Annotated in this window: 44 protein-coding genes and 1 tRNA gene (1 of these 45 cut by a window edge); 15 read left to right on the top strand and 30 right to left on the bottom strand. The window is 66.9% G+C overall.

Going from position 1 to position 46,090, the window contains the following annotated elements; genetic code table 11:
• On the top strand, positions 1-752 hold the 3' portion of the coding sequence (locus tag GD628_RS10470; protein ID WP_193313247.1) for a cation:proton antiporter. It extends 463 nt beyond the left edge of the window; 752 of the gene's 1,215 nt are visible here — the last part of the coding sequence; the start codon falls outside the window, past its left edge; its stop codon occupies positions 750-752.
• 1 nt (position 753) lies between these two features.
• Here the strand turns inward: GD628_RS10470 and GD628_RS10475 are convergent, their stop codons facing one another.
• From GD628_RS10475 to GD628_RS10495, 5 genes are all read right to left on the bottom strand, one after another.
• Positions 754-1,629: a serine hydrolase gene (locus tag GD628_RS10475; protein WP_091604086.1), complete on the bottom strand. Its 876-nt coding sequence runs from the start codon at positions 1,627-1,629 to the stop codon at positions 754-756.
• A gap of 186 nt (positions 1,630-1,815) precedes the next feature.
• Positions 1,816-1,888 (bottom strand) — tRNA-Val (locus tag GD628_RS10480).
• A gap of 85 nt (positions 1,889-1,973) precedes the next feature.
• A complete protein-coding gene (locus GD628_RS10485) occupies positions 1,974-2,909 on the bottom strand; it encodes an NAD-dependent protein deacetylase (protein WP_152274682.1) in 936 nt (311 codons plus the stop codon).
• 1 nt (position 2,910) lies between these two features.
• A complete protein-coding gene (locus GD628_RS10490) occupies positions 2,911-3,399 on the bottom strand; it encodes a peroxiredoxin (protein WP_152274683.1) in 489 nt (162 codons plus the stop codon).
• A 6-nt stretch (positions 3,400-3,405) separates the two neighbouring features.
• The gene (locus tag GD628_RS10495) at positions 3,406-3,825 is read right to left on the bottom strand and encodes a DUF3052 domain-containing protein (RefSeq protein ID WP_091604076.1); all 420 of its coding nucleotides are present in this window, start codon (positions 3,823-3,825) and stop codon (positions 3,406-3,408) included.
• A 304-nt stretch (positions 3,826-4,129) separates the two neighbouring features.
• Between GD628_RS10495 and aceE the strand changes: the two genes are divergently transcribed.
• The 6 genes from aceE to fabF all read left to right on the top strand — a co-directional run bounded on the left by aceE (position 4,130) and on the right by fabF (position 12,003).
• Entirely contained in the window at positions 4,130-6,868 is a 2,739-nt protein-coding gene (aceE, locus tag GD628_RS10500) for a pyruvate dehydrogenase (acetyl-transferring), homodimeric type (protein ID WP_152274684.1), read from the top strand.
• 105 nt (positions 6,869-6,973) lie between these two features.
• Positions 6,974-8,203 carry a PucR family transcriptional regulator gene (locus GD628_RS10505; protein ID WP_091604070.1) on the top strand — a complete coding sequence of 410 codons (1,230 nt, stop codon included), beginning with the start codon at positions 6,974-6,976 and terminating at the stop codon, positions 8,201-8,203.
• 120 nt (positions 8,204-8,323) lie between these two features.
• Positions 8,324-9,280 (top strand): ACP S-malonyltransferase, encoded by a 957-nt coding sequence (locus GD628_RS10510; RefSeq protein ID WP_152274685.1) that lies wholly within the window; start codon positions 8,324-8,326, stop codon positions 9,278-9,280.
• The gene (locus tag GD628_RS10515) at positions 9,277-10,338 is read left to right on the top strand and encodes a beta-ketoacyl-ACP synthase III (protein ID WP_091604067.1); all 1,062 of its coding nucleotides are present in this window, start codon (positions 9,277-9,279) and stop codon (positions 10,336-10,338) included. Before GD628_RS10510 ends, GD628_RS10515 begins: the two co-directional genes overlap by 4 nt.
• 79 nt (positions 10,339-10,417) lie before the next feature.
• Positions 10,418-10,663: an acyl carrier protein gene (locus GD628_RS10520; protein ID WP_055240832.1), complete on the top strand. Its 246-nt coding sequence runs from the start codon at positions 10,418-10,420 to the stop codon at positions 10,661-10,663.
• A gap of 98 nt (positions 10,664-10,761) precedes the next feature.
• Entirely contained in the window at positions 10,762-12,003 is a 1,242-nt protein-coding gene (fabF, locus tag GD628_RS10525) for a beta-ketoacyl-ACP synthase II (protein ID WP_091604064.1), read from the top strand.
• Positions 12,004-12,086: 83 nt separating this feature from the next.
• Here fabF and GD628_RS10530 read toward each other — a convergent pair whose 3' ends face one another.
• From GD628_RS10530 to GD628_RS10560, 7 genes are all read right to left on the bottom strand, one after another.
• Positions 12,087-12,590 carry a DUF3145 domain-containing protein gene (locus GD628_RS10530; protein ID WP_091604061.1) on the bottom strand — a complete coding sequence of 168 codons (504 nt, stop codon included), beginning with the start codon at positions 12,588-12,590 and terminating at the stop codon, positions 12,087-12,089.
• Between the two features lie 207 nt (positions 12,591-12,797).
• Positions 12,798-13,685 carry a tyrosine recombinase XerC gene (locus tag GD628_RS10535; RefSeq protein ID WP_091605817.1) on the bottom strand — a complete coding sequence of 296 codons (888 nt, stop codon included), beginning with the start codon at positions 13,683-13,685 and terminating at the stop codon, positions 12,798-12,800.
• A 162-nt stretch (positions 13,686-13,847) separates the two neighbouring features.
• Positions 13,848-14,372 (bottom strand): methylated-DNA--[protein]-cysteine S-methyltransferase, encoded by a 525-nt coding sequence (locus GD628_RS10540; protein ID WP_152274686.1) that lies wholly within the window; start codon positions 14,370-14,372, stop codon positions 13,848-13,850.
• A gap of 1 nt (position 14,373) precedes the next feature.
• Positions 14,374-15,681: a DNA-processing protein DprA gene (locus GD628_RS10545; RefSeq protein ID WP_152274687.1), complete on the bottom strand. Its 1,308-nt coding sequence runs from the start codon at positions 15,679-15,681 to the stop codon at positions 14,374-14,376.
• Positions 15,678-17,222 carry a YifB family Mg chelatase-like AAA ATPase gene (locus GD628_RS10550; protein ID WP_152274688.1) on the bottom strand — a complete coding sequence of 515 codons (1,545 nt, stop codon included), beginning with the start codon at positions 17,220-17,222 and terminating at the stop codon, positions 15,678-15,680. Before GD628_RS10550 ends, GD628_RS10545 begins: the two co-directional genes overlap by 4 nt.
• On the bottom strand, positions 17,222-17,581 hold the full coding sequence (locus GD628_RS10555; protein WP_152274689.1) for a YraN family protein: 360 nt from the start codon (positions 17,579-17,581) through the stop codon (positions 17,222-17,224). The genes GD628_RS10550 and GD628_RS10555 overlap by 1 nt, the downstream gene beginning before the upstream one ends.
• Positions 17,582-17,699: 118 nt before the next feature.
• Positions 17,700-18,338, bottom strand: coding sequence for a hypothetical protein (locus GD628_RS10560; protein ID WP_152274690.1), 639 nt, complete (start codon positions 18,336-18,338; stop codon positions 17,700-17,702).
• Between the two features lie 51 nt (positions 18,339-18,389).
• On the opposite strand from GD628_RS10560, the gene GD628_RS10565 reads away from it, so the two are divergent.
• On the top strand, positions 18,390-19,007 hold the full coding sequence (locus tag GD628_RS10565; protein ID WP_152274691.1) for a GNAT family N-acetyltransferase: 618 nt from the start codon (positions 18,390-18,392) through the stop codon (positions 19,005-19,007).
• Here GD628_RS10565 and GD628_RS10570 read toward each other — a convergent pair.
• The 15 genes from GD628_RS10570 to GD628_RS10640 form a co-directional block, all read right to left on the bottom strand.
• Entirely contained in the window at positions 19,004-19,327 is a 324-nt protein-coding gene (locus GD628_RS10570) for a DUF2469 domain-containing protein (protein WP_091604041.1), read from the bottom strand. The genes GD628_RS10565 and GD628_RS10570 overlap by 4 nt on opposite strands.
• 7 nt (positions 19,328-19,334) lie before the next feature.
• Complete coding sequence (locus GD628_RS10575; RefSeq protein ID WP_420837572.1) at positions 19,335-20,135, bottom strand: ribonuclease HII; 801 nt, start codon at positions 20,133-20,135, stop codon at positions 19,335-19,337.
• A complete protein-coding gene (lepB, locus tag GD628_RS10580; protein WP_226802486.1) occupies positions 20,132-20,911 on the bottom strand; it encodes a signal peptidase I in 780 nt (259 codons plus the stop codon). The genes GD628_RS10575 and lepB (GD628_RS10580) overlap by 4 nt, the downstream gene beginning before the upstream one ends.
• Positions 20,912-20,922: 11 nt before the next feature.
• Positions 20,923-21,570, bottom strand: coding sequence for a signal peptidase I (lepB, locus tag GD628_RS10585; protein WP_091605811.1), 648 nt, complete (start codon positions 21,568-21,570; stop codon positions 20,923-20,925).
• Positions 21,571-21,632: 62 nt separating this feature from the next.
• A complete protein-coding gene (rplS, locus tag GD628_RS10590; RefSeq protein WP_091604035.1) occupies positions 21,633-21,992 on the bottom strand; it encodes a 50S ribosomal protein L19 in 360 nt (119 codons plus the stop codon).
• 230 nt (positions 21,993-22,222) lie between these two features.
• Positions 22,223-23,011, bottom strand: coding sequence for a tRNA (guanosine(37)-N1)-methyltransferase TrmD (trmD, locus tag GD628_RS10595; protein ID WP_152274692.1), 789 nt, complete (start codon positions 23,009-23,011; stop codon positions 22,223-22,225).
• A complete protein-coding gene (rimM, locus tag GD628_RS10600; protein ID WP_091604030.1) occupies positions 23,012-23,548 on the bottom strand; it encodes a ribosome maturation factor RimM in 537 nt (178 codons plus the stop codon).
• A 133-nt stretch (positions 23,549-23,681) separates the two neighbouring features.
• Positions 23,682-23,924, bottom strand: a complete 243-nt coding sequence (locus GD628_RS10605; protein ID WP_091604027.1) for an RNA-binding protein — start codon at positions 23,922-23,924, stop codon at positions 23,682-23,684.
• A 1-nt stretch (position 23,925) separates the two neighbouring features.
• Complete coding sequence (gene rpsP / locus GD628_RS10610) at positions 23,926-24,333, bottom strand: 30S ribosomal protein S16 (protein ID WP_055240818.1); 408 nt, start codon at positions 24,331-24,333, stop codon at positions 23,926-23,928.
• Between the two features lie 219 nt (positions 24,334-24,552).
• A complete protein-coding gene (locus GD628_RS10615; protein ID WP_152274693.1) occupies positions 24,553-25,440 on the bottom strand; it encodes a VOC family protein in 888 nt (295 codons plus the stop codon).
• A 48-nt stretch (positions 25,441-25,488) separates the two neighbouring features.
• Positions 25,489-25,992 (bottom strand): GNAT family N-acetyltransferase, encoded by a 504-nt coding sequence (locus tag GD628_RS10620; RefSeq protein ID WP_091604021.1) that lies wholly within the window; start codon positions 25,990-25,992, stop codon positions 25,489-25,491.
• A complete protein-coding gene (locus tag GD628_RS10625) occupies positions 25,985-26,698 on the bottom strand; it encodes an alpha/beta fold hydrolase (protein WP_152274694.1) in 714 nt (237 codons plus the stop codon). The genes GD628_RS10620 and GD628_RS10625 overlap by 8 nt, the downstream gene beginning before the upstream one ends.
• A gap of 87 nt (positions 26,699-26,785) precedes the next feature.
• Positions 26,786-28,369 carry a signal recognition particle protein gene (gene ffh / locus GD628_RS10630; protein ID WP_091604014.1) on the bottom strand — a complete coding sequence of 528 codons (1,584 nt, stop codon included), beginning with the start codon at positions 28,367-28,369 and terminating at the stop codon, positions 26,786-26,788.
• Between the two features lie 313 nt (positions 28,370-28,682).
• Positions 28,683-29,021: a P-II family nitrogen regulator gene (locus GD628_RS10635; RefSeq protein ID WP_091604011.1), complete on the bottom strand. Its 339-nt coding sequence runs from the start codon at positions 29,019-29,021 to the stop codon at positions 28,683-28,685.
• Entirely contained in the window at positions 29,018-30,313 is a 1,296-nt protein-coding gene (locus tag GD628_RS10640) for an ammonium transporter (RefSeq protein ID WP_091605809.1), read from the bottom strand. Before GD628_RS10640 ends, GD628_RS10635 begins: the two co-directional genes overlap by 4 nt.
• A gap of 252 nt (positions 30,314-30,565) precedes the next feature.
• Between GD628_RS10640 and GD628_RS10645 the strand changes: the two genes are divergently transcribed.
• A complete protein-coding gene (locus GD628_RS10645) occupies positions 30,566-32,281 on the top strand; it encodes a hypothetical protein (protein WP_226802487.1) in 1,716 nt (571 codons plus the stop codon).
• A gap of 70 nt (positions 32,282-32,351) precedes the next feature.
• Here GD628_RS10645 and ftsY read toward each other — a convergent pair whose 3' ends face one another.
• Positions 32,352-33,554 carry a signal recognition particle-docking protein FtsY gene (gene ftsY / locus GD628_RS10650; RefSeq protein WP_091605803.1) on the bottom strand — a complete coding sequence of 401 codons (1,203 nt, stop codon included), beginning with the start codon at positions 33,552-33,554 and terminating at the stop codon, positions 32,352-32,354.
• A gap of 109 nt (positions 33,555-33,663) precedes the next feature.
• Between ftsY and GD628_RS10655 the strand changes: the two genes are divergently transcribed.
• Positions 33,664-34,899, top strand: coding sequence for an MFS transporter (locus GD628_RS10655; protein WP_152274695.1), 1,236 nt, complete (start codon positions 33,664-33,666; stop codon positions 34,897-34,899).
• Positions 34,896-35,627: a glutamine amidotransferase gene (locus GD628_RS10660; protein ID WP_152274696.1), complete on the top strand. Its 732-nt coding sequence runs from the start codon at positions 34,896-34,898 to the stop codon at positions 35,625-35,627. The genes GD628_RS10655 and GD628_RS10660 overlap by 4 nt, the downstream gene beginning before the upstream one ends.
• A gap of 102 nt (positions 35,628-35,729) precedes the next feature.
• Here the strand turns inward: GD628_RS10660 and smc are convergent, their stop codons facing one another.
• Entirely contained in the window at positions 35,730-39,329 is a 3,600-nt protein-coding gene (smc, locus tag GD628_RS10665; RefSeq protein WP_193313248.1) for a chromosome segregation protein SMC, read from the bottom strand.
• 213 nt (positions 39,330-39,542) lie between these two features.
• On the opposite strand from smc, the gene GD628_RS10670 reads away from it, so the two are divergent.
• The 4 genes from GD628_RS10670 to GD628_RS10685 are packed head-to-tail and all read left to right on the top strand — an operon-like array spanning position 39,543 to position 44,992.
• Positions 39,543-40,568, top strand: coding sequence for a 3-oxoacyl-ACP synthase III (locus GD628_RS10670; RefSeq protein WP_152274698.1), 1,026 nt, complete (start codon positions 39,543-39,545; stop codon positions 40,566-40,568).
• A complete protein-coding gene (locus GD628_RS10675; RefSeq protein WP_152274699.1) occupies positions 40,562-43,183 on the top strand; it encodes an alpha/beta fold hydrolase in 2,622 nt (873 codons plus the stop codon). Before GD628_RS10670 ends, GD628_RS10675 begins: the two co-directional genes overlap by 7 nt.
• Positions 43,180-44,166, top strand: a complete 987-nt coding sequence (locus GD628_RS10680; RefSeq protein WP_152274700.1) for an NAD-dependent epimerase/dehydratase family protein — start codon at positions 43,180-43,182, stop codon at positions 44,164-44,166. The genes GD628_RS10675 and GD628_RS10680 overlap by 4 nt, the downstream gene beginning before the upstream one ends.
• Positions 44,167-44,176: 10 nt before the next feature.
• Positions 44,177-44,992, top strand: coding sequence for a serine hydrolase domain-containing protein (locus GD628_RS10685; RefSeq protein ID WP_152274701.1), 816 nt, complete (start codon positions 44,177-44,179; stop codon positions 44,990-44,992).
• On the opposite strand, the gene mutM is transcribed toward GD628_RS10685, so the two are convergent.
• On the bottom strand, positions 44,993-45,955 hold the full coding sequence (mutM, locus tag GD628_RS10690; RefSeq protein ID WP_152274702.1) for a bifunctional DNA-formamidopyrimidine glycosylase/DNA-(apurinic or apyrimidinic site) lyase: 963 nt from the start codon (positions 45,953-45,955) through the stop codon (positions 44,993-44,995). It lies immediately after the preceding gene.
• Between the last annotated feature and the right edge of the window lie 135 nt (positions 45,956-46,090).

The raw sequence follows: 46,090 nt of genomic DNA on the forward strand, positions 1-46,090 counted from the left end.
GACTGAACGACGGCGTCGCGGTTCCGTTCTTCCTGGTGTCCCTGGACCTCACCATGTCAGCGCTCGACGCCGGTGTGCCCTCCGCTATCGCGGCCGCCCTCGCGCAGCAGGTTGGCTGGGGCCTGGCTGCGGGAGTTCTTATCGGCTGCACCGGCGGGTACCTGCAGCGGCTGGCTGCCCGGCGGGGCTGGTTTGAAACCCGCTGGCGCCAGCCGTGCACGCTGGCAGTTGCCCTGGCAGCCTACGCCGCCGCCGTCACCCTGGGGGGAAGCGCGTTCCTGGCGGCCTTCGTGGCGGGCCTGGCCTTCCGGCTCGCCCATGGTGCCGACGACAGTGACGCCACGCGCTTCACGGAAGAGACCGGAGGCATCCTCGCCGCCGCAACCTGGATGATCTTTGGCGCCGTGGCTGTACCTGCCGCCTTGTCCCATCTCACCTGGCAAATGGCCGTCTACGCGCTGCTGAGCCTGACAGCCGTGCGGATGCTGGCGGTGGGAGCCGCTATGGCCGGCAGCGGCGCACCGTGGCAGACACGCGCGTTCCTGGGCTGGTTCGGCCCCCGGGGACTGGCCTCGGTGGTGTTCGCCATCCTCGCCTTCGAGCGCGGCACTCCGGCTGCAGAAACCCTGCTGGCTATTGTCGCCGCAACCGTTGGGCTGAGTGTCTTCGCCCACGGACTCTCAGCGAAGCCGCTGGTGGCCGTGTACCACCGCTGGTCGGAGCCTGGACCACGCGGACGGCAGGCGCACTAGGCTATCCGTAGGCCCCAAGCTCCCAGCCGTTAACAATTGCGGCCGCTCCCTCAAGCAGTGAGATGCCCTCGTCCAGCGAATCCGTTCCTGCCGTGAGCACAACAATGCTGTACTCGGCGCTGCCTCCTACCACGAAGCCCGAGCTGCCGACGTTCCAGGCCAGGAGATCATCCTGCAGCCAGCCGTTCTTCAGTCCAACCTCCGCCACGGGGTTCAGGATCCCGGCGCTGATTCCCCAGGCCTGCTCCGGAACTACGTTTTCCAGCAGGACGGCCGCGTAATCCTGCAATCCGTCCCGGATCCAGTCCACCCCAAGCGCCACCGCCGTGGCGATCCTCAGCTGGTCTTCGGCATTGGTCTCATTGGCACCCCAGACTTCACCTGCTTCCGTGCCGGTGACTCCCAGCAGCCCGTAGGTTTTCTGCAGCTCTTCCGCCCCGCCCAGCATGGCATAAAGCTCATCTGTCGCCGCGTTGTCACTCTGGCAGATCATGAGCTCGGCAAGCTGCTCTTCCTCTGCCGTGAGTTCCCTTTCTTCCTCTGTTGCCTGGCGAAGCAGCGTCAGAAGAATCGGAACCTTCACAAGGCTAGCTTCCAGGTACCGGCCCTCCGGGTGGTAGGACCAGGCACGGCCCGTTCCGTGTTCGTAGATGGCTACCGAAAAGTCGGCTCCGGCTTGTGCCGCGTAGCTGTCAAGTTCGGCCCGCAGCGCCAGCTCCGGTTCGGAACCGGCAGAAGGAGTCTCAGGGCTGCCGGGAACAGTAACTGTGGTGGGTGCCGGCTCGCCGGTGCAGCCGGCCAGGGCAGCAGCACTGAGCACTGTGGCCAGCAGGAACGCAGCCGCAGTCTTGGGGAAGTTCGTGGGCAAGGTGCTCATATCTTTCACGTGCTCTGGTACGCGGTGCGTCAACCGCACCCGTTTAGTTTTACCGCCGGAGGCTTTGAACCGGGTGTGTGTACCCTCGTGATCCGCTTTGCATCCGGACACCCGCAGCCCCACCCCGCAGGCAGTCCCGGATACGAAAAAACCCGCCTGCGGTGTTCCGCAGGCGGGTTTTGCCGGTGGGTCCTACCGGGATCGAACCGATGACATCCACGGTGTAAACGTGGCGCTCTACCAGCTGAGCTAAAGACCCAACGTGACCCGTTATGCCAGCTGGGATATTCCCGGCCAGCGCCGCATCACGAGGAATTACATTACCGGAAGATGCCCGCGATTACCTAATCCCCCTGTCCGGGCCAAGGGACGGGATCCGGAAGGGCCCGCGCCAGGTACTGCAGTGCCGTACCGACGCCCATATCGATCTTGAGGTCCGCCAGCGCATCCCCCCGGGTATCACCCCGGTTGATGATCACTACCGGCTTACCTTCCTTGGCTGCATGCCGGACGAAGCGCAGCCCGCTCATGACGGTGAGCGAGGAACCGGCAACCAGCAGCGCACCGGCGTCGTCCACCGCCGCGTAGGCCAGCCGGACACGCTCCTTGGGCACGTTCTCGCCGAAGTACACGAAGTCCGGCTTGAGCATCCCCTCGCACACAGGGCAGTCAGCTATGGTGAAGCCTTCGGTGTCGGTGATCTCGGCGTCGGCGTCCGGGGCGATGTCCCCGTCCGCTGCCACCCGTTCCAGGAATCCCGGGTTGAGCTTCTCCAGCAGTCTGGCGATCCCTTCACGCGTGTACACAGCGCCGCAGGAGAGGCACAGCACCCGGTCATAGCGTCCGTGCAGGTCAATGACCCGGACGCTGCCCGCATCACTGTGCAGCCGGTCCACGTTCTGCGTGATGACACCGGTGAGCAGGCCGCGTTCCTCCAAATGGACCACGGCCTCGTGGCCGGCATTGGGTACGGCGTGGCGAAGGTGGTGCCAGCCCACGTGGTTGCGTGCCCAGTACCGCTGGCGGAGCACGGGGTCTTCCACGAACTGCTGGTAGGTCATGGGGTTCCGCGGCGGTGCGTCCGGGCCGCGGTAGTCCGGAATCCCGGAATCAGTACTGAGTCCGGCCCCGGTGAGCAGTGCGATCCTGCGGCCGGCAAGCAGCTCAACGGCCTGGTCCAGCTGGGCGCGTTCGGCCGCGGTCGGATCTGCCGAGGCGTCCGGGGCTTCCCGCGTCACGAATCCGGTGAGCCCCGTTCCCGGCGGTACAGGCTGGGTCATGTCAGTTCCGATCTCTGGCCGGGAGCGCCGAAAGTGCCTGCAGGTAATCCGCGGCGCGGCGGGGTTCGTCCTGGCCGGAGCGGAGGATCTGTGCGATGCGCCCGTCCGAGTCCAGGATGAAGCTTGACCTGCCTGCCATGCCGCGGCTTTCCTCGAAGACTCCGAAAGCCCTGGCCGCGGCGCCGTGTGGCCAGAAGTCGGACAAAAGGTCGAATTCCCAGCCCTTCTCCGACGCCCAGGCGCGGAGCGAATACTTCGCATCGCAGGACACGGCCAGCAGCCTCGCACCGGCTGCGCTGAATTCGGGCTCCAGCCCTGCAAGCGCCTCAAGCTCGCCCGAGCAGACCCGGGAGAAAGCGAAGGGATAGAACACCAGGACGGCGGGAGCGCCCGCGAGGTCGGCTGACCGGACGGTCTCGCCGTACTGGTTGGACAGCTCGAAGGCAGGTGCCGGATCCCCGATGCCGGGGATCCCGGCTGCAGGTATCAAAAGCGGCTACTTCTTCCGGCGGCTGACCAGGCGTGTGGCGGCCCAGTCACGGCTCACGCCCGGTGACGTGGTGACGTGCAGGCCGGCAGTCGGAGCCGCCTCTTCGATGTCGGCGGGAGGAACATAGCCTTCCCGCCCGGACTTGGGCGTCAGGACCCAGACCACTCCGCCGTCGTCGAGCGTGGTCAGGGAGTCAACCAGCGCGTCGACCAGGTCGCCGTCATCCGAACGCCACCACAGGATGACCCCGTCAACAACCTCGTGGTCATCCTCAGTGAGGAGCTCGCCGCCCGAGAGGTCTTCAAGGTCCTCACGGAGATCGAAGTCCACGTCTTCGTCGTAGCCGAATTCCTGAATCAGGTCGCCGTCTTTGAAACCCATTCTTTCCGCCACGTTTTTCTCTGTGACGGCATCGGCCTCGCTCACTTCACTCCTCCTGGTTGACTGCATAAATACAAGGGAATCACATCTTGGCCAGAACTGCCCTTTTCCTGACTCAAGGGAACACCTTTAACCGGCAAGCTTCAAGGGTTCCGAGTCCGCCGGCAGGCCTTCCCGGGTGAAGGCTACGCAAGCCGGGACCGCCGGTCTACAGTGGCAGGAAGGACACGCACGGCGGTACGCGCGGCGCGTATGTCCCCCGGCATCCGGCCGCGGGCGGAGTGATCCGGCAGGCACAGGACCCCCGCAGCGGCAGGTTCCAGGCACCATCTGTGCATAGGAGAGTTTCGTGGCCGCAGAAGACAGAACGGACATCCTCAGCGGGCTCACCGGCCAGCTGCCCGACACCGATCCCGAAGAAACCGCCGAATGGATCGAATCCCTGGACAACCTGGTCAAGACGGAGGGAACCGAGAGGGCCCAGTTCATTCTGCGTTCGCTGCTGCAGCGCGCAGGGGCGCATTCAGTAGGCGTACCCATGGTCACCACCACGGATTACGTCAACACCATTCCCGTGGACCAGGAGCCCGAGTTTCCCGGCGACGAGGAGGTTGAGCGCCGTTTCCGGGCCTGGATGCGGTGGAACGCTGCGGTCATGGTGCACCGTGCGCAGCGCCCGGGAATCGGCGTCGGCGGCCACATATCAACTTTCGCCGGTGCCGCCACGCTGTACGAGGTGGGGATGAACCATTTCTTCCGCGGCAAGGATCATCCCGGACGCGGGGACCAGGTCTATTTCCAGGGCCACGCGGCGCCGGGAATGTACGCCAGGGCGTTCCTGGAGGGACGGCTGAGCGAGGAAGACCTGGACGGGTTCCGGCAGGAGAAGTCCCGGGAAGGCCACGGCCTGTCCTCCTACCCGCACCCGCGGAACATGCCTGATTTCTGGGAGTTCCCCACCGTTTCGATGGGCATCGGCCCCATGAACGCGATCTTCCAGGCCCAGCTGAACCGCTACCTGCACAACCGCGGTATGAAGGACACCTCGGAACAGCATGTGTGGGCGTTCCTGGGCGACGGCGAAATGGACGAGCCGGAATCGCGCGGGCTGCTCCACGTTGCCGCGAATGACAAGCTGGACAACCTCACGTTCGTGGTTAACGCGAACCTGCAGCGGCTTGACGGTCCGGTGCGCGGCAACGGCAAGATCGTGCAGGAGCTGGAGGCCTTCTTCCGCGGCGCCGGCTGGAACGTCATCAAGGTGCTCTGGGGCCGGGAATGGGATCCGCTGCTCGCTGCCGATGACGACGGCGCGCTGGTGGAGATCATGAATTCAACGCTCGACGGCGACTACCAGACCTACAAGGCCGAATCCGGCGGCTTCATCCGGGACCATTTCTTCGGCAAGAGCCCCCAGACCAAGGCGATGGTGTCAGGTCTTTCCGACGACGACATCTGGAACCTCAAGCGGGGCGGCCACGACTACCGCAAGGTGTACGCGGCCTATAAGGCAGCCCTGGAATTCAAGGGCAAGCCAACCGTTGTCCTGGCCCACACGGTTAAGGGCTACGGCCTCGGCCCGCACTTCGAGGCACGCAACGCCACCCATCAGATGAAGAAGCTCACCCTGGACGATCTCAAGCTGTTCCGGGACTCGCTCCGGATTCCCATCACGGATGAACAGCTCGAAGCGGACCCGTACCGCCCGCCGTATTACAACCCGGGACCCCAGGCACCCGAAATCCGCTACATGCTGGAGCGGAGGAAGGAGCTGGGCGGTTTCCTTCCCGAACGCCGCACGGACTTCAAGCCAATCCACCTGCCGGGGGAAAAGTCCTACGAGGTAGCCAACCGCGGTTCGGGCAAGCAGCTGGCAGCCACCACCATGGCCTTCGTCCGCCTGCTCAAGGACCTGATGCGGGACAAGGAATTCGGCATGCGGATTGTGCCGATCATTCCTGACGAGGCCCGGACCTTCGGCATGGACTCGTTCTTCCCCACAGCGAAGATCTACAACCCGCAGGGCCAGAACTACCTCTCGGTGGACCGGGACCTCGTCCTGGCCTACAAGGAGTCCCCCCAGGGCCAGATTGTGCACGTGGGCATCAATGAAGCCGGTTCAATCGCTGCGTTCACCGCTGCCGGCACGTCCTACGCGACGCAGGGCGTGCCGCTGATCCCGGTCTATATCTTCTACTCGATGTTCGGTTTCCAGCGCACCGGCGACTTCATCTGGGCGGCTGCGGACCAGCTGGCCCGCGGGTTCATGATCTCTGCCACAGCCGGACGGACCACCCTGACCGGTGAGGGCCTGCAGCACGCTGACGGGCACTCCCCGATCCTGGCGTCCACCAACCCTGCAGTGAAGACCTACGACCCGGCGTACGGCTACGAGATCGGCCACATCGTGAGGCACGGGCTGGAGGAAATGTACGGGCCGGATTCGAAGGACCCGAACCTGATCTACAACCTCATGGCCTACAACGAGCCCATCCTCCAGCCCAAGGCGCCGGAGGACCTGGACGTGGAAGGCGTCATCAGGGGCATCTACCTCCTTTCCTCCGCGTCGATCGACGGCCCACGGGCGCAGCTGCTGGCCTCCGGCGTCGCGGTCCCCTGGGCGATGGAGGCGCAGCGGCTCCTGGCCGAGGACTGGAATGTCTCAGCGGACGTGTGGTCGGTGACCAGCTGGAATGAACTGCGCAGGGACGGCCTCGCGGCTGAGGAAGAAGCCTTCCTCCACCCCGATGCGGAGCCTCGGGTTCCGTTCGTGACCCGGCAGATGGCCGGAGCCACCGGACCCGTGGTGGCCTCCACGGACTACATGAAGGCAGTACCGGACCAGATCCGCCAGTTCCTGCCCAACGAGTTCGCGTCCCTGGGCGCGGACGGATTCGGTTTTGCCGACACCCGGGCCGCGGCCCGGCGCTACTTCAAGATCGACAGCCACTCAATGGTGGTCCGGACCCTCGAGATGCTGGCCCGGCGCGGTGAGGTGGATTCGTCTGCTCCCCGGGAGGCCATCAGCCGGTACCACCTGTTGGACGTCACGAAGGGCACCAGCGGCAATGCCGGCGGCGACGCCTAGGCGGGCAGCCGGATGCCGCACACGGCCATAGCCGGGCCCGAGGCTGCAGAGTTGTAGCCTTCACACAAAATGGAGGTTCGGCAGCCAAGGCCGTAAGCTTCGAGGATGCCAGTGACCCGCACAACGCCACCAGCAGCGGCGGCACCGGAGAACGGTGCCGACCCGCTCATCCTGGAACGGCTCAAGGCCAACATCGGCAAGCTCTCTACGGCCACGCTGAAGCAGCTTGATGTGTCCCTGCCCTGGTACCGGGGCCTTCGTCCGGACGAACGTTCTGCCCTGGGCATGGTGGCGCAGAAGGGCATCGCTTCCTTCGTTAACTGGTACGAACGCCCCGCCTCCCCGGCCTGGGTGCTCAGCGACGTTTTCGGAACCGCGCCCACAGAACTGACCCGCGCCATCAGCCTGCAGAAAGCCCTCGCCCTGATCCGCGTGGTTGTCCAGGTGGTGGAAGACCGCGTGCCGGAACTTGCCGCGGGATCCGTCCAGGGACCGCTGCGCGAAGCCGTCCTGCGCTACTCCCGCGAGGTTGCTTTCGCCGCTGCCGATGTCTACGCCCGGGCCGCTGAAACCCGCGGAGCGTGGGACACCCGGCTTGAGGCGCTGGTGGTGGATGCGATCCTGCGCGGCGAGAGCTCGGACGCCCTCCGCTCCCGGATCGCCGCCGTCGGCTGGACTTCGACGGCAGGAGTCACGGTGATTGTGGGCAGCTCCCCTGCTGATCCCAGCCCGTCCTTCGTCAACGAACTCCGCCGGGTGGCCGGACGGCTCGCCGAGGACACCCTGGTGGGCATCCAAGGCGACAGGCTCATCCTGGTGCTGGGCGGAATGAGTGAAAAGTCAGGTGCCCTGGCCCGCCTGGCGGATCTTTTCGGCACCGGCCCGGTAGTGTACGGGCCGCCGGCGGATTCCCTCGTGGACGCGGGCCCCTCGGCCCAGGCAGCCTTCGCCGGTCTCACTGCGGCGCGTGCCTGGCCGGCAGCTCCCCGCCCGGTGGCTGCAGATGATCTGTGGCCGGAACGGGTCATGTCCGGAGACGACTCGGCACGCAAAGCCCTGGTGCGCAGTATCTACCGGCCACTGCTGGCCGCCTCCAACGGCCTGGCGGAGACGCTTTCCGCCTATCTGTCCCTAGGACATTCGCTGGAGGCTACGGCACGGGAACTGTTTGTCCACGCAAACACCGTCCGCTACCGGCTGCGGCGCGTCTGCGACATCACCGGGTGGGACCCGATGCTCCCCCGCGAAGCCTTCGTCCTCCAGACGGCCCTGGTGGTCGGCAGGCTCGCGCCTGCCGGCAAAGCAGTCCCCGAACGCCCTGCGACCCGTTCCTGAGACCTCCCTTGCCTGCCTTGCACCGCCGGGCCACCCTTGTAGACTTCCTACAATGCGCCCGGGCGAGCTTGGTTCACCTAAACACCCGGTAAATACGTCCCTCTTTGGAAAGCTTGTTACGTGCTAGCAATCGTCTGCCCCGGCCAGGGGTCACAAACGCCAGGCTTCCTTGCTCCGTGGCTGGAACTGCCCGGGGTACGGGAGCACCTCGAAGCGCTCTCCGACGCCGCGGGGCTAGACCTCGTAGCGCACGGCACCGTCTCCGACGAAGAGACCATCAAGGACACCGCCGTAGCGCAGCCGCTGATCGTGGCGGCTGGGCTTGTAGCCGCCCGCCAGCTTCTCGACACCGGCGCCCTCACCGCAGCAACCGTCGTCGCCGGCCATTCGGTGGGCGAGATCACCGCCGCCGCAGTCGCAGGTGCCCTTACCGAGGATGACGCCGTGACCTTCGTTCGGGAGCGCGCCAACGCGATGGCACGCGCTGCCGCTGCAGCGCCCACCGGCATGAGCGCGGTGCTTGGCGGCGACCCCGACGACGTCGCGCAGGTCCTTGCCGGCCTGGGCCTCACCGCGGCGAACGCCAACGGCGGCGGCCAGGTCGTGGCAGCGGGCACGCTGGAACAGCTGGCGGAGCTGACTGCCAATCCCCCCGCCAAGGCACGCGTCATTCCCCTGAAGGTCGCGGGAGCCTTCCACACTTTCCATATGGAACCGGCGCTCAGCGTCCTGGAAGCGCTGCGGCCCTCCCTGTCCCCCGCAGAGCCCCTGCCCACGCTGCTCTCGAATTTCGACGGCGCCGCCGTGGTAAGCGGCGAGGCCAACCTGGACAGCCTGATCGCCCAGGTCTCCCGCCCGGTCCGGTGGGACGCCTGCATGGAGACCATGACAGGCATGGGAGTCACCGGCATACTGGAACTTCCTCCTGCCGGCACGCTGACCGGACTCGCCAAGCGCGGCATGCGCGGTGTGCCCTCCCTGGCCCTGAAGTCCCCCGAAGACCTCGCCGCTGCCCGTGCCTTCGTGGCCGAGCACTCCGGCGCGGCAGCAGTTACAACCCAAGAAGGTAATGCGTGAGCACGCCCACCCTGAAGCAAGCCCCCGTCAACGAGTTCAGCCGGATCCACGGTCTGGGCGCGTTCCGCCCGGACGTGATCGTCAGCAACGAGGACGTGTGCCAGTGGATCGAGTCCTCCGACGAGTGGATCCGCCAGCGCACGGGCATCGTCACCCGCCACCGGGCTGACAAAGGCACCTCCGTGGTGGACATGGCGGAGCTGGCCGGGCGCGATGCACTGTCCCACGCCGGCATCGACGGTTCGGAACTCGACGCCGTCATCGTCTCCACCGTGACCCACCCCTTCGCCACGCCGTCGGCAGCTGCGCAGGTCGCCGACAGGCTCGGAGCGACTCCCGCCCCCGCCTACGACGTCTCAGCCGCCTGCGCAGGCTACTGCTACGGCATTGCCCAGGCAGATGCACTGGTCCGCTCGGGTGCCGCCAAGTACGTGCTGGTCGTCGGCGTCGAAAAGCTTTCCGATTTCATCGACAACACCGAGCGCACCATTTCGTTCCTTCTCGGCGACGGCGCAGGCGCCGTTGTTGTGGGACCCTCTGACACTCCCGGAATCGGTCCGTCGGTCTGGGGCTCGGACGGAAGCAAGTCCGGTGCGATTGGCATGACACATTCAATGCTCGAAATCCGCGAGCTTTCACTTGCGGCCGAAGCCGACGGCGAGCTGCCGGCTTCCGTGCTGGCCGAGCGGGAAACCAAGTTGTGGCCCACCCTGCGCCAGGACGGCCAGACCGTATTCCGCTGGGCTGTCTGGGAGATGGCCAAAGCCGCACAGCAGGCTCTCGACGCCGCCGGCGTGACGGCGGAGGATCTCTCGGCCTTCGTCCCGCACCAGGCCAACATGCGGATTATCGATGAGATGGCCAAGCAGCTGAAGCTGCCGGAGTCCGTGGTTATCGCCCGGGACATCGCCGACGCCGGCAACACCTCGGCCGCTTCGATTCCGCTGGCCACGCACCGGCTGCTTGCCGAGCATCCCGACCTCAGCGGAAAACTGTCGCTGCAGATCGGCTTCGGCGCCGGGCTGGTGTTTGGCGCACAGGTAGTAGTCCTCCCCTAGTTTGCAAGACCACACCGCCTGCGGCGGTTGGAAAACCCATACCGGTCCAGCACCGGTACCACCGAAAAAAGGAGCCCCCATGGCTAGCAACGAAGAAATCCTGGCCGGTCTCGCCGAGATCGTGAACGAGGAAACCGGCCTGGCCCCCGAGGCCGTTGAGCTGGACAAGTCCTTCACGGATGACCTGGACATCGACTCCATCTCGATGATGACCATCGTGGTCAACGCCGAGGAGAAGTTCGGCGTTCGCATCCCCGACGAAGAGGTCAAGAACCTCAAGACCGTTGGCGACGCCGTCGACTTCATCTCCAACGCCCAGGCGTAGTTCGTGAAGGGCGGCCGCTGCGGCGGCCGCCCTTTCCAGTACTACCCGCTGCACCAGCAACCAGGTGCGCCCCCCAAATTTTCCCAAGAGAGTGAATCATGGCCCGCAAAGTAGTCATTACCGGCCTCGGCGCGACAACGCCGATCGGCGGAGATGTCCCGACCATGTGGAAGAACGCCCTGGTGGGCGTCTCCGGTGCCCGCACCCTCGAAGACGACTGGGTCGAGAAGTACTCCCTGCCGGTCACCTTCGCCGCACGTGTTTCCACGCCTGCCACTGAGGTCCTCTCCCGGGTGGAAGCCAAGCGCATGGACCCGTCTACCCAGTTCGCCGTTGTTGCCTCCCGGGAAGCATGGGCCGATTCCGGGCTGGATGACGCCGAGATTGACCACGACAGGCTGGCTGTTTCCTTCGCCACGGGGATCGGCGGTGTCTGGACCCTGCTCGACGCGTGGGACACTCTGCGCGAGAAGGGTCCGCGGCGGGTGCTGCCCATGACCGTTCCCATGCTGATGCCAAACGGCCCGGCCGCGGCGGTCAGCCTGGACCTGGGCGCCCGTGCGGGAGCGCACACGCCGGTTTCCGCCTGCGCCTCCGGTACCGAATCCCTGCACCAGGGCCTCGAACTGATCCGTTCCGGCAAGGCGGACGTCGTCGTCTGCGGCGGCGCCGAAGCTGCCATCCACCCCATGCCGCTGGCGTCCTTCGCCTCAATGCAGGCACTGTCCCGCCGCAACGACGATCCCGAGCGCGCATCACGCCCCTATGACAAGGACCGCGACGGCTTCGTCATGGGTGAAGGCGCAGGCGCCCTTGTCCTCGAGGCCGAGGAACACGCGCTGGCCCGCGGCGCACGCATTTACGCCGAACTGGCCGGTACGGCAGTCACGGCGGATGCCTACCACATCACCGCCCCGGACCCCGAAGGACTCGGTGCCACCCGCGCACTGAAGGCAGCTATGTACGACGCACGGGCCCAGGCCGAAGACGTGGTGCACGTCAATGCCCATGCCACCTCCACGCCGGTTGGCGACAAGCCCGAGTACACCGCGCTGAAGTCCGCCCTTGGCGCCCACGTGGACAACGTGGCGGTCTCCGCCACCAAGTCCCAGACCGGCCACCTGCTGGGCGCGTCCGGCGCCGTCGAAGCGGTACTGACGGCCATGGCGGTCTACACGCGGCAGGCACCGGCGACGATCAACCTGGACAACCAGGATCCCGAGATTCCGCTGGACGTGGTGACCACGGCCCGCGACCTGCCCTCGGGTGACATCGTGGCTCTGAACAACTCGTTCGGCTTCGGCGGACACAACGCCGTCGTAGCGCTGCGAAGCCACTAGTTCCGCAGCGAAAAGGCCGGGTCCCTGTCAGGGACCCGGCCTTTTTTGCTGCGGAAGAATGTTGCGGAGCGCGCTCCGGAGGATCAGCCCACCTGGTGGAGCCAGCGCACGGGCGCACCGTCTGCGGCGTGGCGGAAGGGCTCCAGTTCGTCGTCCCAGGCTTCGCCGAGTGCCAGCGAGAGCTCGTGGTACACGGCAGCCGGATCGCCGGCCCCGTTTTCGTAGGCATACCGGATACGGTCCTCAGAGACCATGATGTTGCCGTGGACATCCGTGGTGGCGTGGAAAATGCCGAGTTCAGGGGTGTGCGACCAGCGGCTTCCGTCGGCACCTGCGCTGGGCTCTTCGGTGACCTCGTAGCGGAGGTGGGCCCAACCGCGCAGCGCCGAGGCAAGCAGCGATCCGGTGCCCTGTGCCCCCGCCCATGCAAGCTCGGCCCGGACCATGCCCGGAGCCGCCGGCTGAGGGGTCCACTCGAAATCCGTCCGCTTTTCAACGACGGATTCGATGGCCCACTCGATATGAGGGCACAACGCAGAAGGGGCTGAGTGCACGAACAATACGCCGTGCGCCATCACAACAGTCATTCCATCCTCCGTAGCTGTAGGTGCGTCTTCCCCAACGACCTGCATGGACGGGATGGTTCCTGAAGTTCCAAGCCCTGAAGCTCTCGTTGCCTGCATACTTATGAGCTGCCAGCCGAGACCTAGCATCATTGTGCCGCATGTTACGCAATTACGCCAATGAAACTACTTGGTTGTAAGTGCTTTCTTCCCGGAGGCGCTGGGGCACCCCTAGGCCCTGGGGTGCGCCTGCTGGTAACTCCTGCGAAGCCGGTCCACGGAGACGTGTGTGTACAGCTGGGTGGTGGCAAGGCTGCTGTGCCCCAGGAGCTCCTGCACGCTGCGAAGGTCCGCTCCCCCATCCAGGAGATGGGTGGCAGCGCTATGGCGAAGGGCATGCGGTCCGCTTGCCGATGTATCCCCCAGTGCCTCGAAGAGCGCGGCTGTGACGCCCCGGACCTGCCGCTGGTCTATCCGTCCGCCGCGCTGGCCGAGGAACAGCGCAGGACCGCTGGATTCCCTGGCCAGTGCGGGCCGGCCGCGCCGCAGCCAGTCGTCGACGGCGAGCGCCGCGGGCAGCCCATAGGGCACGGTCCTTTCCTTGTTTCCCTTGCCCACGACGCGCAGGGTTCGCCTGTCCTGGTCCAGATCGTCCACGTCCAGGCTGGCGAGTTCCCCCACCCGAATGCCTGTGGCGTACAGCAGCTCAACCAGGGCACGGTCCCGCAGCGCAAGGGGGCCGCCCTCAGCGGCTGCCTCGGCGAGGGTTCCAAACAGGGCATCAATCTGCGCGGGACGGAGAACTCCGGGCAGGGTTTTGGTTCTTTTGGGCGCCTTGAGCCGCAGGGCCGGATCGGCCGGTATCAGTTCTTCCCGCAGCGCCCAGCCGGTGAAGGAACGCGCCGTCGCGGCACGCCGGGCGATGGTGGCGCGGGCCTGCCCGGAGTCGCTCAGCTGGCCGAGCCAGCTGCGCAGGACGGACAGGTCAATCTCGGCGAGCCTGTTGAGGCCCAGTCCGGCGGCAAAGTCCAGCAGCGATGCGACGTCGCCTTCGTAGGCCCGGACGGTGTGTTCCGAACGCGCGCGTTCCGAGGCCAGGTAACTGCAGAAACCTTCCAGGGCACGGGTGTACTCGGCCGGACGTGCTGCCGGCGGCTGGGTACGGCTGCCGTCTGGCTTGGAGTTGCTGGAATTGCCCACGGGTCCACCTTCGCCGCTTTACCCCGTTGCATCAAGCAGGCACACCGGACCCCGCGCCATGCCGGCGCAGCGGACCCCGCGCTAGGCGGGCACACCGGCGCCGGAACACTGCTGCCGGAGCACCTCGTTCGCGGGCGCTGCTTCGAGCTCCAGGAGCGCCCGCTTGGCGTCAATGCCTGCCGAATACCCGGTGAGTGCGCCCTTGGTGCCTACCACCCGGTGAGTCGGTATGACGATGCCCACCGCGTTGCGCGCAAGTGCGGCACCGACTCCGCGGGCCTTGGACGCATCGCCCAGCGCCATGGCGAGCTGCTTGTAGGTTCTCGTCTGGCCGTAGGGAATCGCCTGGACTGCGCGCCAGACCTGTTCCTGGAACGGTGTTCCCTTTTGGGACACCGGCAGATCGAAGCAGCACCGACGTCCGGCGAAGTACTCTTCGAACTGCCGTTCGACTGTTTCGAACCCGTCTTCCGCGGCCAGTCCCAACCGCGCGGTGTGCTGCGGCAGGAAGTCGGTCGGCGACGCCTCGACACCAATGAGCATTCCGTCTTCTGCAACAAGCGTCAGGATGCCCAGCGGCGAGTAGATGACTTTGTGGGTGCGCATATCAGTCTCCTTTGAATGGCGGTCTGGTGGTTGACGGATGTACCGGGGGCCGCTCGCCGCGTTGCCACAGGCCGTCCCCTGTCCTCCGGGCGAGCCCGGAGAGCTCAAGCCGTGCAAGTCCTGCGCGGACGGCGGCAGCGCCGAGTCCGGCTACGGCCGAAAGTTTCTGCGGCGATACGGCTTTGCGCAGCGGCAGGGCGTCCAGCAGGAGGACGTCTTCGACGGACAGGCCGTCGTGATCCGCAGGTACGCCCGCGCGGTCCCGGCCACCGTCGTCCTCAGATGCCAGGGCAAAGGGGTTGGCAAGTTCCAGGGCTTCCGCCGCGTCAGTCACACAGACCGCGCTGCCGTCACGCAGGAGCCGGTGGCACCCGGCAGAATTGGCTGAGTAGACGGACCCGGGCACCGCGCCTACTCCCCTGCCCAGCTCCGCTGCGTGATGAGCCGTATTCAGGGCGCCGGAACGCCAGCGCGCCTCCACCACCACCGTGGCCGCGGCAAGTGCCGCGATGATGCGGTTGCGCTGCAGGAAGCGCCACCGGGTGGGGGCGGAACCCGGTGGAACTTCACTCAGGATGAGGCCGGTTTCAGCCACGGCCCGCAGCAGGTCATCATTCCCGGCGGGATACAACCGGTCCACGCCGCCGGCCAGCACCGCCAGGGTAGACGTTTCGGTGCTGCCCCCGGCGGAGGGACGGATGCCGTCGGGGGCAGCACGCTTATCGGAACCGGTCCGGCTTCCACCCACGGCGAGAGCAGAGCGGTGGGCTTGCGCATCGATGCCGTAGGCGCCGCCGGAGATCACGGTCCGGCCGCGCTGGACAAGACCGGCGGAAAGGTCGCCCGTGGTCGCCAGCCCGTATGATGTGGCGTCACGTGAGCCCACCAGTGCCAGGCACTGCCCCAGTTCCGGGATGGTTCCCTGACCACGGCTCCACAAACAGAACGGCATCGACTGGCCCAGGTCAGCCAGCGCGGCAGGCCAGTCACTATCCTCGGGAACGAGCATCCTGCCGCCAAAACGATGCACAGTCTGCAAATCCCGCTGCGGCGCCAGGTCTGCGGTGCGGGGCAGCCACCGTGCGAGTGCCTCAGCAAAGACGCGGTCCGTGCCGCGCACACCCCGTTCCTCCAGCAGGGACTCCATGTCCCGGCGCAGTGTTGTTCCGGCGCGCTGGCGGCCTGATGCCACGAGTGCCGCCGTTTCCGGGCCTGCGGCCGCCACCAGGGCCTGCCCAACAGTATCCGAGGGCTCAATGAGCCGTGACAGGGCAGCCCGTGCCAACAAGACAGGTTCGACATGGCTCATGCCGCCACCGCCTGCTGCCGGAACCCCAGCGCCTGGCCGATGTCATCTGCGTCGGGGTAACCGTGGCCCGCCAGGTCCGCTACTGACCAGGCCACGCGCAGCACGCGGTCGTAGCCTCGCGCAGTCAGCGTCTGCCGGTCCAAGGCCCTGTCCAGGGCTGCGGTGCTGTTCCGGGGCGGGCGGAGAACGCCGCGCAGCACGGCCCCGGGCACCTCGGCATTGGTGTCGCAGCCCAGCGGGCCCAGCCGCTCCTGCTGCAGATCGCGTGCCTGTGCCACCCTGGCGGCAACATGACGGCTGGGTTCCGCTGTTCCTGCTGCAGCGAAGTCCTGCAGGGAGACGCGCCGGATCTCCAGCTGCAGGTCCACCCGGTCCAGGAGCGGGCCGGACAGCCTGCTGAAGTAACGGCGGCGCTGCTGCGGTGTGCAGGTGCATTCGGTGCCCTTGCCGCTGGCCAGTCCGCAGGGGCACGGGTTGGCCGCAAGCACCAGCTGGAACCGCGCGGGGTACACGGCGGTTCCAGCCGCCCGGTGCAGCACGAGCCGCCCGCTTTCCAGGGGCTGGCGGAGGGCGTCGAGCACACGCGCGTCGTATTCCGGAGCCTCATCCAGGAACAGCACTCCCCGGTGGGCCCGGGACGCTGCTCCCGGCCGTGGAACTCCGCTGCCGCCGCCGATGACGGCCGCGGCAGTTGCCGTGTGGTGGGGGCTTTCAAAGGGAGGACGCCGAATCAGGCTTTCGCAGTGCGAGGTTTGGCCGCTGACGGAGTGAATAGCTGTCACTTCCATCGCCGGTCCGTCCGGCAGATCCGGCAGCAGGCCGGGAAGCCGTTCTGCGAGCATGGTCTTGCCCGCGCCGGGGGGTCCTGTCATGAGCAGATGGTGGGCACCGGCCGCAGCGACTTCGAGGGCGAACCGCGCCTCGTCCTGCCCGGCAATATCCGCCAGGTCGAGCCCGGGTCGGACTGCCGGGGCATCCTCGGGATTTCCCGGCGCGGGCCTGGTGTCTTCCACGGGGAAGACCAAGCTGTCCGGGCGGGCGCCGAATGTATGGGCAACCTCAGCCAGGGACGCGAATCCGCGTACCTGTGCCCCCGGTACAAGGCCGGCCTCGGCGACATTGTCTGCCGCAACGGCGATGTCCGGGTAGCCTGCTTCAACTGCCGCCATGACGGAAGGCAGCACTCCACGCAGCGGCCGCAGCCGTCCGTCGAGTCCAAGCTCCGCCAGGAAAACGGTCCTGCCGGTCTGCCGGACGTCTCCGGCGGCAGCGAGCGCGGCCATGACGATCGCAAGGTCGAACCCGGAACCCCGTTTGTGCACGTCCGCGGGCATCAGGTTCACCGTGATCTTCCTGCGGCTCAGGGGCAGTCCGGCATTCTTTGCAGCCGATTTCACCCGGTCCCGGGATTCATTCAGCGACGCGTCGGGGAGCCCCAGCAGAATGAACGCAGGCAGCGACTGACCGATATCCGCCTCAACCTCGACAATCCGCCCTTCCAACCCGATGAGCCCAACCCCGTACGTTCGTCCCAGGCCCATCAGCCGATCCCCTTCAGGTGCTCGATGACCGGCGGCTGATTTCCCCCGGGCAGCAGGACGGACACCGCGTCTACCCGCCAGCTGCTCCGTGCCGCGGGATGGTCCCGGGTCCACGCTGCGGCCAACAGGTACAGCCGGGCAAGTTTGGCGGCGCTGACGGCTTCGAAGGGATGCCCGTAGTCCAGGGATGAACGGGTCTTCACCTCGGCAATGACCAGTGTGCTGCCGTCCCTCGCCACCACATCGATCTCCCCCTGCCGGCAGCGCCAGTTTCGTTCCAGGACTTCATACCCGGCGGAGGAAAGGTACCGGGCGGCCAGCTCCTCACCGTTGCGGCCCAGCAGGTCTTTGGCTTTCATGCACTGAGTCTGTGCCGGCACCGGGCCAGGTGCTGCCCGAGGAACGACGTGTGTGGAGACCGGCCGGTCCGCGGCGGTGCCGTACGCCTCCTGTGCAGGACAGGAGATGAAGTCCCGATCAGGTCCGGTACAGGACAGGCAGCGGTCTCAGGCGCAGTGCCTGCGGTGTCACCGCGGGCAGCTGGGCACCGGATGGCGGATGGAACCCGTGCAGGATGCTGACGTGCGGCCGGAGCACTGCCGAGAACGACAGGGCAGGATCCTGCGCCGCATATGCCGAAGGGTCCGGGACCCGGCACGCAGCCAGGAAATCAAGGAGAAGCCCGTAGAGACCGGCGTGCACCTGATCCAATTCCGCGGTGGAACGAAACTCGACCGCCAGGGTGGACCCATTGATTCCGAACCCGGTCAACGCGAGGGGGAAAAGCAGGACGTCTCTCTCCGGGAGGGCCATCTTCGTCGCAGTGAGATAGGACTCTAGTGCCCGGCCGAACTCAGCCCTGGAAACCCCCGTGCTGTCCGCCAGCCGGGCGTACGCTTCGTCGGCCTTGCCGAAATGGATCAGCGTCAGGTGCAGCCGGCCCGGACTCACGGGACGGGCGCGGGGCGCCAGGACGCGCGCGGCGGACTGGAGCCGGACCAGCTCGGCCAGCCCGGCGGCGTCGGGCTTTAGCTGGGCGTAGAGGCGGACTCCGTCCAGCGCAGGCGGAAGGCCCTGGAACTCCCCGGACAGTGGATCAGGTGCAGCGGCTGCCATCTAGGCAGTCTAAGATGCCGCCGCACGAGGTCGGCGCGGTACCTTGGGAAAATGGTGTTCCAGATCCCGCTGCTGCAGGATGAGTCGCTGCTGCTCCGGCCGCATCGCACGGCTGACGCGGACGCCGTCGTCGCGCGGTCGAGGGACCCGCTGACAATCGCCTGGACCACGGTGCCGCTGGATTACACCCGGGACATGGCCCTGAATTACATCGCCGCCGTGGGTGTACCACAGCAGGACACCATCTCCTGGGCACTTGAACTGAGCGGGCAGTACGCCGGGAGCATCGACCTGCGCTGGCAGGGTGCCGGAACCGGCGGGCTCGGGTTTGTTACTTCGCCGGAGTACCGCGGCCGCGGTCTGATGAGCCGGGCGGTCCGCCTCGCCGTGTCCTATGCGTTCGACGCCCTTGGCTGGGAAGCACTGAACTGGACGTCGAACGTCGGTAACCTGGGCAGCTACAAGGCCGTGTGGCGCAATGGTTTTCCGCTGCCCGTCACCGTTCCGCGGCTGCTGGCCCATCGGGGGGAGATGGTCGACGGCTGGTTCTCCGAACTGGACGCGGCCGCACCGCGGATCCCGCGGATCCTGTGGAGCGACGCGGTGGCACTGCTGCCGCACGTCCCGCAGGCGCCGCCCGGAGACAGGCGCCCGCTGGAAGCGGACTAACCGAGCTCGTCGGCCTTGGGCAGCGTCAGGTCGTCATTGCGGGCGAGCTCTTCCACGTTGACGTCCTTGAACGTGATGACGCGGACGCTTTTGACGAACCGGGCGGAACGGTACACGTCCCAGACCCAGGCGTCCTGCAAGGTCAGGTCAAAGTAGATTTCACCGTCGGCACTGCGTGCCTGAAGGTCCACATGGTTCGCCAGGTAGAAGCGCCGTTCGGTTTCCACCACGTAGCTGAACAGCCCCACAACATCGCGGTATTCGCGGTAGAGCTGCAGCTCCATGTCTGTCTCGTAGTTCTCAAGATCCTCTGCGCTCATGGGACCATCATCCCCCAAGCGGGCCGGCTGCGGGGCCATCCTGCGGCGACCGTGCCGTTCCCAGCCGCCAGGACAGCCGATGCAGCGGGGACGGTCCCAGCGTGTCGATCGCTGCCCGGTGGGCTTCGGTGGCGTACCCCTTGTTGATCTCCCAGCCGTAGGCGGGATGCTCGGCGGCGTATTGGACCATCATTTCATCGCGTTCCACCTTCGCCAGGACCGACGCCGCAGCCACGCTCAGGCAGGTCATGTCCGCCTTGATGCGGGTATGGACCGGTGCGGTACAGGCAGCGTCGTCAACCTCGTCCGGCTCGTCGAACAGGCTTCCCTGCAGTTCGGGCGAAAGCCAGTTGTGGTTTCCGTCCAGGAGCACGACGTCGGGTATGAGCGTCTCGCTCACCTGCGTCCAGGCGCGCGTCCCGGCCAGGCGCAGGGCACCCATAAGGCCAAGCAGGTCTATTTCGGCGGCGCTGGCGTGGCCAACACCCCAGGCAGGGCACCATTTTTTGATCTTCGGAACAAGCGTCTGCCGGTCGGCCGGCGTCAGCAGCTTGCTGTCCCGCACGCCCTTCAGCGCGCGGACAGACTCCAGCTGGACGGCTACCAGGCCCACGCTGACGGGTCCGGCAAGCGCTCCACGGCCCACTTCGTCGCAGCCGGCCAGCACTCGGTGGCCCAGGGCAGCGAAGGAGCGCTCATGGCGCAGGGTCGGTCCTTTCGCTGCCGTGCGGGTGCGTTGAGGGCGGGTGCTTTTCGTTGCGCCGGTCCCGGCAGGAATGGGCAGCACCGGCGTCTGCTGGGAAGTCACTTCGAGGCCGTCTGCGCCCCGGACGGTTCGGGAACGTTTTCAAAGACCTCAGGGTAGCTGCCGATGAATCCGGCGCGGCTCAGGGGCCAGGCGATCACCGCCGCCTTTCCTTCAATGTCTTCGATGTTGATGAAACCGCCATTGGGCCCGTTCTGGTGCTCCCGGGAATCCGCGGAGGCATTGCGGTGGTCGCCCATGACCCAGACCTTGCCTTCCGGCACCACTACGTCGAACGGGGTGTCCGAAGGCTGCGCCCCGGGATAGATATACGGCTCGTCCAGCGCTTCGCCGTTGACTGTGACCTTGCCGTCGGCATCGCAGCACGCCACGTGGTCTCCGGGCATGCCTATGATCCGCTTGACCAGGTGCTGTTCGGATTCGTCCGGCAGCAGGCCCACGAAGGTGAGCGCGTCCGCAATGAAGTTACGGTCGTTTTCCTGCGCTGCCGGCAGCCAGGCCTGCGTGTCCTTGAAGACCACCACGTCGCCGCGGGAAAGGTCGAACGGCTCGGGAACCAGCAGGTTCACGAAGATCCGGTCATCGATTTCGAGAGTCTCTTCCATGGACCCCGACGGGATGAAGAAAGCCCGGAAGAGGAACGTCTTGATCAGGAAGGAGAGCAGCAGGGCGATCACCACAATGATGACAACCTCGCGCAGCCAGGCGCCGAAGCCCCGCTTCTTGCCGTCCTTGCCCTTGGCATGGGAGGCGCGGTGCTGCGCTTCACCGGCGTTGGAGTCCCCGTTTGCGGGGTCGTCCGGGAAGTCCTGCGCCATGTGTGTTCCTCTTATTCCACGAATTGCCATACGGTGTCCAACTCTAGTCGTTCAATGCCCGTAGTTCTGTCGAACGGCCAAAGGATTCGCTGCGCACGGCCGATCACCCGGTCCTCCGGAATCAGTCCGCCTCCGGGCGCGCCGAGCAGCGTCCTTGAATCGGCTGAATCCGAGCGGTGGTCGCCCAGAAGCCACAGCCGGCCTTCCGGTACAACGACGTCGAACGGCATTTCGCTCCCGCGGTCACCGGGGAAGAGATAAGGCTCACGGATGGGCTGTCCGTTCACGGTCAACCCGCCCCCGTCGGTGCAGCAGGCCACCCGGTCGCCGGGCACGCCGATGACACGCTTGATGTAGACGGTGTCGCTGCCCGCCAGGCCCAGCCACTGCGCGGCGGCGTCAGCGGCCTGCTTCAGCGCTGGATCCGAACTGTGCAGGGGTGCCAGCGAACCGCGCCCGTCAAAGACGACGACGTCGCCGCGCTGGATCTCCGAGCCCCGGTACTCGGTGCGGGAAACCAGCACCCGGTCCCCCGGCTCCAGCAGCGGCTGCATTGAGTCCGAGGGAATGTAATAGACGTCGAAGATGAAAGCCCGGACCAGGCCTGCGAGGACAACTGCCCCCGCCAGGGCCCAGAGCACAAAACGCCAGCCCGCAATGGACCGGCGTTTTGTGTGTTTCCGGGGTCCAGCCCCGTCCGCGGATGTCTGCGGCAAGAAAATTACTTGGCGGGACGGAAGTCGCGCTTTTCCTTGATCTTGGCAGCCTTGCCCCGCAGGTCGCGCATGTAGTACAGCTTGGCGCGGCGGACGTCACCACGGGTGACAACCTCGATCTTGTCGATGACCGGGGAGTGCACCGGGAAGGTACGCTCCACGCCGACGCCGAAGCTGACCTTGCGGACCGTGAAGGTCTCGCGCAGGCCGTCGCCCTGGCGCTTCATGACGAAGCCCTGGAAGACCTGAACACGGGTGTTCTTGCCTTCAACGATGTTGACGTGAACCTTGACGGTGTCACCGGCGCGGAACTCGGGGATGTCCGAACGCAGCGAGGCTGCGTCGAGGGAATCTAGGATGTGCATTGTTACTCACTCCTGGTGAACGCCACAGGTCATTCACTTTGGTCACGGCGGCAAGGGTGGACCCAAGCGGTGCACAGATGCTGCCGAAGCTGTGAAACCGGCGTTCCGGGAATCGGTTGCCGGTGTGCCTTGCCTGTTGGCCTCGCTCCCCCTGTGGCAGGTGCGGACCCAGATGACACAACTACCCATTGTGCCACAGTGCCGGCGGGCGCCACCAATCGGCGGCGGGGTCAGGACTGCGGCAGGACTGCTTCCGCCGACACCTTCCAGCCGAGGCCCGCGAGCGTTGCCTTGTCCGCCTTGTCCAGCGTGGAGGGGTCCAGCCTTGCGATGAGGTCCGGCCGCCGTTCAGAGGTCCGGCGGAGCTGTTCGTCGCGCCGGAAGCGCGCAATTTTCGCATGGTTGCCGCTGAGCAGCACCTCGGGAATCGGCCGCTCACGCCACTGCGAGGGCTTGGTGTACACGGGGTATTCCAGCAGCCCGTCGGAGTGGGATTCCTCAACCAGGGATTCGGGATTCCCGACGACGCCGGGGACCAGCCTGCCAATGGCTTCAACCATGGCCAGCACCGCCACTTCACCGCCGTTCAGGACGTAGTCCCCCAGGCTCATTGGCCGAACGTCAAAGTGCTCCCCTGCCCATTCCAGCACCCGCTCATCGATGCCTTCATACCGGCCGCAGGCAAAGACCAGGTGGTCTTCGGCTGCCAGCTCGTAGGCAGTCTGCTGGGTGAAGACCTCCCCGGCCGGCGAGGGAACGATCAGGGTGGGGCGCGCACGTTCCTCCGCGGCGCCGTCGAGCGCCGTACCCAGGGCCTGCGCCCACGGTTCCGGCTTCATCACCATGCCCGCGCCGCCGCCGTAGGGCGTGTCATCGACGGTGCGGTGCCGGTCGTCAGTGAAGTCACGCAGGTCCCTGACGCGCACGTCGAGCAGGCCGTCCTGCCGGGCCTTGCCGATCAGGGAAAGATCGAGCGCGGCAAGGTATTCCGGGAAAATGGAGAAAACGTCAATGCGCACTTAGCGCCCGTCCTTGCCGGTGTCGGGCAGGTTTAGTTCGAACAGCCCGTCGGGCGGAGTCAGCAGCACGTAACCGTCTTGCGTGTTTACCTCGGGGACGATCGCTTCGACGAAGGGCACCAGGATTTCCTGGCCCCTGGTGTCTTCGACGATCAGCAGGTCCTGGACGGTGAGGGTGCGCAGGGCGGTGACGGTGCCTACGACGTCGTTGCCCACCTTGGCTTTGAGGCCCACCAGTTCGTGCTCGTACCAGCCCTCCGCGTCGTCGTCCTCGTCCGCTTCCTCGGTGTCGATGAAGAGCTTGGCCCCGCGGAGTTCCTCGGCGCCGTTGCGGTCTTCAACTTCCTCGAATCCGAGCAGCAGGATGTCCTTGTTCCAGCGGGCGCTGAGAACGGTGAGCGGTCCTTTGCCAGCCGGCTCCACGGTCAGCACGGCTCCGGGCGCGAACCTGTCCTCCGGGGCATCGGTCAGCACCTGGACGGTCACCTCGCCCCGAATACCGTGAGGCTTGCCGATGCGTGCCACCTGTAACTGCATGGATTCTCCTTGGGTCGGTCTGGGCGCGGCGGAAATGGCCGGAGCCTAAAAAACATCCGGCCCCTTCACCATTATCTGGTGCCGGGGCCGGATGCTAGGAAACTGCTGTGTACTGCTGGGAATTGCTGGTGCGTCAGCGGCGGCGGTCGGTGTCGACGACGTCGACACGCACTGCCTCGCTGCCGGCCAGGGCGGAAATCACCGTGCGCAGTGCGCGGGCGGTGCGTCCCTGGCGGCCGATTACACGGCCCAGATCGTCCTGGTGAACTCGGACCTCGAGGGTTTCCCCGCGGCGGTTGTTCTTGGCGGACACCTTGACGTCCTCAGGGGAGTCAACGATGCCGCGCACGAGGTGCTCCAGCGCTTCGGCCAGCAATCTACTCAGCCTCAGCCTCGGTGGAAGCGGCTTCTGCCTCTTCCTTCTTGGCCTTCGGGGTGATTGCTTCGGGAACGATCACGGACTTCTTCTCGGGAGCCACGAAGGGCTCCTTCGGAGCCTTGGTACGCAGGGTACCTTCCTGGCCGTCGATGTTCTTGAACTTCTGCCAGTCACCGGTGATCTTCAGCAGTGCTGCGACCTGCTCGGTCGGCTGGGCGCCGACGCCGAGCCAGTACTGCGCACGGTCGGACTTGATGTCGATGTACGACGGCTCCTCGGTCGGACGGTAGAGTCCGATTTCCTCGATGGCACGGCCATCGCGCTTGGCACGGGAATCCATGACAACAACGCGGTAGTGTGCTGAGAACTTCTTGCCGAGGCGCTTAAGGCGAATCTTTACGGCCACTTTTGTGGTCACTCCTGATCTGAAATGGGGCGAACCCGAACTTCTGCTCCCGTGGGGCGGGCCATAACGTTTGGGGTTCAAAAGGACAAGATGCTGCACGGAGAGAGGGGCCACGCAGATCGAGTACCTGTCCATTGTGCCAGATGACTCAGCGTTTTGCGACTCGTGGCGCCCGCACGGACCGCACCCGGACCCGGGGCGGCTCCGCGGCCCGCCGAGCTACGCGGCGGCGACCCGGATCCGGTTGCGCCAGGGGTCCTCGAAGCGCAGTTCAGCTCCGGTGTGGTGGCTGGAAACGCCGGCGGACTTCAGCCGGTCAGCGAGGGCTCCGACGTCGTCCACGCCGGGGACGGTGATCAGCACTTCGCCCAGCCCCAGGGTGTCCCGGCGCGGCCCTGCCCCTCGGCTGTTCCAGACGTTCATCGCCATGTGGTGGTGATAGCCGCCTGCGGAAACGAACAGCGCCTGGCCGTGGAAGTCCGCGGTCCGTTCGAACCCAAGGGTATTCACGTAGAACGCTGCGGCTGTGGCCGTGTCACCCACCTGCAGGTGGACGTGCCCGACGCCGGCGCCGGCCACTGCAGTCCGGGCCATCGCCTCCTCGCTCAGGTGGGTGCGGAAGTACTGCTGCGGCGGCAGTGACAATGACGCCATGCGGACTGTGCGGCCCTGCGGCGCGTCATCCCAGGCCCAGTCTTCGCGTGGCCGGTCCCAGTAGAGCTCAATGCCGTTGCCTTCAGGGTCGGTGAAGTAGAACGCCTCGCTGACGAGGTGGTCGGCGCTGCCAACGTAGGCTGATGGATCAAACTGTGCCGCCAGGGCCACGGTGGCAGCCAGGTCAGCCTGCGTGTCAAAAAGGATTGCCGTGTGGAACAGGCCGGCCTCGCCGCGGGAAGGAACCTGCAGGCCAGCAGCCGGTGCCAGATGCACCAGGGGCACCGCACCGCGGCCCAGGTAGAGTCCGCCGTCGGCCTCCGCCACAGTCTCCAGGCCAAGCGCCCGGCGGTAGTAGGTGGAGACTTTGTCCATATCCCCCACCTTGAGCATGACGGTTCCCATGGCAAGGTTCGCCGGCAACAGGTCCTGGGAATTTACTTGAAGGTTCATGTATTCGACTTTACTTGAAGCTTCAGCTAATTTCCAGTGCTCTTCCGTTTAGGACTGCGGAGTCAGGTCAAAGCACATGGCTACGCGTTCTCCGATGCGGTCCAGCCCAAGTTCCGCTTCGTGCTCACGCACCCGCGCCAGCTCTCCCGACGGTTGAACGACGGCGAATCCGCAACTGCTGTAGAAGGGCGCGTTGAACGGGACCCGGGCAAAGGTGCACAGCGTCAGTGCCGGATATCCGGCCTCCCGCGACCACCTCACGGCGGCTTCCACCAGGGCCCGCCCCAACCCGGCACGGGCAGCAGCGGGGTGGACGGAAAGCTGCTCCAGGTGCGCGCAGCCGCCAACTTCCTCCAGCCGGACGAAGGCAACCGGTGGCTCCCCGGCAACCAGCACTTTCCGGGCCGCGGCCAGCTCCTGAGGGTCGGCGGGCCCGGGGAGGGGAAGGTCACCGCGGATCTCGGGCCTTCCGAAAAGCAGGGTGTCCGACGCCGCCTCCACCTCCGGAAGCAGTACCAGGTCCGCCGCCCCGGCGTCGCGGATCCTAGGCACAGCCGACCGTTTCCCCAGCGGCGGCCCGGGCCAGGAAAGCCGTGATCGCGTCTTGTCCCTCGGCGGTGTCCTGCGGCCTGTGGTTGCCGCCTACGGGCCGGTGTTCGGCACCCGTAGAGGCCAGGAAGGCGGCAACTTCCTCGTAAAGCGGCTCCCACTCCCCTGTCAGCACCAGAGTGGGAACGCCGGGAACAATGTCCAGCGGAGCGTCCCACGGCGGCGACTGCAGGCGCTGCCGTCCGGCGGCGCGGGGATCGTTGCCGGGGTCGGGTACGGATTCGGCCGAGACCACCAGGCGCTTGTACTCCCGGCTGTATTCTTCGTCAGTGAGATCCGCCGCAGCCCGGAAAAGCGGGTCCAGCAGGGCCCGGCGGGCGTTGGTTGCCGGAAGCTCGCGTGTGAGGGAGAAAACCGCGGGCTCGCACAGGATCAGGGAATGGACCCGGGCGGGAGCGCTGACCGCCGCCATCATCGCGGACACTGCGCCTTCGGCGTGGGCCACCACGTGCCCGCCGCTGCCGAGAGCTGAGAGGATCGCCGCGGTGTCCGCGGCGTGGTCCGTCGGGGACGGCGGAACCTGGAGCCCGTACCCGGAGCGGCGGAGGAAGAGGCAGTCCCAGCTGCGGGCCAGGGCATGCTGGCCCGGCCAGGCCGCTGCACCGAACCGGCCCGCACCGTGGACAAAGACAATGCGTTGCTGAGCCATTGAACCAGCCTATCCCCCGCCACCCCCTGCGAATGCGCACGGCCGGTCCGGGCAAGCCCGGACCGGCCGTGCGCCGGTGTGTGTCTGTTACTTGCCGAGGAACTTATCGAAGCCCTTGGGCAGGTTCAGCGAGGAGGGATCAAAGTCCCCTCCCTGCTGGCCGAACGCCGAACCGGTGGGCAGCGCCTTCGCCGCGCCGGCACGCCGCGCTTCGGCCTCGGCGCGCTCCTGCGCGGCCTTTGCCGGGTTGCCCGAACGTGCTTTCTTCTTGCCCTTGGCAGCCTGCTGCTTCTTGCGCGATCCGCCAAACCCGCCCGGGCCGGCCATTCCGGGCATGCCCGGGATGCCGCCGCCGGCTGCCATTTTCTTCATCATCTTCTGTGCCTGCGTGAAGCGCTCCAGCAGCGCGTTCACCTCGGAAACGTGGACACCGGAACCGCGGGCAATGCGCGCACGGCGGGAGCCGTTGATAATCTTCGGAGCCACCCGTTCGTGCGGGGTCATGGAACGGACCATCGCCTCGACGCGGTCAATCTCGCGTTCGTCGAAGTTCTCCAGCTGCTCGCGCATGCCGGCAGCGCCGGGCATCATCATGAGCATCTTCTTCATGGAGCCCATGTTGCGCAGCTGCTGCATCTGGGCCAGGAAATCTTCGAAGGTGAAGTCTTCCTGGTCAACGAACTTCTTGGCCATGCGGGCCGCTTCGTCCTTGTCCCAGGACTTCTCCGCCTGCTCAATGAGCGTAAGGATGTCACCCATGTCCAGGATGCGGCTGGCCATGCGGTCCGGGTGGAAGACTTCGAAGTCCTTCAGGCCCTCACCGGTGGAAGCAAACATGACCGGCTTGCCGGTCACCGAGGCGACGGACAGCGCAGCGCCGCCGCGGGCATCGCCGTCGAGCTTCGTGAGTACGACGCCGGTGAAGTTCACGCCTTCGTTGAACGCCTGGGCCGTGGCGACGGCGTCCTGGCCGATCATGGCGTCGATGACGAAAAGGACTTCATCCGGGGTGATGGCGGCGCGGATATCAGCGGCCTGCTGCATCAGTTCCGCGTCAACGCCGAGGCGGCCGGCGGTGTCCACGATCACGATGTCATGGAGCTTGGTGCGCGCTTCTTCAACACCCTGGCGTGCGACGGCGACCGGGTCGCCCGTGGCTGCCTCGAATTCGGAGCTGACGCCGGGATGGGGAGCGTAAACCGGCACGCCGGCACGCTCACCGTTGACCTGGAGCTGCTTGACGGCGTTGGGACGCTGGAGGTCCGCGGCGACGAGCAGGGGGCTGTGGCCCTGGTCCTTGAGATAGCGGGAGAGCTTGCCGGCCAGGGTGGTCTTGCCCGCGCCCTGGAGGCCGGCGAGCATGATGACCGTGGGCGGGTTCTTGGCCAGGTTCAGGCGGCGGGTCTGGCCGCCCAGGATCCCCACGAGTTCCTCGTTGACGATCTTCACGACCTGCTGGCCCGGGTTCAGGGCCTGGGAGACCTCGGAGCCGAGGGCGCGTTCCTTGACGGACGCGGTAAAGGCACGAACCACGGGAACGGCAACGTCCGCGTCGAGCAGTGCACGCCGGATTTCCCGCACTGTGGCGTCGACGTCGGCTTCGCTCAGACGCCCCTTGCCACGCAGGTTCTTGAACGTGGAAGTCAACCGGTCAGACAGTGAATTGAACACGCGCTGCGCACTTCTTTCGTCGGGTAGTTCGCCATGTTTGCCAGGCCCAGCTGTTAAGGGTACCAAGCGCAGGTGGGTATTGGCCGCACGGCTCCCGGGCCGGCATCCGCTGCCGGCGCTTCGGTCCCGGATGTGATCCGCCGGACCCGCAGCTCCCCCGTCGAGATGGCAGAAACTGCCCGTATGAGCGCTCATACGGGCAGTTTCTGCCATCTCGATTCGGTGGAAGGGCCCGGGAAGCACAAAACCGCCCGGCCGGTTGATCCGGCCGGGCGGCCCTGTTCGGAGATGCCCTTTGTGTGTGCAGTACAGGCTAGAGTGCCGAGTCGCCCCGCTCGCCCGTACGGACGCGCAGCGCTTCCTCCACATTGGTCACCCACACCTTGCCGTCACCGGCCCGGCCGGTGTTGGCGGTGGAGACCAGTACGTCAACGATGTCGCTGACCCATTCGTTCGCGGCGAGGACTTCCACCCGGAGTTTCGGCAGCAGGTCAACCGTGTATTCTGCTCCGCGGTACACCTCGGTGTGGCCCCGCTGGCGGCCGTAGCCGCTGGCCTGGCTGACCGTCAGTCCCTGGACCCCGTAACTCTCCAGGGCGCCGCGGATGGAGTCGAACTTTTCAGGCCGGACAATTGCGGTTACGAGTTTCATGAGTTGACGCTCTCCTTGACGGGGACGGGGGTGTGCTCAGCTGCCGGGCGGAAGGAACCGCCGACGCCGATGCCGCCGAGTTCGTAGGCGGTCTCAGCGTGCTCGCTGAGGTCGACACCGTTGATTTCCTGTTCCTCAGTGACCCGGAAGCCCATGGTCTTGTGAATAGCCAGGCCGATGATGAGGGTCATGACGGCGGAGAAGGCAATCGCCACCACGGTCGCCACGATCTGGGCGCCGAGCTGCGCGAAACCGCCGCCGTAGAAGAGGCCGCCGCCTTCGCCGTCGACGGGCAGGGCAATGAAGCCCAGGGCCACGGTGCCAACCAGGCCTGCCACCAGGTGGACGCCGACGACGTCAAGGGAATCGTCGTAGCCGAGCTTGTACTTCAGCCCTACGGCCAGGGCGGCCAGGATGCCGGAGACCAGGCCCAGACCGAGTGCGCCGAGCGGGGAAACACTGGCGCAGGCCGGGGTGATTGCCACGAGGCCTGCGACGATGCCCGAGGCTGCGCCGAGGGACGTGGGGCGGCCGTCGCGGACACGCTCGGTGATCAGCCAGCCAACCATGGCGGCTGCGGGAGCGGCGAGCGTGTTGACCCAGATCAGGCCTGCTTCCTCGGCAGTGCCGGCGGCGCCGCCGTTGAAACCGAACCAGCCGAACCAGAGCATTGCTGCCCCGAGCATGACGAAGGGAATGTTGTGCGGTCGGTGGCTCGGGTCGGAGCCGAAGCCGCGGCGCTTGCCGATGATCAGCGCGAGGACGAGGGCCGCTACACCGGCGTTGATGTGGACTACGGTGCCGCCGGCGAAGTCGATTGCCTCACCCACAACGGAGCCGATCGCCCCTTCTTCCCCAAGCAGGCCTCCGCCCCAGACCATAAAGGCAAGCGGGCAGTAGACGAGGGTGACCCAGACGGGAACGAAGACGGCCCAGGCGCCGAACTTGGCGCGGTCTGCGATTGCACCGCTGATCAGTGCCACCGTGATGATCGCGAAGGTTGCTCCGAAGCCGGCGCCGATCATGTCTTCGGTACCGATGAGGTCTTCCAGCGCGAAGGACGCGAAGGGGTTCCCGAAGAGCCCGGCAACGCCGTCGCCGCCGCTCATGGAGAAGCCCCAAAGGACCCAGACCACACCGACGAGTCCGATCGACACGAAGCTCATCATCATCATGTTCAGGGCTGCTTTCGCCCGGGTCATACCACCATAAAAGAATGCCAATCCGGGTGTCATGAGCAGCACGAGTGCCGCCGATACCATCACCCAGACGTGACCTGCGGTCAGATCCATCTCCATGTCCTTCCACGCTTTGCGGGCATCTCCCGCGCTGGGAAAAACATTGCCGGGGCGAAGTTTCGATATTCGGCCCGGGGCATTGCCGGGACATTACAAACTTCCGCGCCGGGTAAAAGTGCGGTGTCCAAAGTGTTTCGGGAACGTTACCGGCGGCCGTGAACCGGCCGTGAGAGTTGCCGGAGGGCTTGCCCCGGCACGGCTAGGATGTTTCGGAGTCTCGTACACCAGCTGGAGGAATAACCCCATATGCCTGAAAACCTGCCCGGACCGGAATCACCATCCGTGTCCCAGGAAACCGATGCGTCCTTGCGGGCGCGGCGTGGATCCCGCAAGAAGCGCTCCCGTTGGATTGCCGGCGGGGCTGCTGCTGCCCTGGTCCTGGCCGCCGGCACGGCCCTTCCGCTGGTCCTGAACAACGACGACGAGCCGCCGCCTGCCGACGCGGCCGCAGTAGAGACCGTGGAGACCCCAGACGCACCGTCGCCGCTTCCCCCCGCGCCCGAGTTTGTCTACTACAACCAGGCCGGGCCGCCGGAGAGTTCGCCGCTGAACCCCGTCGACCCGCTGACGGTTTCCGTTGACGGAACCGGAATCGGAACGCAGCTTCGCGAAGGCCTGGTTGGGCTTTCCCTGGAGGCAACAGACCTCGCGGACCCACAGCTCTCCGGTGACAATCCGGAAATGGTTCAAACCCTCTCCGGCCTTGGCAAGCCTCTGCTGCGCTTCGGCGGAAACGCGGTGGACCGCCGATTCTTCTGGACGTCTTCCGGCGAACCGCTTCCGGGGAACCTGAAGGGAGACAAGGCGCATCCGGTCCGTGCCGTGACCCCCGCAGATCTGGAGCGCGTCGCAACGCTGCTCGACGCAGTGGACGGCACCATTAACCTCACGGTGGACCTGGGCCACTACGATCCTGCCCGGGCAGCGGACATGGCAGCACACGCCGCGCGTATTTTCGGGGAACGGCTGGTGGGCATCACCGTAGGCAACGAACCCAACGGTTACCCCAACAACGGCCTCCGCGATGCGGGCTGGACATCAGAGGACTACCTGACCGAGCTCAAGGCCTACGCCCAGGCCATCCACGAAGCATCGCCGGGAGTCAAGATCGTGGGACCGGGCGTGTACTCACAGTCCTGGTGGGAACCGTTTGCCAAGGCTGAACTGCCACAGGAGAAGATCTTCTCCTTCCACCACTACCCCCTCTCTAGCTGCGACGGCACCAAGGACCCCACTGGCGAGCCGATCCTGGCGAACCTGATGAGCCAGAACATCCATGATCACTCCGCGTACTATCGCGGCGAAGCCCTCAAGCCGGCCAACGCTGCCGGACTTGAAACCTGGATCACCGAAGCTGGTGTGTCGGCCTGCCCGGGATCGAACGAAACCACCAAGACACATGCTTCCTCGCTCTGGGCAGCGGACTATGCGCTGGGCGGCGCAAAGCAGGGCATCACCCGGATGAGCTTCCATTCCTCGCTCATCACGTGCACCGGTGGACCGCCCATGTCCGCCATTTGCACCGGCGGAGCCTACCTGCAGCCCAACGGCCAGGTTGATGAACGCGCCAACTTCTTCGGCTTGTCCATGGTCGCGGAAATGCCTCCCGGGAACTTCCACGAAACTACTGAAGACGGCGGTGGCCTGAGCCATTCCTACGCCGTCCGGCACGAGGACGGAAGCCTCAGCGTCATCATCATCAATGCCAACAACCCGGAGACGGATGCCCAAATGGAGGTCACGCTTGAGCTGCCCGGCCGGCCCCTCACCGCGGCGATGACTCAGATGACCGGGCCTTCCTACTCCTCCGAGGACGGCACCTTGATCGACGGCCAGCGCGCCGAACCGGCTCCGGCAGCCGAGCGCCTGACGCTGCCCGGCTTCGAGTACGGATCAACCACCCAGCAGTTTGCACTCACAGCCGGAACTGTCACGGTGCTGAACTTCCAGCTTCAGCCCTAGCAGACCGAATGCACTGAAAAGGGCTCCCGCACCGTTGCCGGTGCGGGAGCCCTTTTCAGGTTCAGAGGAACTAGGACAGCAGCGCGTCCACGAAGCCTTCAGCGTCGAACGGCGCCAGGTCATCCGGGCCTTCTCCGAGTCCCACGAGCTTCACCGGCACGCCCAGGGTGCGCTGGATGGCGACGACGATGCCGCCCTTGGCGGTGCCGTCCAGCTTAGTGAGCACAATGCCGGTAATGTTCACGACCTCCGCGAAGACCTTCGCCTGGGTCAGGCCGTTCTGGCCGGTGGTGGCATCCAGGACCAGCAGCACTTCGTCAACCTCAGCCTGCTTCTCCACCACCCGCTTGACCTTGCCGAGCTCGTCCATCAGGCCAACCTTGTTCTGCAGGCGGCCTGCGGTGTCGATGAGCACCGTGTCCACTTCGCCGTCGATCCCGGCCTTCACGGCTTCGAACGCGACCGACGCCGGATCCGCGCCGTCCACGTCTGAGCGCACGGTGGGCACGCCCACCCGCTGGCCCCAGGTGGCAAGCTGCTCTGCCGCGGCGGCGCGGAACGTGTCTGCCGCTCCAAGCAGGACGTCCTTGTCCTCGGCGACCAGCACGCGGGCGAGCTTGCCGACGGTGGTGGTCTTGCCGACGCCGTTGACACCGACAACCATCACGACCGCAGGCTTGTCTGCATGCCGGTCCACCGCCAGGGAGCGGTCCATGGACGGATCCACAAGCTTGATCAGTTCTTCACGCAGCATGGCGTGGACTTCCTGCGGGTCGCGGCTGCCGGAAATCCGGACCCGCTCGCGCAGCGCGTCGACCAGTTCGGTGGTCGGTTCTGTGCCGAGGTCCGCCAGGAGCAAGGTCTCCTCGATCTCGTCCCAGACGTCTTCGTCGATCTTGTCGCTGGAAAGCAACGCCAGCAGCGCCTTACCCAGCGCGTTGTTGGACTTCGCCAGCCGGGCACGCAACCGGGCCAGACGGCCCTGGACCGGTTCGGGAGTCTCCAGTGCCGGGGCCTGGGGCTCCGCGGGGGCTTCTTCCAGGTCACGCAGATCGTCCGGGACGATGACCCCGGGCTCAGCGTCCGGCGCGGCAGTTCCGGGACGGTCCAGTACGGAGGTGGCACCGGTGCCGCCCGGCAGGTCGTCCGCGTCACGCTTGGTGGGGTACATGCCCTTGGGCGTTCGCCGGGTGCGGACCAGCAGGGCCGCCAGCGAACCGACAACAGCTAGGCCAATGACCACATAGATCACAATTGAAAGAGTCTCATTCACGCTTTCCAGCATGTCACACGGCGCCGCCGCCGGGCACCCGCGGGACGGCGCGGGCGGCCACGCGGCACGGCACCTGGACTCCCGGGAAGTCTGCAAGAATCAGAGAATCATGGCCAGTTCACCCCGGATCCCGATCCCCCGCGAAATCAAAGTCCTCATTGCCGCAGCCTTCCTCATCGCCCTCGGCTTTGGCCTGGTGGCACCGGTACTTCCGCAGTTCGCGCAGAGCTTCAACGTTGGCGTTGCGGCCTCCTCGGTGGTGGTGAGCGCCTTTGCCTTCACCCGGCTGGTCTTCGCCCCCGCGGGCGGTGCGCTGCTTGAAAAACTCGGCGAGCGCCCGGTGTACGTGATGGGGCTCCTGATCGTGGCGCTGTCCACGGCAGCCTGCGCATTCGCCGGGAGCTATTGGCAGCTGCTGATCTTCCGCGGCCTGGGCGGCATCGGTTCCACGATGTTCACCATTTCCGCCATGGCCCTGATCATCCGGCTTGCCCCTCCCGCCATCCGCGGCCGGATCTCCGGCGCCTATGCCTCATCCTTCCTGCTGGGCAATATCGGCGGCCCGCTGCTCGGCGGCCTGCTGGCCGGGTTTGGCCTGCGCGTCCCCTTCCTGGTGTACGCAGCAGCGCTGCTGCTGGCCGCCGTCGTCGTCGCCTACCTGCTGCGCGAGGCCCGCGGCAGTGCCGGTGCCAGGGAAAAGCCCGCGGAGCGGGTACACCTGACCGTGCGGGAAGCCCTTTCGGACTCCGCCTACCGTGCAGCGATGGTTTCATCCTTCGCCAACGGCTGGTCCTCGTTCGGGGTGCGGAACTCCCTGCTGCCGCTCTTCGCAGCCGCGGTGCTGTCCGCAGGTCCCGAAATTGCCGGCATCTCCCTCACGGCGTTCGCTGCCGGAACGGCACTGGCCCTGACCTTTTCCGGAAAGCTCGCCGACTCCTGGGGGCGCAAGCCCCTGGTCATCACCGGCCTGGCAATAAACGGAGCTGCCACCGCCGCGATCGGCTTCTCCGGGTCCGTGGCGGCGTTCCTGGTGGTCTCGGCAATAGCGGGCATGGGTACAGGCCTGCTCAATCCTGCCCAACAGGCCGCGGTAGCCGACGTCGTTGGGTCAGAACGCAGCGGCGGCAAAGTCCTCGCGGCGTTCCAGATGTCCGCGGACACCGGAGCGATCATCGGTCCGATCCTGGCCGGTGTGCTGGCGGACACGCTGGGCTACACCTGGGCGTTCGCGGTCACGGGCGCAACGGCGCTGCTCGCCCTGCTGATCTGGCTTGCAGCACGGGAAACGCTGGCACCGGAGCAGAGAACGAAGGTGCACCCGGACCGCACTACCATCGAGGAATGAAACCCTTCCTGCTCCTGGCCACCCGCGCGGAAGACGGCGCTGCCGAGGAGGAATACGAGTCCTACCTGAACTTCGGTGGCCTCGCCCCGCACCAGCTGCACCGGGTGCGGATGGAAGCCGCTCCCCTGCCGGCGATCGACCTGGCACAGTACAGCGGGATCATTGTTGGCGGCAGCCCGTTCAACTCCTCGGACCCGGAGGCGGGCAAATCCGCGCTGCAGCTGCGGGTCGAAAAAGAGCTGTCGGCCCTGCTGGACACCGTGGTCGCGGAGGATTTTCCGTTCCTGGGTGCCTGCTACGGCGTCGGAACACTGGGGCGTCACCAGGGGGCCGTCGTCGACCGCACCTACGGTGAGGCGATTGGCGCGGTTCCGGTCACCCTCACCGCCGAGGGACGCCGGGATTCCCTGCTGGACGGGCTGCCGGACACGTTCGACGCGTTCGTGGGCCACAAGGAAGCGGTCTTCACGCTTCCTCCGCACGCGGTGAACCTGGCTGGTTCACCCACCTGCCCGGTGCAGATGTTCCGGGTCCGGCAAAACCTGTACGCCACGCAGTTCCACCCCGAGCTCGACGTTGCCGGGCTGCTGACCAGGATTTCGGTCTACCGCAACGCCGGTTACTTCCCGCCTGAGGAAGCAGAGGCCGTGATGGACTCCGTCCGTCCGGCCCGCGTCACCGCTCCGCCGCTGATCCTGCGCAACTTCACCGCCCGCTACGCCCGCTAAGGGGCGACGCGGTGTTCTGCGTAGCCCCGCATCGCCGAGCGAGGAACGAGCGAGGTGTCTAAGGGACGGCAGAACGCCGTTTCGCCCCAAGGCAGCGCAGGTTCAGCTGCGCGCCCCCGCCAGCCGCTGGCTAATCACCGCGGACACACCGTCGCCGCGCATGGACACCCCGTACAGAGCGTCCGCCACTTCCATGGTGCGTTTCTGGTGCGTAATGACGATCAGCTGGGAGGATTCACGCAGCTCTTCAAAAATGGTGATCAGCCGGCCCAGGTTGGTGTCATCCAGTGCCGCTTCCACCTCGTCCATCACGTAGAAGGGAGAGGGGCGGGCCTTGAAGATGGCTACCAGCAGGGCGACGGCCGTCAGTGAACGCTCGCCGCCGGAGAGCAGGGACAGCCGCTTGATCTTCTTACCCGCGGGCCGGGCCTCCACCTCAATTCCGGTGGTCAGCATGTCCTGCGGATCGGTGAGGACCAGCCGCCCTTCGCCGCCCGGGAAAAGCCGGCCGAAAACCCGCTCGAACTGGACTGCAGTGTCATGGAACGCCGCGGTGAAGACTTCCTCCACGCGCTGGTCCACTTCCCTGATGATGTCCAGCAGGTCCTTCCGGGTGGCCTTGAGGTCCTCGAGCTGGGTACTGAGGAAGGCGTGCCGTTCCTCCAGGGCAGCGAACTCCTCCAGGGCCAGCGGGTTCACCTTGCCCAAAGCGGAAAGGTCCCGCTGGGCACGCTTGAGCCGTTTCTCCTGCTCCGCCCGGTTGTAGGGGACCCTTTCGGTGACCGGGTTGCCGTCCTCGTCCACTGGCAGGTGAAGGGCCGCCCATTTCCCGGCGCCCTCCCCTGTCTCAGCGGGAACCGGTACAAGCTGGTCCGGCCCGTATTCGGCTACGAGGTTGTCCGCCGTGATGCCGAGTTCCTCTACGGCCCGGGTTTCGAGCGCTTCGATGCGCAGCCGTTTCTCCGCGCGGAGCAATTCGTCGCGGTGCACGGAGTCGGTCAGCCTGGCTAGCTCGGCCACGGATTCCGCGTTGGCGGCCCGTACCTCCGTGAGCTCCGCGTCGAACTGGGCGCGGATCGCTTCGGCCTGGTCACGCTCGGCTGCGGCGGCTTCCAGGGACACGTCTGCCCACTGTCCGGCCTGCAGCGCGGCCCGGGCCACCGCCTGGGCGCGCGCGGCCTGCGCGGCCCGCACCCGTGCCCGCTCTGCGGCCGCAGCCCGGGCCCGGCGTTCGGCGACGGCGGCCCGCTCCAGGGATTCGGCCCGGCCGGATACGGCGGAAAGCTGTTCCTGTGCTGAGCGTAGCGAGAGCCTGGCATCCATTTCGGCCTGCCGTGCCTGGGCTGCCGCCAGTGCCAGGGCATCGCGGCGGTCGGTGGCAGGTTCGGCGGTGTCTTCGGGGCTCTCCTGCGCTGCTGCAAGCCGCTGCACGGCGTCGGAGAGCTTCTCCTGTTCAGCTCCGAGACTCGCTTCAGCCGCCTCGGCGAGGCGTGTCAGCCGTTCCGCTTCTCCGGAGGCAGAACGCAGCACCGAACCAAGGGCTCCCAGCCGCTCGCCCACGGCGGCGAGGCGGGCGTCTGATTCGTGCAGGACTGCGAGCGCGGCGTCGGCCCGGTTCCGCGCGGCGTCACGTTCGGCGCGCAGCGCTGCGATTGCGAAGCGTGCCTTTTCCGCGCGCGCCGAGGCTTCGTCGATCCGGGTCTGGGTTTCCTCCACTGCCGCCTGGATCTCGATCAGCCCCGGCGCCGTGCCCGATCCCCCGGCTGCGGTGAAGACCGTCAGCACATCCCCGTCAGCGGTGACCGCCGTCAGGTCCGGGTGCCCGGCCAGCAGGGCCGCTGCGCGTTCAAGGGAGTCGACGACGACGGCGCCGCGCAGGAGGGCGCCGACGGCGGGTGAGGCACCCCCGGCCGCCTCAACGAGGTCCGCGGCATAGATGCATCCCTCGGGGAGGGCTGCCCGGTTTCCAGCGGGCTCGGCGTCACCGGGTCCGGAAGCGAGGACCAGGTTTACCTGGCCCAGGCTGTCCTCCTTGAGGGTCTTCAGCGCCTGAAGCGCGGCTGCTCCGTCACGTACCGCGAGCGCTTCGGCTGCCGGCCCCAGGGCAGCGCTGACAGCGCGCTCGTAGCCGGGTGTGACGGAAAGCAGGTCCGCGAGGGGGGAAAGCACGCCGTCGAGCCCCCCTTCCAGCAGGGCCGCAGATCCGTCGCGACGGTCCAGCCCCACGGCCAGGGCATCGCGCCGGGCTGTGAGGGTCTCGCGGTCCCGCACTGCCTGCCGCTCTTCGTCCACCAGGGCTGCCAGACGCGCCTCGGCGTGTTCCAACGCCTCCGTGGCGTCCTCGTACTCGGCGTCCAGGCTTTCCTCACCGGATTCCGCTCCGGCGGCTTCCTGCTCCAGGGCGGCGAAATCGGCTTCAGCCTTGGCGCGGCGCTCCTCGGCCTGCGCAATCGAGCCGCGCAGCCTTCCCAGTTCAGCTTCCGCGCCCTCCACCCGGGAGCGCGCCGCGGAAACCGAGCCGGAGAGCCTGGCCAGGCCCTCCCGGCGGTCCGCCGCAGCCCGCAGGAGGGCGGTGAGGCGGCGCTCCTCGGCAGCGGCCTCTTCCTCCGCCGCCGCCCGAATTTCCACGGCGTCCTCCAGCATGCCCTCGCGTTCGGACACCTCAGCGGTGAGCTGTTCGGCTTCGGCTCGCACCCGCTGCGCCTGCGCCTGCAGTTTTTCCGGATCACGTCCCGGATCGGCGGCAGGTTCGGCCGAGCCGAGCAGCCGACGGCGTTCCTCGGCCAGGGCTGCCAGGGAGCGCAGCCGCTCGCGTGCGGATGAAAGCGCGTACCAGGCCTCGCGTGCAGCGTTGACCCGGGGAGTTGCCTCGGCGGCGAGCCGCTCAAGTTCCGCAAGGCGGGCGCCGCGTTCTGCTGCTTCCTGCTCAACCTGCGCCCGCCGGGTGCGCAGCGCTGCCTCGGCGGCTGTGTCTTCTTCGACGGCGGCGGTCAGGGTCACGATGTCATCGGCGAGCAGGCGGGCCCGGGCGTCCCGCACGTCCAGCTGGACCTGCTTCGCCCGGCGAGCCACAGCCGCCTGCTTGCCGAGCGGTCCAAGCTGCCGGCGCAGCTCCGCTGTCAGGTCGGTCAGCCGGGCGAGGTTGGCCTGCATGGCATCCAGCTTGCGCACGGTCTTTTCCCGCCGCCGCCTGTGCTTGAGGATTCCCGCCGCTTCCTCGATAAAGCCGCGACGGTCTTCGGCGGAGGCGTGCAGCACCTTATCCAGCTGGCCCTGCCCCACAATGACATGCATTTCCCTGCCCAGCCCGGAGTCCGAAAGCAGTTCCTGGATGTCCAGCAGGCGGCAGGGTGCACCGTTGATGGCGTATTCCGACCCGCCGGCCCGGAACAGGGTGCGGGAGATGGTGACTTCCGAGTAGTCGATCGGCAGGGCGCCGTCGGAATTGTCTATGGTGAGCGAGACCTGCGCCCGTCCCAGCGGCGGCCGCCCGGAAGTACCGGCGAAGATCACATCTTCCATTTTTCCGCCGCGCAGGGTCTTCGCGCCCTGCTCCCCCATCACCCAGGCGAGGGCGTCCACCACATTGGACTTGCCTGAGCCGTTGGGACCGACGACGGCGGTGACTCCCGGCTCAAACTCGAAGGTGGTGGCCGATGCGAAGGACTTGAATCCCCGCATCGTGAGGGTTTTTAAGTGCACTGTCCTCTGTCTCTCGTTGGTGGAAGATTCCTTAAAGCCGGGGAGTGCCCCACACTTAAGCGCAGTACTCGCAGAGCGTAATCCGGGATTTCGCGCGTTCCAGGCCTGGCAGGAAAGTAGGCTTCTTAGAGAATCATATGGTTCGACGGCGCCGTTACGGGCTTTACCGGGCCCGGACCGCGATCTTTTTTGGCAGCAGACAAGGCAGGCATTTTGAGCGGGAACTTCAACTTCCATTCCACCAACACCGCACTCCTGAGCGTCAAGAGCGTAGAAGCGCCCGTTGTTGTCACCTCCCACGAGTTTGATGAGCGGCTCTCACCGTCGCTGAAACGGCTGCGGCTCTCCAAGGGCCTGCTGGAGCGGGTGGCAGGTGTCAGCGAGCGCCGATGGTGGGCCCCGGGTTCCACCTTCGAGGACGGGGCGATCGAGGCGGGAGCCAAGGCGATGGCCGAGGCCGGAGTGGAGCCGTCGCAGATCGGACTGCTGATCAATACCTCCGTGACGCGCAGGAACCTTGAGCCGTCCGTCGCCGTGAAGATCCACCACAACCTCGGCCTGCCCTCATCTGCCCTGAACTTTGACCTCGCCAACGCCTGCCTGGGGTTCGTCAACGGCATCACCCTGGCCTCCAACATGATCGAATCCGGGCAGATCGACTACGCGCTGATTGTTGCCGGTGAAGACTCTCAGCGGGTCCAGGAGGCCACGTTCGGCCGCCTGAACCGCGAAGACTCCACCCGGCAGGATTACCTGCGTGAGTTCGCGACCCTCACGCTGGGCAGCGGCGCGGCCGCCGCCGTGATCGGCCGGGCCGGCGACCACCCCGGATCGCACCGCATCCTGGGCGGAGTGTCGCGGGCCGGAACCGAACACCATGAACTCTGCGTGGGCGGCGAAGGCGGCATGTACACGGACACCAAGGGCCTGCTGGAAGGCGGCCTGGACCTGGTGGTTACGGCCTGGCATGAGGCGCAGGAGAACGGCTGGGACTGGAAGGGCATGGACCGTTACGTCACCCACCAGGTATCCAACTCCTACACGAACGCCATCATCAAGGCCGTGGACCTGGACAAGGAACGCGTACCCATCACCTTCCCGCGCTGGGGCAACGTAGGCCCCGCTTCGCTGCCCATGACCCTCGCCCAGGAAGCCCGCACCCTGCACCCGGGAGACCGGGTCCTGTGCATGGGCGTAGGCTCCGGCCTGAACACCACCATGATGGAGATCGCGTGGTAGCAGAACTCTGGCCCGGAGTTCCGGCCGCGTGGTCCCGCCATGTCCAGGTGCCTTCCAGCGCCGCCGTCGATTCCCCCGGCACCGTCCACACCTGGCACATCCTCGATAACGCCCCGGACCTGGCGGCGCGCGGCGTTGAACCGGCCGGGACACTGCTGTGCGTGCACGGCAACCCCACCTGGTCCTACCTGTGGCGCACCCTTGCCGCTGCCGGCAGCACCGCGGAGCGCCCTTGGCGCGTCATCGCCGTCGACCAGCTGGATATGGGTTATTCCGACCGCACCGGGACGTTCCGCCGGCTCGCTGACCGGATCACCGACCTGGGTGACCTCACCCAGGTGCTCGGCGTCACCGGGCCCGTGGTCAGCGTGGGACACGACTGGGGCGGCATCATCTCCCTGGGCTGGGCACTGGCCCACCGCAAGCAGCTGGCAGGCGTGGTGCTCACCAACACCGCTGTGCACCCCGCAGGCTTCTCCCTGCCCCCGGCGCTCCGCCTGGCCCTGCATCCGGCTGTCCACGGCTGGGGCACCAAAACCACCGACGCGTTCCTGCGCGTCACTCATGCCCTCGCCCGCCCGGCACTGCGCCCGGAGATCCGCGGGGCGTATGCCGAACCGTACCGGTCAGCGGCGCGGCGCGAGGGCGTCGGCAACTTCGTCGCAGACATTCCCGCCGATGAGACACACCCCAGCCACCGGACGCTAAACCGCGTCGCCGAGGGCATCCGGTCCCTGGACGTGCCGGCGCTGGTCCTGTGGGGCCCCAAGGACCCGGTGTTCTCCGACCGGTACCTGCGGGACCTCATCAGCCGCCTGCCGCAGGCCGACGTGCACCGCTTCGAAGGTGCCGGACACCTGGTCGCCGAGGACCGGGACATTGCCTCGCCGGTCTTCGCGTGGCTGGAGGACGTTACGGCGCCCGCGCCTGCCGGGATTGCCGTACAGGATCGGCCTTCCGGATTCCGCCCCATGCTGGCCGAACTGGACGAGCGGCGCACCGATGATTCCCCCGCCGTCGTCGATATGGCTCCAGCCGGCTCCGGAGAACCACCGGCAGTGTTGTCCTGGGCGGAGCTCGGTTCCCGGGTCAACGCCCTGGCCGCCGGGCTGGCCGGCATCGGAGTGCGGCCGGGCAGCCGGGTGAATCTCCTGGTGCCCCCGGGAAGCGAGCTCACCACGCTGATCTATGCCTGCCTGAGGCTGGGCGCGGTGGTAGTGGTCGCTGACGCCGGACTGGGCTCGAAGGGACTTAGCCGTGCCATTAAAGGCGCAGGACCGGACTTCATCGTGGGCATTGAACGCGGCCTCGCCGGGGCCAGGCTCTTCGGCTGGCCGGGTACTCCGGTCCTGGCCGGCGAAGCATCCCCGGCTCGGCGGCGACTGCTCGGCGCCGCCCACACGGTAGCCGAACTCACCTCGGCCGGAGCCGGCCAGCGTGTCCCTGACTGGCAGGTGGATCCCGACGCCGACGCCGCCGTGCTCTTCACCTCCGGCTCGACCGGCCCGGCCAAGGGCGCCGTGTACACGCACCGCCGACTCGCCGCCATGCGTGACACACTGCGCCGGACCTACAACCTCAGGGCCGGGTCCTCACTGGTGGCCGGCTTCGCTCCCTTCGCGCTGCTCGGACCTGCCCTGGGTGCGACGTCGGTGACGCCGGACATGGATGTCACGGCCCCGGGCACGCTCAGCGCCGCTGCCCTGGCGGACGCCGCCGCCGCTGTCCAGGCGACCACGGTCTTCGCGTCCCCCGCCGCCCTCACCAATGTGTTGGCCACCGCCGGGGACCTGGACCCGGCACAGCGCGCCGCCCTCGGCAACGTAGAACTGCTGCTCTCCGCCGGCGCCCCCATTCCGGAAGCGCTGCTCACCCGGGTGCAGGACCTGGTTCCGGCCGCCGCGCTGCATACCCCCTACGGCATGACCGAAGCCCTGCCGGTGACGGACATCAGCCTGGAGCAGATCCGCAAGGCCGGTCACGGCAACGGCGTGTGCGTGGGCACCGCGGTCCACGGAGCGCGGGTGGCGCTGGCACCGCTGTCCACCGACGGAACCGCCGGCAGCGAGATCTCCGAAGCCTCCGGGATCACGGGCGAGATTCTGGTGAGCGCACCGCACGTGAAGGACCGGTATGACAGGCTGTGGATCACCGAGGCGCAGAGCAGTTCACTGCCGGGCTGGCACCGCACCGGAGACGTGGGCCACTTCGACGCCGACGGACGGCTGTGGGTAGAAGGCCGCCTGGGGCATGTAATCACCACGCCTGAAGGGCCGGTGACGCCGGTCGCCGCCGAGCAGGCGGCGGAATCGGTCCCGTCCGTCCGCCTGGCCGCCCTGGTAGGCGTGGGACCGGCCGGAACACAGGTGCCGGTTGCCGTGGTGGAGTCCGTCGACCCGGTCCGCAGGCCCGGGCCGGCAGGAGACTCGCTCTCCGCCGACGTCCGCACCGCCGTAGCCGAACGCTGCGGCCTGGATCTTGCCGCGGTGCTGGTGCTGCCCCAGATGCCCACGGACATCCGCCATAACTCGAAGATCGACCGCTCCGCACTCGGCGCCTGGGCCGCGCAGGTCCTGGCCGGCGGGCGCATCACCGCACCGGGAGCACGCCGATGAGCCGCCGCGTCCTTGTCACCGGGGCCAGCGGCCTGCTCGGCAGCGCCGTTGCCGGCGTCCTGGCCGGGCAGGGCCACTCCGTGCGGACTCTGCAGCGGAGGCCGGCAGCCGTGCCGGGCACCGAGTCCGTCTCCGGCTCCATTACGGACCGCGCGGCAGTCGAAGCAGCGCTGGCTGGAATGGACGCCGTCGTGCACCTCGCCGCGAAAGTGTCCTTTACCGGCGAATGGTCGGAGTTCCAGGCTACGAACATCGACGGTACCCGCATCCTCCTGGATGCGGCCCGCGCTGCCGGGGTACGCGACGTCGTCTTCGTCTCCTCGCCGTCGGTGGCCCATTTTGGTGAACCGATCGCAGGCGCCGGAGCGGGTACCGCGGACCCGGAGCGGGCCCGCGGGCACTACGCACGGTCGAAGGCGGCGGCGGAGCTCCTGGCTCTTGCCGCCGATTCGCGCGAATTCCGGGTGGCCGCGATCCGCCCGCACATCGTCTGGGGTCCCGGGGACACCCAGCTGGTGGAACGGGTGATGGACCGGGCCCGGTCCGGCCGGCTGCCGCTGCTCGACGGCGGTGCTGCCCTAATCGATACCACCTACCTGGACAACGCGGCGTCCGCCATCGCCCGCGCGCTGCCCCGGATGGAACAGGCCCACGGGCAGGCCCTGGTGGTAACCAACGGCCAGCCGCGGATGGTCCGGGAGATGATCAGCGGAATCTGTGCTGCGGCCGGGATTCCGGCCCCGGCCCTCAGCGTTCCGGGCTGGCTGGCACGTAGCGCCGGAAGCGTCATCGAGAAGGCGTGGCTGGCGGCCGGTTCCCGCGGACTCGTCGAGGACGAGCCGCCCATGACACGCTTCCTGGCCGAGCAGCTCTCCACCTCCCACTGGTTCGACCAGCGGCACACCCGGGAAGTCCTGGACTGGGAGCCTGAGGTTTCCGTCGAGGAGGGCATGGCCCGGCTGGCTAAGCACTACGCCGCATAGGATGGCAGGGATGAAGACTCTCGAACAGACCCAGTCCTGGCCCGCGGATAACGTTTCGGCCGCCGTCGTCGCTGCCGACGGGACGGTCCGTGGAACCGCCGGGGACCAGCAAAAGCGTTATCCGCTGGCCTCGGTCACCAAGCTGCTGACCGCCTACGCGTTCCAGGTGGCGCTCGAAGAGGAAGCTGTTGCGCTGGATGATCCGGCGGGCCCGGACGGCTCCACTGTCCGGCACCTGCTGGCGCATGCCGGTGGCTACGACTTCGGGGACCGTACGGTCCGCTATGAGCCGGGAACCCGCCGGCTGTATTCGAATGCCGGCTTCGAGGTGCTGGGCGAACACCTGGAGGAAGCCACCGGGATCGCGTTCGCGGACTACCTCTCCGAGGCGGTCCTGGCTCCACTCGGGATGACGGACACGGCACTGGACGGCTCCCCCGCAGCCGGCGCCGTTTCCACGGCCGCTGACCTGTCCCGGTTCGCCGCCGAGCTGCAGGCACCCCGGCTGATTTCGGCCGAGTCCCTGTCAGCCGCAACATCTGTCGTCTTCCCCGGCCTGGCCGGGGTGCTGCCCGGCTTTGGGCGGCAGAAGGAAAATGACTGGGGCCTGGGATTCGAAATCCGCAACGGGAAAACCCCGCACTGGACCGGTTCGTCCAACTCAGCAGCCACCTTTGGCCACTTCGGACAGTCCGGAACGTTCCTCTGGGTGGACCCTGAGCTGAAGACCGCCGCCGTTGCCCTGACGGACCGGGACTTTGGCCCCTGGGCAGCCGAAACCTGGCCGGAGTTCAACGACTCCCTGGTTGCCGAGCTGCGGAGCTGACTACCAGCGGCCGTTGCGCGGACGCTTCTGGCAGACCGGGCAGGAGTAGGACGAACGGTTCATGAATGAATCGCGCCGGATGAGCGTGGGAAGACCCGCTGCCTCGCACCGCGGGCACGGCTGGCCTTCGCGTCCGTAGGCATTCAGGGAGCGGGCGAAGTAGCCCGAGGCCCCGTTGACGTTGACGTACAGCGAATCGAAGCTGGTGCCTCCGGCTTCGAGCGCCCGGAGCATCACGTCCCGGGCGGCCTCCACCAGCCGCAGGGCATCTGCCCTGCGCAGAGTGTCGGTGGGCCGGGCGAAGTGCAGCCTGGCCGCCCACAGTGCCTCGTCCGCGTAGATGTTGCCGACCCCTGAAATCAGCCCCTGGTCCAGGAGGGCGCGTTTGATTCCCGTACGGCGGGCGCGCATCCGGCGGTAGAAATCGTCGAAGGAGAACGCCGGGTCCAGCGGATCTCGGGCGATGTGTGCTGCTTCAGCGGGGACCAGCGGCAGGCCGGTCTCGGACAGGCCGCCCGGCTGCCCGTCGGGAGTGGGCAGCAGGCCGGCCAGGAAGACGCCGCCGAAAATTCGCTGGTCCACGAACCGGAGTTCATCCGGCATGGGAGCGCCGTCGCTGTCCGCGGCGGGACTGAGCGTGAACCGTACCTTGAGGTGTTTCTCGTCCGGCAGGTCCGGGGTTTCCATCAGCAGCTGCCCGCTCATGCCCAGGTGCGCCATCAGCGCAAACGGGGGCGCGGCGTCGGGCGCTGAAGGTTCCACCATGGGCATCCAAAGGAATTTGCCGCGCCGGGCGACGTCCAGCACACGCGCACCTTCAAGGTTGCCGCGCAGGTCCTCAGGACCCGGCGCGTGCCGGCGGATGGAGCGGGCATCAAGGATTTCGACGCCGGTGATGGTGCGGCCGCGTACCCAGCGTGCCAGGCCGCGCCGTACTACCTCTACCTCGGGAAGTTCGGGCATGGCCGGGGCTAGGTGTACTGAGACACCACGTTAGTTACACGTGAATAGGGTGAAGACCTCTTAGGTTTGGTGGTTACCACACACAGCCGAACCTAAGAGGTCTTCATGTCCCACGGTAATGCCCGTCTGGCTCCG

Source organism: Arthrobacter koreensis (assembly GCF_009193255.1).
GTDB classification, from domain to species: Bacteria; Actinomycetota; Actinomycetes; order Actinomycetales; family Micrococcaceae; genus Arthrobacter_B; species Arthrobacter_B koreensis.

Bases quoted from the DNA above. Each gene is read 5' to 3' on its own strand.
- GD628_RS10475 (WP_091604086.1), bottom strand. From the start codon at position 1,629: ATGAGCACCTTGCCCACGAACTTCCCCAAGACTGCGGCTGCGTTCCTG.
- GD628_RS10485 (WP_152274682.1), bottom strand. From the start codon at position 2,909: ATGACCCAGCCTGTACCGCCGGGAACGGGGCTCACCGGATTCGTGACG.
- GD628_RS10505 (WP_091604070.1), top strand. From the start codon at position 6,974: ATGCCAGTGACCCGCACAACGCCACCAGCAGCGGCGGCACCGGAGAAC.
- GD628_RS10520 (WP_055240832.1), top strand. From the start codon at position 10,418: ATGGCTAGCAACGAAGAAATCCTGGCCGGTCTCGCCGAGATCGTGAAC.
- fabF (WP_091604064.1), top strand. From the start codon at position 10,762: ATGGCCCGCAAAGTAGTCATTACCGGCCTCGGCGCGACAACGCCGATC.
- GD628_RS10530 (WP_091604061.1), bottom strand. From the start codon at position 12,590: ATGACTGTTGTGATGGCGCACGGCGTATTGTTCGTGCACTCAGCCCCT.
- GD628_RS10540 (WP_152274686.1), bottom strand. From the start codon at position 14,372: ATGCGCACCCACAAAGTCATCTACTCGCCGCTGGGCATCCTGACGCTT.
- GD628_RS10545 (WP_152274687.1), bottom strand. From the start codon at position 15,681: ATGAGCCATGTCGAACCTGTCTTGTTGGCACGGGCTGCCCTGTCACGG.
- GD628_RS10550 (WP_152274688.1), bottom strand. From the start codon at position 17,222: ATGGGCCTGGGACGAACGTACGGGGTTGGGCTCATCGGGTTGGAAGGG.
- GD628_RS10555 (WP_152274689.1), bottom strand. From the start codon at position 17,581: ATGAAAGCCAAAGACCTGCTGGGCCGCAACGGTGAGGAGCTGGCCGCC.
- GD628_RS10560 (WP_152274690.1), bottom strand. From the start codon at position 18,338: ATGGCAGCCGCTGCACCTGATCCACTGTCCGGGGAGTTCCAGGGCCTT.
- GD628_RS10565 (WP_152274691.1), top strand. From the start codon at position 18,390: ATGGTGTTCCAGATCCCGCTGCTGCAGGATGAGTCGCTGCTGCTCCGG.
- GD628_RS10570 (WP_091604041.1), bottom strand. From the start codon at position 19,327: ATGAGCGCAGAGGATCTTGAGAACTACGAGACAGACATGGAGCTGCAG.
- lepB (WP_226802486.1), bottom strand. From the start codon at position 20,911: ATGGCGCAGGACTTCCCGGACGACCCCGCAAACGGGGACTCCAACGCC.
- rplS (WP_091604035.1), bottom strand. From the start codon at position 21,992: ATGCACATCCTAGATTCCCTCGACGCAGCCTCGCTGCGTTCGGACATC.
- rimM (WP_091604030.1), bottom strand. From the start codon at position 23,548: ATGCAGTTACAGGTGGCACGCATCGGCAAGCCTCACGGTATTCGGGGC.
- GD628_RS10615 (WP_152274693.1), bottom strand. From the start codon at position 25,440: ATGAACCTTCAAGTAAATTCCCAGGACCTGTTGCCGGCGAACCTTGCC.
- GD628_RS10625 (WP_152274694.1), bottom strand. From the start codon at position 26,698: ATGGCTCAGCAACGCATTGTCTTTGTCCACGGTGCGGGCCGGTTCGGT.
- GD628_RS10635 (WP_091604011.1), bottom strand. From the start codon at position 29,021: ATGAAACTCGTAACCGCAATTGTCCGGCCTGAAAAGTTCGACTCCATC.
- GD628_RS10640 (WP_091605809.1), bottom strand. From the start codon at position 30,313: ATGGATCTGACCGCAGGTCACGTCTGGGTGATGGTATCGGCGGCACTC.
- GD628_RS10645 (WP_226802487.1), top strand. From the start codon at position 30,566: ATGCCTGAAAACCTGCCCGGACCGGAATCACCATCCGTGTCCCAGGAA.
- GD628_RS10655 (WP_152274695.1), top strand. From the start codon at position 33,664: ATGGCCAGTTCACCCCGGATCCCGATCCCCCGCGAAATCAAAGTCCTC.
- GD628_RS10660 (WP_152274696.1), top strand. From the start codon at position 34,896: ATGAAACCCTTCCTGCTCCTGGCCACCCGCGCGGAAGACGGCGCTGCC.
- GD628_RS10680 (WP_152274700.1), top strand. From the start codon at position 43,180: ATGAGCCGCCGCGTCCTTGTCACCGGGGCCAGCGGCCTGCTCGGCAGC.
- GD628_RS10685 (WP_152274701.1), top strand. From the start codon at position 44,177: ATGAAGACTCTCGAACAGACCCAGTCCTGGCCCGCGGATAACGTTTCG.
- mutM (WP_152274702.1), bottom strand. From the start codon at position 45,955: ATGCCCGAACTTCCCGAGGTAGAGGTAGTACGGCGCGGCCTGGCACGC.